The sequence below is a fragment of the Leclercia adecarboxylata genome, from assembly GCF_023639785.1.
In the GTDB taxonomy this organism is placed as follows: domain Bacteria; phylum Pseudomonadota; class Gammaproteobacteria; order Enterobacterales; family Enterobacteriaceae; genus Enterobacter; species Enterobacter adecarboxylatus_D.
The window spans coordinates 3,662,236-3,719,231 of record NZ_CP098325.1; the positions used below are offsets into that span (position 1 = coordinate 3,662,236).

Annotated in this window: 55 protein-coding genes and 5 tRNA genes (2 of these 60 only partly in view); 26 read left to right on the forward strand and 34 right to left on the reverse strand. The window is 56.7% G+C overall.

Annotated elements, in window-relative coordinates; all coding sequences use genetic code 11:
* The 3 genes from mprA to emrB form a co-directional block, all read left to right on the forward strand.
* A protein-coding gene (gene mprA / locus NB069_RS17265; protein WP_250585534.1) for a transcriptional repressor MprA crosses the window boundary here: on the forward strand, positions 1-89 show its end. Its footprint begins 442 nt before the window's first position; the window shows 89 of its 531 coding nt (coding positions 443-531); its start codon lies beyond the left edge, outside the window; its stop codon occupies positions 87-89.
* Between the two features lie 125 nt (positions 90-214).
* Positions 215-1,387: a multidrug efflux MFS transporter periplasmic adaptor subunit EmrA gene (gene emrA / locus NB069_RS17270; RefSeq protein ID WP_250585536.1), complete on the forward strand. Its 1,173-nt coding sequence runs from the start codon at positions 215-217 to the stop codon at positions 1,385-1,387.
* A 16-nt stretch (positions 1,388-1,403) separates the two neighbouring features.
* On the forward strand, positions 1,404-2,951 hold the full coding sequence (emrB, locus tag NB069_RS17275) for a multidrug efflux MFS transporter permease subunit EmrB (protein WP_250585538.1): 1,548 nt from the start codon (positions 1,404-1,406) through the stop codon (positions 2,949-2,951).
* A gap of 59 nt (positions 2,952-3,010) precedes the next feature.
* Here the strand turns inward: emrB and NB069_RS17280 are convergent, their stop codons facing one another.
* From NB069_RS17280 to mltB, 17 genes are all read right to left on the reverse strand, one after another.
* Entirely contained in the window at positions 3,011-5,809 is a 2,799-nt protein-coding gene (locus NB069_RS17280) for an FKBP-type peptidyl-prolyl cis-trans isomerase N-terminal domain-containing protein (protein ID WP_250585540.1), read from the reverse strand.
* Positions 5,810-6,510: 701 nt separating this feature from the next.
* Positions 6,511-6,894 carry a hypothetical protein gene (locus tag NB069_RS17285; protein WP_250585542.1) on the reverse strand — a complete coding sequence of 128 codons (384 nt, stop codon included), beginning with the start codon at positions 6,892-6,894 and terminating at the stop codon, positions 6,511-6,513.
* A 268-nt stretch (positions 6,895-7,162) separates the two neighbouring features.
* Complete coding sequence (luxS, locus tag NB069_RS17290; protein WP_250585544.1) at positions 7,163-7,678, reverse strand: S-ribosylhomocysteine lyase; 516 nt, start codon at positions 7,676-7,678, stop codon at positions 7,163-7,165.
* A 152-nt stretch (positions 7,679-7,830) separates the two neighbouring features.
* Positions 7,831-9,375 (reverse strand): glutamate--cysteine ligase, encoded by a 1,545-nt coding sequence (gene gshA / locus NB069_RS17295; RefSeq protein WP_250585546.1) that lies wholly within the window; start codon positions 9,373-9,375, stop codon positions 7,831-7,833.
* Between the two features lie 71 nt (positions 9,376-9,446).
* Positions 9,447-9,875, reverse strand: coding sequence for a YqaA family protein (locus NB069_RS17300; RefSeq protein WP_039029988.1), 429 nt, complete (start codon positions 9,873-9,875; stop codon positions 9,447-9,449).
* Positions 9,872-10,438, reverse strand: a complete 567-nt coding sequence (yqaB, locus tag NB069_RS17305) for a fructose-1-phosphate/6-phosphogluconate phosphatase (RefSeq protein WP_250585548.1) — start codon at positions 10,436-10,438, stop codon at positions 9,872-9,874. The genes NB069_RS17300 and yqaB overlap by 4 nt, the downstream gene beginning before the upstream one ends.
* Before the next feature lie 124 nt (positions 10,439-10,562).
* Positions 10,563-10,639: transfer RNA gene (locus tag NB069_RS17310), tRNA-Arg, on the reverse strand.
* A gap of 64 nt (positions 10,640-10,703) precedes the next feature.
* Positions 10,704-10,780: transfer RNA gene (locus NB069_RS17315), tRNA-Arg, on the reverse strand.
* Between the two features lie 196 nt (positions 10,781-10,976).
* A tRNA-Arg gene (locus NB069_RS17320) sits at positions 10,977-11,053 on the reverse strand.
* Positions 11,054-11,117: 64 nt separating this feature from the next.
* A tRNA-Arg gene (locus tag NB069_RS17325) sits at positions 11,118-11,194 on the reverse strand.
* Between the two features lie 4 nt (positions 11,195-11,198).
* Positions 11,199-11,291 (reverse strand) — tRNA-Ser (locus NB069_RS17330).
* A 342-nt stretch (positions 11,292-11,633) separates the two neighbouring features.
* Entirely contained in the window at positions 11,634-11,819 is a 186-nt protein-coding gene (gene csrA / locus NB069_RS17335; protein WP_000906486.1) for a carbon storage regulator CsrA, read from the reverse strand.
* Positions 11,820-12,060: 241 nt separating this feature from the next.
* Positions 12,061-14,688, reverse strand: coding sequence for an alanine--tRNA ligase (gene alaS / locus NB069_RS17340; RefSeq protein WP_250585550.1), 2,628 nt, complete (start codon positions 14,686-14,688; stop codon positions 12,061-12,063).
* Between the two features lie 131 nt (positions 14,689-14,819).
* The gene (gene recX, locus NB069_RS17345; protein ID WP_250585552.1) at positions 14,820-15,320 is read right to left on the reverse strand and encodes a recombination regulator RecX; all 501 of its coding nucleotides are present in this window, start codon (positions 15,318-15,320) and stop codon (positions 14,820-14,822) included.
* 67 nt (positions 15,321-15,387) lie between these two features.
* The gene (gene recA / locus NB069_RS17350) at positions 15,388-16,446 is read right to left on the reverse strand and encodes a recombinase RecA (protein WP_250585554.1); all 1,059 of its coding nucleotides are present in this window, start codon (positions 16,444-16,446) and stop codon (positions 15,388-15,390) included.
* Positions 16,447-16,533: 87 nt separating this feature from the next.
* Entirely contained in the window at positions 16,534-17,031 is a 498-nt protein-coding gene (gene pncC / locus NB069_RS17355; protein WP_250585556.1) for a nicotinamide-nucleotide amidase, read from the reverse strand.
* A gap of 160 nt (positions 17,032-17,191) precedes the next feature.
* A complete protein-coding gene (gene mltB / locus NB069_RS17360) occupies positions 17,192-18,283 on the reverse strand; it encodes a lytic murein transglycosylase B (RefSeq protein ID WP_250585558.1) in 1,092 nt (363 codons plus the stop codon).
* Between the two features lie 267 nt (positions 18,284-18,550).
* Here mltB and srlA point away from each other — a divergent pair, with 267 nt between their 5' ends.
* The 7 genes from srlA to gutQ all read left to right on the forward strand — a co-directional run bounded on the left by srlA (position 18,551) and on the right by gutQ (position 23,496).
* Positions 18,551-19,114 carry a PTS glucitol/sorbitol transporter subunit IIC gene (srlA, locus tag NB069_RS17365; RefSeq protein ID WP_250585560.1) on the forward strand — a complete coding sequence of 188 codons (564 nt, stop codon included), beginning with the start codon at positions 18,551-18,553 and terminating at the stop codon, positions 19,112-19,114.
* Positions 19,111-20,070 carry a PTS glucitol/sorbitol transporter subunit IIB gene (gene srlE / locus NB069_RS17370; RefSeq protein WP_250585562.1) on the forward strand — a complete coding sequence of 320 codons (960 nt, stop codon included), beginning with the start codon at positions 19,111-19,113 and terminating at the stop codon, positions 20,068-20,070. The genes srlA and srlE overlap by 4 nt, the downstream gene beginning before the upstream one ends.
* Positions 20,071-20,082: 12 nt before the next feature.
* On the forward strand, positions 20,083-20,445 hold the full coding sequence (gene srlB, locus NB069_RS17375) for a PTS glucitol/sorbitol transporter subunit IIA (protein ID WP_250585564.1): 363 nt from the start codon (positions 20,083-20,085) through the stop codon (positions 20,443-20,445).
* 14 nt (positions 20,446-20,459) lie between these two features.
* Positions 20,460-21,239: a sorbitol-6-phosphate dehydrogenase gene (gene srlD, locus NB069_RS17380; protein WP_250585565.1), complete on the forward strand. Its 780-nt coding sequence runs from the start codon at positions 20,460-20,462 to the stop codon at positions 21,237-21,239.
* 102 nt (positions 21,240-21,341) lie between these two features.
* Complete coding sequence (gene gutM / locus NB069_RS17385) at positions 21,342-21,701, forward strand: transcriptional regulator GutM (RefSeq protein ID WP_250585567.1); 360 nt, start codon at positions 21,342-21,344, stop codon at positions 21,699-21,701.
* A 63-nt stretch (positions 21,702-21,764) separates the two neighbouring features.
* On the forward strand, positions 21,765-22,538 hold the full coding sequence (gene srlR / locus NB069_RS17390) for a glucitol operon DNA-binding transcriptional repressor SrlR (RefSeq protein WP_250585569.1): 774 nt from the start codon (positions 21,765-21,767) through the stop codon (positions 22,536-22,538).
* Positions 22,531-23,496 carry an arabinose-5-phosphate isomerase GutQ gene (gutQ, locus tag NB069_RS17395; protein WP_250585571.1) on the forward strand — a complete coding sequence of 322 codons (966 nt, stop codon included), beginning with the start codon at positions 22,531-22,533 and terminating at the stop codon, positions 23,494-23,496. Before srlR ends, gutQ begins: the two co-directional genes overlap by 8 nt.
* On the opposite strand, the gene norR is transcribed toward gutQ, so the two are convergent.
* Positions 23,493-25,007, reverse strand: coding sequence for a nitric oxide reductase transcriptional regulator NorR (norR, locus tag NB069_RS17400; protein ID WP_250585573.1), 1,515 nt, complete (start codon positions 25,005-25,007; stop codon positions 23,493-23,495). The two genes, gutQ and norR, sit on opposite strands and share 4 nt — an antisense overlap.
* Positions 25,008-25,196: 189 nt before the next feature.
* Between norR and norV the strand changes: the two genes are divergently transcribed.
* The 5 genes from norV to NB069_RS17425 all read left to right on the forward strand — a co-directional run bounded on the left by norV (position 25,197) and on the right by NB069_RS17425 (position 31,627).
* Positions 25,197-26,639, forward strand: coding sequence for an anaerobic nitric oxide reductase flavorubredoxin (norV, locus tag NB069_RS17405; protein WP_250585575.1), 1,443 nt, complete (start codon positions 25,197-25,199; stop codon positions 26,637-26,639).
* Positions 26,636-27,769: an NADH:flavorubredoxin reductase NorW gene (norW, locus tag NB069_RS17410; protein WP_250585577.1), complete on the forward strand. Its 1,134-nt coding sequence runs from the start codon at positions 26,636-26,638 to the stop codon at positions 27,767-27,769. The genes norV and norW overlap by 4 nt, the downstream gene beginning before the upstream one ends.
* Positions 27,770-27,970: 201 nt before the next feature.
* Positions 27,971-28,129 (forward strand): hypothetical protein, encoded by a 159-nt coding sequence (locus NB069_RS17415; protein ID WP_250585579.1) that lies wholly within the window; start codon positions 27,971-27,973, stop codon positions 28,127-28,129.
* 210 nt (positions 28,130-28,339) lie between these two features.
* Positions 28,340-29,830, forward strand: coding sequence for an N-acetylglucosamine-specific PTS transporter subunit IIBC (nagE, locus tag NB069_RS17420; RefSeq protein WP_250585581.1), 1,491 nt, complete (start codon positions 28,340-28,342; stop codon positions 29,828-29,830).
* A gap of 147 nt (positions 29,831-29,977) precedes the next feature.
* Complete coding sequence (locus NB069_RS17425) at positions 29,978-31,627, forward strand: SgrR family transcriptional regulator (protein WP_250585582.1); 1,650 nt, start codon at positions 29,978-29,980, stop codon at positions 31,625-31,627.
* A 1-nt stretch (position 31,628) separates the two neighbouring features.
* Here NB069_RS17425 and NB069_RS17430 read toward each other — a convergent pair whose 3' ends face one another.
* Positions 31,629-32,642, reverse strand: coding sequence for a LacI family DNA-binding transcriptional regulator (locus NB069_RS17430; protein ID WP_250585584.1), 1,014 nt, complete (start codon positions 32,640-32,642; stop codon positions 31,629-31,631).
* Between the two features lie 244 nt (positions 32,643-32,886).
* Here NB069_RS17430 and ascF point away from each other — a divergent pair, with 244 nt between their 5' ends.
* From ascF to NB069_RS17460, 6 genes are all read left to right on the forward strand, one after another.
* Positions 32,887-34,338, forward strand: a complete 1,452-nt coding sequence (gene ascF / locus NB069_RS17435; RefSeq protein WP_250585586.1) for a PTS cellobiose/arbutin/salicin transporter subunit IIBC — start codon at positions 32,887-32,889, stop codon at positions 34,336-34,338.
* A gap of 18 nt (positions 34,339-34,356) precedes the next feature.
* A complete protein-coding gene (locus NB069_RS17440; protein WP_250585588.1) occupies positions 34,357-35,781 on the forward strand; it encodes a 6-phospho-beta-glucosidase in 1,425 nt (474 codons plus the stop codon).
* A 193-nt stretch (positions 35,782-35,974) separates the two neighbouring features.
* A complete protein-coding gene (locus tag NB069_RS17445; RefSeq protein ID WP_250585590.1) occupies positions 35,975-36,973 on the forward strand; it encodes an ABC transporter substrate-binding protein in 999 nt (332 codons plus the stop codon).
* Positions 36,973-38,010 carry a FecCD family ABC transporter permease gene (locus tag NB069_RS17450; protein WP_250585592.1) on the forward strand — a complete coding sequence of 346 codons (1,038 nt, stop codon included), beginning with the start codon at positions 36,973-36,975 and terminating at the stop codon, positions 38,008-38,010. The genes NB069_RS17445 and NB069_RS17450 overlap by 1 nt, the downstream gene beginning before the upstream one ends.
* A complete protein-coding gene (locus NB069_RS17455; RefSeq protein WP_250585593.1) occupies positions 38,010-38,771 on the forward strand; it encodes an ABC transporter ATP-binding protein in 762 nt (253 codons plus the stop codon). The genes NB069_RS17450 and NB069_RS17455 overlap by 1 nt, the downstream gene beginning before the upstream one ends.
* Before the next feature lie 13 nt (positions 38,772-38,784).
* Entirely contained in the window at positions 38,785-40,017 is a 1,233-nt protein-coding gene (locus NB069_RS17460) for an MFS transporter (protein ID WP_250585594.1), read from the forward strand.
* Positions 40,018-40,021: 4 nt separating this feature from the next.
* Here NB069_RS17460 and NB069_RS17465 read toward each other — a convergent pair whose 3' ends face one another.
* Positions 40,022-40,366: a nitrous oxide-stimulated promoter family protein gene (locus tag NB069_RS17465; protein WP_250585595.1), complete on the reverse strand. Its 345-nt coding sequence runs from the start codon at positions 40,364-40,366 to the stop codon at positions 40,022-40,024.
* A gap of 188 nt (positions 40,367-40,554) precedes the next feature.
* Here NB069_RS17465 and NB069_RS17470 point away from each other — a divergent pair, with 188 nt between their 5' ends.
* The 3 genes from NB069_RS17470 to NB069_RS17480 all read left to right on the forward strand — a co-directional run bounded on the left by NB069_RS17470 (position 40,555) and on the right by NB069_RS17480 (position 43,972).
* Positions 40,555-40,785 carry a SymE family type I addiction module toxin gene (locus NB069_RS17470; RefSeq protein ID WP_250585596.1) on the forward strand — a complete coding sequence of 77 codons (231 nt, stop codon included), beginning with the start codon at positions 40,555-40,557 and terminating at the stop codon, positions 40,783-40,785.
* A gap of 113 nt (positions 40,786-40,898) precedes the next feature.
* Positions 40,899-43,460 carry a DNA mismatch repair protein MutS gene (mutS, locus tag NB069_RS17475; RefSeq protein WP_250585597.1) on the forward strand — a complete coding sequence of 854 codons (2,562 nt, stop codon included), beginning with the start codon at positions 40,899-40,901 and terminating at the stop codon, positions 43,458-43,460.
* Positions 43,461-43,594: 134 nt separating this feature from the next.
* Complete coding sequence (locus tag NB069_RS17480) at positions 43,595-43,972, forward strand: DUF4440 domain-containing protein (protein ID WP_250585598.1); 378 nt, start codon at positions 43,595-43,597, stop codon at positions 43,970-43,972.
* Between the two features lie 52 nt (positions 43,973-44,024).
* On the opposite strand, the gene rpoS is transcribed toward NB069_RS17480, so the two are convergent.
* On the reverse strand, positions 44,025-45,017 hold the full coding sequence (rpoS, locus tag NB069_RS17485; RefSeq protein WP_039029959.1) for an RNA polymerase sigma factor RpoS: 993 nt from the start codon (positions 45,015-45,017) through the stop codon (positions 44,025-44,027).
* 60 nt (positions 45,018-45,077) lie between these two features.
* On the reverse strand, positions 45,078-46,139 hold the full coding sequence (gene nlpD / locus NB069_RS17490) for a murein hydrolase activator NlpD (RefSeq protein WP_350223421.1): 1,062 nt from the start codon (positions 46,137-46,139) through the stop codon (positions 45,078-45,080).
* Here nlpD and NB069_RS22560 point away from each other — a divergent pair.
* Positions 46,042-46,248: a hypothetical protein gene (locus tag NB069_RS22560; RefSeq protein ID WP_350223396.1), complete on the forward strand. Its 207-nt coding sequence runs from the start codon at positions 46,042-46,044 to the stop codon at positions 46,246-46,248. The genes nlpD and NB069_RS22560 overlap by 98 nt on opposite strands.
* A gap of 66 nt (positions 46,249-46,314) precedes the next feature.
* Here the strand turns inward: NB069_RS22560 and NB069_RS17495 are convergent, their stop codons facing one another.
* The 11 genes from NB069_RS17495 to cysG form a co-directional block, all read right to left on the reverse strand.
* Positions 46,315-46,941: a protein-L-isoaspartate(D-aspartate) O-methyltransferase gene (locus tag NB069_RS17495; protein WP_250585601.1), complete on the reverse strand. Its 627-nt coding sequence runs from the start codon at positions 46,939-46,941 to the stop codon at positions 46,315-46,317.
* Positions 46,935-47,696 carry a 5'/3'-nucleotidase SurE gene (gene surE, locus NB069_RS17500; protein WP_103180914.1) on the reverse strand — a complete coding sequence of 254 codons (762 nt, stop codon included), beginning with the start codon at positions 47,694-47,696 and terminating at the stop codon, positions 46,935-46,937. The genes NB069_RS17495 and surE overlap by 7 nt, the downstream gene beginning before the upstream one ends.
* Positions 47,677-48,726: a tRNA pseudouridine(13) synthase TruD gene (truD, locus tag NB069_RS17505; protein WP_250585603.1), complete on the reverse strand. Its 1,050-nt coding sequence runs from the start codon at positions 48,724-48,726 to the stop codon at positions 47,677-47,679. Before truD ends, surE begins: the two co-directional genes overlap by 20 nt.
* Positions 48,723-49,202, reverse strand: a complete 480-nt coding sequence (ispF, locus tag NB069_RS17510) for a 2-C-methyl-D-erythritol 2,4-cyclodiphosphate synthase (protein ID WP_040074259.1) — start codon at positions 49,200-49,202, stop codon at positions 48,723-48,725. The genes truD and ispF overlap by 4 nt, the downstream gene beginning before the upstream one ends.
* Positions 49,202-49,912 carry a 2-C-methyl-D-erythritol 4-phosphate cytidylyltransferase gene (gene ispD / locus NB069_RS17515; RefSeq protein ID WP_250585605.1) on the reverse strand — a complete coding sequence of 237 codons (711 nt, stop codon included), beginning with the start codon at positions 49,910-49,912 and terminating at the stop codon, positions 49,202-49,204. Before ispD ends, ispF begins: the two co-directional genes overlap by 1 nt.
* A gap of 19 nt (positions 49,913-49,931) precedes the next feature.
* Positions 49,932-50,243, reverse strand: a complete 312-nt coding sequence (gene ftsB / locus NB069_RS17520; protein ID WP_250585607.1) for a cell division protein FtsB — start codon at positions 50,241-50,243, stop codon at positions 49,932-49,934.
* Positions 50,244-50,410: 167 nt separating this feature from the next.
* Positions 50,411-50,734: a DUF3561 family protein gene (locus NB069_RS17525; RefSeq protein WP_250585609.1), complete on the reverse strand. Its 324-nt coding sequence runs from the start codon at positions 50,732-50,734 to the stop codon at positions 50,411-50,413.
* A 58-nt stretch (positions 50,735-50,792) separates the two neighbouring features.
* Complete coding sequence (cysC, locus tag NB069_RS17530) at positions 50,793-51,398, reverse strand: adenylyl-sulfate kinase (RefSeq protein WP_250585611.1); 606 nt, start codon at positions 51,396-51,398, stop codon at positions 50,793-50,795.
* Positions 51,398-52,825, reverse strand: coding sequence for a sulfate adenylyltransferase subunit CysN (cysN, locus tag NB069_RS17535; RefSeq protein WP_250585613.1), 1,428 nt, complete (start codon positions 52,823-52,825; stop codon positions 51,398-51,400). Before cysN ends, cysC begins: the two co-directional genes overlap by 1 nt.
* Positions 52,826-52,834: 9 nt before the next feature.
* Complete coding sequence (gene cysD, locus NB069_RS17540) at positions 52,835-53,743, reverse strand: sulfate adenylyltransferase subunit CysD (RefSeq protein ID WP_250585615.1); 909 nt, start codon at positions 53,741-53,743, stop codon at positions 52,835-52,837.
* A gap of 9 nt (positions 53,744-53,752) precedes the next feature.
* A complete protein-coding gene (gene cysG, locus NB069_RS17545) occupies positions 53,753-55,111 on the reverse strand; it encodes a siroheme synthase CysG (protein WP_250585617.1) in 1,359 nt (452 codons plus the stop codon).
* Between the two features lie 240 nt (positions 55,112-55,351).
* Between cysG and NB069_RS17550 the strand changes: the two genes are divergently transcribed.
* Complete coding sequence (locus NB069_RS17550) at positions 55,352-56,395, forward strand: aminopeptidase (protein ID WP_250585619.1); 1,044 nt, start codon at positions 55,352-55,354, stop codon at positions 56,393-56,395.
* An 89-nt stretch (positions 56,396-56,484) separates the two neighbouring features.
* On the opposite strand, the gene cysH is transcribed toward NB069_RS17550, so the two are convergent.
* On the reverse strand, positions 56,485-56,996 hold the 3' portion of the coding sequence (cysH, locus tag NB069_RS17555; protein WP_250585621.1) for a phosphoadenosine phosphosulfate reductase. It continues 223 nt past the right edge of the window; the window shows 512 of its 735 coding nt (coding positions 224-735); the start codon falls outside the window, past its right edge; its stop codon occupies positions 56,485-56,487.

Here is a 56,996-nt window from a genome sequence, read left to right on the forward strand (position 1 = left end):
AAGATCAGCTCGAGCATATCACCCGCAAGCTGCTCACCCGTCTGGATCAGATGGATGAAGATGGCGCTGTTCTTGAGGCGCTGCGCTAACGCGACGACACGCTCCAAAAATCCAGATTAATAAGAAAACCGTCAGGCCAGCACGTCATACTGCTGGCCTTTCTGATAACAGGTCGGCTCAGCCGATGTGAAATAATAAGATCGTGGAGAAAAACATGAGCGCAAATGCGGAGAACACAACCCCGCAGCAACCGGTCAACAAGAAAGGCAAGCGCAAGCGCGCCCTTATTCTGCTGACCTTGCTCTTTATTATCATTGCCGTGGCATATGGGATCTATTGGTTTTTAGTACTGCGTCATAGTGAAGAGACGGATGACGCGTACGTGGCAGGGAACCAGGTTCAGATTATGGCGCAGGTGTCGGGCAGCGTGACGAAAGTCTGGGCTGACAATACCGACTTTGTGAAAAAAGGCGACGTGCTGGTAACGCTGGATCCGACCGATGCCCAGCAGGCGTTTGAAAAAGCGCAGACTGAGCTGGCGTCAAGCGTGCGTCAGACCCGTCAGCTGATGATCAACAGCAAACAGCTGCAAGCCAGTATCGACGTGCAGAAAACCGCCCTGGCGCAGGCCCAGAGCGATCTTAACCGTCGCGTTCCACTGGGCAGTGCCAACCTGATTGGCCGTGAAGAGCTGCAACACGCCCGTGATGCCGTTGCCAGCGCGCAGGCCCAGCTGGATGTGGCCCTTCAGCAATACAACGCCAACCAGGCGATGGTGCTGAATACGACCCTCGATCAACAACCGGCGGTGAAACAGGCGGCGACGGAAGTGCGCAACGCCTGGCTGGCGCTGCAGCGAACCAAAATCGTCAGCCCGATGACCGGCTACGTTTCCCGTCGTGCCGTACAGCCTGGCGCCCAGATCACCTCCTCAACCCCGCTGATGGCGGTAGTGCCGGCCACCAATCTGTGGGTGGATGCTAACTTCAAAGAGACGCAGTTGGCGCATATGCGTATCGGCCAGACCGCAACGGTCGTCAGTGATATCTACGGCGACGACGTGAAGTACACAGGTAAAGTTGTTGGGCTGGATATGGGTACCGGCAGCGCCTTCTCCCTGCTGCCTGCGCAGAACGCCACCGGGAACTGGATCAAAGTGGTTCAGCGTCTGCCGGTCCGTATCGAGCTGGATGAGAAGCAGCTGGCGGATCATCCGCTGCGTATTGGTCTCTCCACGCTGGTCACAGTCGACACTGCCAACCGTGACGGCCAGATGCTGGCAAACCAGGCGCGTTCGAACCCGGCTTACGAAAGTAATGCCCGCGAGATCAGCCTTGAGCCGGTGAATAAGCTGATCGATGACATCGTGAAGGCGAACGCCGGTTAATCCGAAGGTGAGCGTTATGCAACAGCAAAAACCGCAAAAACCGTTGGAAGGGGCGCAACTGGTCATCATGACCATTGCGCTTTCGCTGGCGACATTCATGCAGGTGCTGGACTCCACCATCGCGAACGTGGCGATCCCGACTATCGCCGGGAACCTTGGCTCATCCCTGAGCCAGGGGACCTGGGTGATCACCTCGTTCGGGGTGGCGAACGCCATCTCCATTCCAATTACCGGCTGGCTGGCAAAGCGCGTCGGGGAAGTGAAGCTGTTCCTCTGGTCAACGATCGCCTTCGTGCTGGCCTCCTGGGCGTGTGGTGTTTCCAGTAGCCTCACCATGCTGATCTTCTTCCGCGTGATCCAGGGGATTGTCGCCGGGCCGCTTATCCCGCTGTCGCAAAGTCTGCTCCTCAACAACTATCCGCCAGCCAAGCGCTCTGTCGCGCTGGCGCTGTGGTCGATGACGGTGATTGTCGCGCCGATCTGCGGCCCGATTCTGGGCGGCTACATCAGCGATAACTATCACTGGGGCTGGATCTTCTTCATCAACGTGCCGATTGGCGCGGTGGTGGTGTTGCTGACCCTGCAGTCGCTGCGCGGCCGCGAAACCCGCACCGAACAACGGCGAATTGATGGCGTCGGCCTGGCGCTGCTGGTGCTGGGCATCGGCAGCCTGCAGATTATGCTCGACCGCGGGAAAGAGCTGGACTGGTTCGCCTCGCAGGAGATCATCGTTCTGACAGTCGTGGCGGTGGTGGCGCTCAGCTTCCTGATCGTCTGGGAGCTGACGGACGATAATCCGATAGTCGATTTATCGCTGTTTAAGTCGCGCAACTTCACCATAGGGTGTTTGTGTATTAGCCTTGCCTACATGCTCTACTTCGGCGCGATTGTTCTGCTGCCGCAGCTGTTGCAGGAGGTATATGGCTATACCGCCACCTGGGCGGGGCTGGCGTCTGCACCGGTCGGGGTGATCCCGGTCCTGCTCTCGCCAATTATCGGCCGCTTTGCCCATAAGCTCGATATGCGTCGGCTGGTGACCTTCAGCTTCATCATGTATGCGGTGTGCTTCTACTGGCGCGCCTATACCTTTGAGCCAGGCATGGACTTTGGTGCATCGGCGTGGCCGCAGTTCATTCAGGGCTTTGCGGTGGCCTGCTTCTTTATGCCACTCACCACCATTACCCTCTCCGGCCTGCCGCCGGAAAGGATGGCGGCGGCGTCCAGCCTGTCGAACTTTATGCGTACGCTGGCGGGCTCCATTGGCACCTCGATGACCACCACCATGTGGACCAACCGGGAGTCGCTGCACCATGCGCAGCTGACCGAGTCAGTGAACGTGTTCAATCCCCAGGCGCAGGAGGTTTACAGCCAGCTGCAGGGAATGGGCATGACCGAGCAGCAGGCATCCGGCTGGATAGCGCAGCAGATCACCGCGCAGGGGCTGATTATCTCCGCCAACGAGATTTTCTGGTTATCGGCCGGGGTATTCATTGTGCTGCTGGGGCTAATCTGGTTCGCCAAACCGCCGTTTGGGGCGGGGGGCGGAGGCGGCGGCGCGCACTAACACCTGAAAAGAAAAACGGATCTGCATGCAGATCCGTTTTTTTATGGTCGTGATATAGATTACTTGATACCGATAATTTTAATCGTAATGATCGAGACCGTACCTGGGGGCACAAAGCCTGGAACACCCGCTTCACCGTAAGCCTGCTTCGCCGGAATATGCATTTTGACCTCCCCTCCCAGCCCCAGCTTTTTCACTACCGTCTGGAACAGCGGCGGCAAATCTTTGACCCGGCTGGCGCGGACTTCTTTACTGGACATGACCTTACCGGTGCCGAGCACTTCATCAATCTCGGTGATAATTTCATTCTGACTGTTGATCAGCGGTGCCTCGCCTTGTTGCAGGATTCTGTAGACGGCACCGTCAGGCAGTCTTTTCGCGCCTTTCTCATTCGCCGCTTTAGCCATAATCGCTCTGCTCTTCTTTTCGTTTTCGCTTTGCAACGTGACAAACTGCTTTTTCTGTACCTGGTCCAGCCCGGCAAGCTCCTTCGAAAGCGCGGCTGGCGCCAGCTGGAGCTTATTGTTCACCTTATCGTTAAAGCCCTGCATAAAGGCATTAAGATCGAGCTTTTTATTCAGCTCCTCTAGCTTGCTCTTCTCACGCCCTGCCGCATCGCCATACCAGGTGCCAATGGCATAGCTGGTAAGGGTATCTTTTGCCGCAGCCTTATCGATCTTCATTTTCGGTGATTCAACAGCCGTTTTTGCAGATACAGCCTGACTCTCCTTCAGCTTCTGGTTTTCGGCCGTCAGTGTTGCCAGAGAGGCATTTTGCGTTTTCTGCTGCTCTTCAAGCGCGACTTTTTGCGTCTGAAGCAGGGTCAGCTGTTTCTTCAGCTCTTCAGCCTCTTTTCCGGCGGTTGCCAACTGGGTAGCCAACGCACCAATTTTGTCTTTTTCGCTACTCGCGTTATTTTTCTGAAGCGCCAGAAGAGATTCCTGGGAAGCCATGACTTTTTTGGCGTCTTCAAGCTGACTCTGGGCGATATCGATTTTCAACTTCTCGCTTTTAAGCAGCTTCTCCTGCTCGGCCATCCGTGTTTCCAGGGTGGCTTTTTGCACATTTAACGCCGCCAGCTGGGCTTTTAAGGCATCGACCTCTTTCACTGCGCCGGTGCTCTTGTCACTGCTGGTTTTGAGCGTGGCGAGCTGAGTATTCAGCGCTTCCTTCTGGGTTTGCAGATCGGCCAGTTCTTTGGTCAGTGCGGCGTTTTTCTGCTGAGTCTCTTTCAGCGCGGCCAGCTCTGTTTCCAGCGCTTTCTTCTGCATCTGCAGGTTAGTCAGCTCTTTGGCCTGCGCAGCACTCTTCTCATTGACCGCTTTCAGCGTAGCCAGCTGACTATCCAGGGCTTTTTTCTGCGTCTGCAAGTCGGTCAGCTCTTTGTCGAGCGTCGCGTTTTTTGCACTGGCGTCTTTCAGTGAGGCCAGTTGCGCATCCAGGGCTTTCTTCTGTGTCTGGAGATCGGTCAGCTCTTTAAGCAACTTCTCTTTTTCACTTCCGGCACTGCTCTTCTGCACGGTCAGCAGCGACGCCTGCGAGGAGATGACATTTTTGGCATCCTCAAGCTGATTAAGCGCAAGCTCAGACCGGGTCTTTTCGGTATTTAACTGTTTTTCCAGTTCGGCTAAGCGGGTTTCCGCCGTGACTTTTTGCAGATTCACCGTCGAAAGCTGTGATTTTAAGGCATCGAGCTCTTTCGCTGTACTGGTCGCCTGGGCACTGCTGTTTTTCAGGGCCGTCAGCTGATCTTCCAGGGCCTTCTTCTGCCCCTGCAGATCGGCAAGCTGCTTGCTCAGCGCATCGCTGCGGGCGGTGGCTTTGCTCAGCTGCCCGGCTATCTCTGCGCTTTTCTTCTTGTCGTCGCCGCTGCTGCTCATCAGGGTCGCCAGCTGCTGCTCCTGATCCTTTTTCTGCAATTTGAGTTCAGCAAGCTCCTTAAGCAGCGCCGCGCTTTGCTCGCTGGCCCTGTTCAGCTGCTCCGCCATCTGCGCGCTTTTTTGCTTGTCGCCGGTGCTGCTGTTTTTCAGGGCCGTCAGCTGCTCTTCCAGGGCCTTCTTCTGCCCCTGCAGATCGGCAAGCTGTTTGCTCAGTTCATCGCTGCGGGCGGTGGCTTTGCTCAGCTGCTCCGCCATCTGCGCGCTTTTTTGTTTGTCCCCGGCGCTGCTGTTTTTCAGGGCCGTCAGCTGTTCTTCCAGGGTCTTCTTCTGCCCCTGCAGATCGGCAAGCTGCTTGCTCAGCTCATCACTGCGGGCGGTGGCTTTGCTCAGCTGCTCCGCCATCTGCGCGCTTTTTTGTTTGTCCCCGGTGCTGCTGTTTTTCAGGGCCGTCAGCTGCTCTTCCAGGGTTTTCTTCTGCCCCTGTAGATCGGCAAGCTGTTTGCTCAGTTCATCGCTGCGGGCGGTGGCTTTGCTCAGCTGTCCGGCTATCTCTGCGCTTTTCTTCTTGTCGTCGCCGCTGCTGCTCATCAGGGTCGCCAGCTGCTGCTCCTGATCCTTTTTCTGCAGTTTGAGCTCGGCAAGCTCCTTAAGCAGCGCCGCACTTTCCTCGCTGGCCTTGTTCAGCTGCTCCGCCATCTGCGCGCTTTTTTGTTTGTCCCCGGTGCTGCTGTTTTTCAGGGCCGTCAGCTGCTCTTCCAGGGTCTTCTTCTGACCCTGCAGATCGGCAAGCTGCTTGCTCAGCTCGTCGCTGCGGGCGGTGGCTTTGCTCAGCTGTCCGGCTATCTCTGCGCTTTTCTTCTTGTCGTCGCCGCTGCTTGATTCCAGTGCGGCAAGCCGCTCTGCCAGCATTTTTTTCTGTGCCAGCGCGTCAACAAGCTGTTTGTCTAGCTCATTGCTCCGGGCTAGTGATTTATTCAATTGCCCGATCAGTTCGCTACTTTTTTGCTTGTCGCCCGTGCTGGAGGACGCCAGCACGTTAAGTTGAGCTTCAAGCTTTGTTTTCTGCGACTGAACCGCGGCAAGCTGTTTATTTAGCTCTTCGCTTCGGGCCGTTGAATGGTTTAGCTGCGCTAATAGTTCAGCATTTTTCTGTTTAAAATCGCTGTTAGATATTTTTAGCGTCGCCAAAAGGCTATCCAGCGCTATTTGTTGAGCGCTGGCAACTGGCATACTTTCATTGTTTACCAGCTTCTTTTCTTTAAGCGCAATATCGCTTTTTTCTACTACTGCCGCTCTTTCAAGTGCTGCTTTTTTATTTTGAACGTCAGCTAATTCCTGAGTAAGTTCAGTTATTTTATTGTTAGCATTTTGTAATTGATTACTCAGGAGAGTGAGTTTTTCCTGCGCCTTGCGCAGACGCTGGGTATCTTGTAAGACAGCCTTACTAGAGTGGGTCTCAGGGGCGCGCGCAGGCTTCGCTTTCTGCTGCACCGCGGTGGCCACTGATGAAGAGATTTTTGATTGGGAGGACGTTACTTCAGGAGCAATAAAAGGATTTACTGAATCGTTGCCGATGATTTTTTCTCTATTCAACTGATCCAGTAAATCGGTGCCTGCAGAATACGACTTCCCTGTCGACAATAATAATCCGCAGCATATTGCTGCACTAAAGTATTTTTTCATATTTTGTTCATTTCATTCGCACGTTGCATCATGTTGGTATATACAGAATTTTTAACACGTACACAGACTAAAGAAAGTTTTCGGTTTATTTCCGTCAACATGACTTCAGAGGCATTTGAATCGATCAAACTTTTATTTGCTTCATATACTTTGTAGTTTTTGTTAATATTATCGAATTGCTGACGAAAAGTTTCATAGGCTGCAGGATCCAGCTTCTGTAATGCTGTGAACTCCTGATAGCACTGGACTTCCTGCTTCTGCGCCTCAGGGGCTTGAGAAATAGGCTTCGCGACAGATTTGGTCGTTGATGATGTAGCGCTGCACCCGGCCAGTAAAAGAGCGGATAAAAAGATAGCAGTGCCAGTATAATTAAATTTCATATTTCCCTCTGAAAGATTCATTCTGATATAGCAGTATACTATTAACCCCCCTGCAACATGAGTAACAATCGGGAATTAAGCGCATACTTTCACGGAATGAATATATATCATCCACGGTTATGCCCCGCAAGCAATATAATCAGAAACGACTGAATTCACAACCGAGTACAAATTTTTAAGAAAATATAAAGGAATTATTAGATGAGAGTTGTTACATAAAAATGTAGACAATGTACCCTCTGCAGAGAGAGGGTACGGAGCTTAAGCGCTAGATGTGTAACTCTTGCAGCTTTTCTTTAGGCAGCGCCAGCGCTTCGTTGCTGTTGACGCGAACGTCACGCTCAAGAATATGACGGGCGATATCCTGGGCTTCTTCCAGAGAGTGCATCTGATACGTCCCGCACTGGTAAACGTTCAGCTCCGGGATCTGGTTCTGCTCTTTTACTTTCAGCACGTCAGCCATAGCCGCTTTCCAGGCATCGGCCACACGCGTCTCTTCAGGCACACCAATCAGGCTCATATAGAAACCGGTACGGCAGCCCATTGGAGAGATATCGATGATCTCAACGCCGTTCCCGTTCAGGTGATCGCGCATGAAGCCGGCGAACAGGTGCTCGAGGGTGTGAATGCCTTTCTCCGGCATCACTTCTTTATTTGGTACGCAGAAACGCAGGTCGAAAACGGTGATCGTGTCGCCGTGCGGGGTATGCATGGTCTTCGCAACGCGTACAGCAGGTGCTTCCATACGGGTATGGTCGACAGTAAAGCTATCTAATAACGGCATACGTCACCTCCGATAGTGATTATTTTTTAAAAATAATGAACTCTTCTGTTCAATGCGAGTCTGAGTATATGAAAGACGCGCATTTGTTATCATCATCCCTGTTCTTCAGAGATGTTATTTTGGCCACAGCGATGTGGCCTTTTTCTTTTCTGTCAGGCCTGTTTCGCCAGATACTCAGCAAACGACTCGGTATCCGCCGCCTCAATCTCACTCTGACGCACCAACGACGCCTCGCGTTCGGCAGCAAAATCTGCTTCGCTTAACACTTCCAGCGGCTCCTGACGCAGCATATCGCGATACTCCGCCGACAGCGCACGTCCGGTACCGCCGATGCCCTGATCAATCATAGAACGCAGAATGCGTGCCGAGAATGTCAGTTCAGGATTGTCGAAACTCTCCACCAGCCGATCGCACACTTGCTGATATTCATCACCACCGTAGACGCTATCGAGCGTGTGGGCGACACGTTTAAGATCGCGGAACAGATCTTTACCCACCTGCTGCAGCGGGAACTGTGCCGTCTGGCAACCCATGCCGAGCGTCAGGCCAGGCTTGCGCCCTTCGAGGATCACCCGGTTCCAGTTAGTGCGGGTGCAAAGCAGTTCGTCAGAACTCATTTCCGGCGCATCCGCCAGCACGCACCAGACCATAAACAGATCAAGGAAGCGTACCTGCTGCTCATCCACGCCAATCGGCGAGAACGGGTTGATATCCAAAGAGCGGACTTCGATGTACTCGATCCCGCCGCGCTTTAACGCATCCGACGGCGTTTCGCCGCTGCGCGTGACGCGTTTCGGACGGATAGGGGCGTACAGCTCGTTCTCAATCTGTAAAACGTTACTGTTGATTTGCAGGCGCTTACCGTCTTTTTCGAGACCGATCTCTTCGTAGGCTTCCGACGGCGTTTTGATCGCCCGCTTCAATCCTGCCACATACTCGTGCAGATCGTTAAACGTAATTCCGAGATTGCTTTGCGACTTATTGGTATAACCCAGGTCACTGAGGCGTAAGGAGGTGGCGTACGGCAGGTAATACATGCCGCATTCGGTCTTCTCAAACGGCAGCGTGGTCGGTTTGCCCTGCAGGAAAGAGGAGCAAATCGCCGGGGAAGCGCCAAACAGATACGGAATGACCCAGCCAAAGCGATAGTAGTTACGGATCAGACGGAAATAGCCTGCCGAGATCGCTTCTTTATCCGTTTCGCCGCATTTCGCCTGCCAGAATGCCATCGGCAGGGAGAAGTTATAGTGCACGCCAGAAATCGTCTGCATCAGCGCGCCATAGCGATTTTTTAACCCTTCGCGATAGAGCGTTTTCATACGGCCAATATTGGACGTGCCATACTGCGCCAGTTCAATCTCCTGTCCTTGCTCGATATAGCAAGGCATGCTCAGCGGCCACATCCGCTCATCACCCAGATTGCGGGCGCTGTAGCGGTGAATGTCACGCATGATTTTCAGCATGTGGTCAATTTCGCCGTCTACCGGCGTAATGAACTCAAGCAGCGCTTCGGCGAAATCAGTGGTGATCCATTTATGGGTCAGCGCCGAACCTAACGCCTGCGGATGACCCGTCGTTGCAAGACTGCCATCTGCGTTTACGCGCAGCGTTTCGCGCTCAAGACCGCGCTGAATACCCTTCAGAGCCTGAGGGTGGTTTTCCAGCCAGGCCAGTGCCTGTGATACGTCCGGGATCAATTCGACCTCCCGCCTGTCAAAATCATTTTATTTAGCATAATTGTAATGGTTTCTGGTCACAAACAGTCCAATTAGTGCCACCACGTCATACCCTGCAAAGTTGCAACGGCTACAAGAATGTAGCGCAACGCCTTGCCAAGGCATAAAAAAAAGAGCACGGGCCCCCAGGAGATGCGCATCCATCCCGCCAGCAGGCACAATAAATCACCGATTACCGGCATCCAGCTTAATAAAAGCGTGGCAGCGCCATAGCGTTTTAGCCAGCCGACTGCCTTTTCCTGCCAGCGCGACGTTTTGCGTAGCGGAAAGAATCGTCCAAGAATAACGTTAGTCAGGCCTCCAAGGCTATTACCCATTGTTGCTATTAACACGAGTAGCCAGGGCTGACTGACGCCGGACAAGAGCATCGCCACCAACACCACTTCCGAGTTTCCGGGCAGGATCGTGGCGCTTAAAAAACTGCTGGCGAATAATGAAGCAAGTGACAGCGCGTCACTCACAGTAAGCGAACATCCACCGCGGCCATACCGGCATCCCGTGCTGCCTGAATACCGAAATCGGCATCTTCAAACACGACGCACTTCGCAGGTGACACACCCATGCGCTCTGCGCAAAGCAGGAAGGTGTCTGGAGCAGGCTTATGGTTTTTAACATGATCGGCCGCGACCACGGCAGAAAAATAGTGGCGCAGCCCAAGATGATTGAGCAGAGCCTCGGCAATAGCGCTTTCACTGCCCGTGCCGACAGACATGGGACGACGCCCGTGCCACTCCTTTACTACTTCAATTAAAGGTAAAGGACGTACGGTGTCTAACAGCATGGCTTTAACCGCATCGGTTTTTTCACGCGCGAGCTGGTGGGGATCGAGATCGGCCTGATTCAGTTCAATCACGGCCTGAGCAATACGCCAGGTTGGAGATCCGTTGAGGGCAATCATCGCCTGCAAGTCAAAACGCATACCGTACCTGCCCAGAACGTCTGTCCAGGCTTTACGATGCGTTGGCTCGGTGTCCAGGATGGTGCCATCCATATCGAAAATCAAACCGTCATACTGTGCGTACATCGTGCTCTCGCGAAAGGATTACAAAGCGTTACTTTAACGTAAACAAGGCGTTTTGTCGCTGCTTAAGGCGGGCATTAGATTGGGAGTGCTGAAGAAATAAACTACAAAGGGGATATCGAAAGAATGGTGCATCCGGGAGGATTCGAACCTCCGACCGCTCGGTTCGTAGCCGAGTACTCTATCCAGCTGAGCTACGGATGCATCAGGATTTACTACTGTACTGCCTGGTATTCATATCACTTCTAAAGCAATATGAGGTAATAGATGGTGCATCCGGGAGGATTCGAACCTCCGACCGCTCGGTTCGTAGCCGAGTACTCTATCCAGCTGAGCTACGGATGCATCAGGATTTACTACTGTACTGCCTGGTATTCATATCACTTCTAAAGCAATATGAAGTAATAGATGGTGCATCCGGGAGGATTACTCGGCTGCGCCTCGCCCTTCGGGCCGCTGCTAAAGCAGCGTTATCCTCCCTGGTGCTTGCGATTAACTCGCAGACCTTGAAACAACAGCGTCGCTGTTATCTCGGAGAATATGGTGCATCCGGGAGGATTCGAACCTCCGACCGCTCGGTTCGTAGCCGAGTACTCTATCCAGCTGAGCTACGGATGCATCGGGATTTACTACTGTACTGCTCGATATTCATATCACTTCTAAAGCAATATGAAGTAATAGATGGTGCATCCGGGAGGATTCGAACCTCCGACCGCTCGGTTCGTAGCCGAGTACTCTATCCAGCTGAGCTACGGATGCAAAATGGCGGTGAGGCGGGGATTCGAACCCCGGATGCAGCTTTTGACCGCATACTCCCTTAGCAGGGGAGCGCCTTCAGCCTCTCGGCCACCTCACCACACAACGCCTCTTTCGAGTGCTTCGAGTAACTCGTTAAGAGCTTCTCGTCGCTGCGTGGCGCATATATTACTTTCTGGGACTTATAAGTCAAACAATTTTCCACAAGCTTTTATCGTTTGCACAAATCACAGGCAATTCGCATGTAAAACCCGCAAAGAGGGTGTTTTATAAACGGATTTTGCGCTCCTTTCCGCACTCTTCTACATCCAGAAAGATGGATTTTGCCCAGGTAAACGATATGAGAGTGGTCAAAAACAGAGCAATCGAAACAGAACGGTAACTTTAAGAGAGGAGAATGACAGGAGGGTTGCGTCTCGCCAGACAGCGAGACGCGATAATATCAGTAACTGGACTGCTGGGATTTTTCAGCCTGGATACGCTGGTAGATCTCTTCACGATGAACAGAGACTTCTTTAGGGGCGTTAACACCAATACGAACCTGGTTACCCTTTACCCCTAAAACTGTCACGGTGACCTCATCCCCAATCATGAGGGTCTCACCAACTCGACGAGTCAGAATCAGCATTCTTTGCTCCTTGAAAGATTAAAAGAGTCGGGTCTCTTGTATCCCGGCATTATCCATCATATAACGCCAAAAAGTAAGCGATGACAAACACGTAATGTGTAGGCAGTCACGGCATCACAATCTGTTAAACGTAAGTTTAGCCGATATACACAAACTCAACCTGACTTTATCATTATCGATAGCGTAGAGCGCAGTACGCCATAACGATGTCGTTATGGCGTCTGTGTACGCTTTGTAATTATTACAGTTTCGAATTTACCCAGCTTTCTACACTGGCCAGTGCTGCCGGGAGGGCTGCTGCGTCCGTACCACCGGCTTGCGCCATGTCTGGACGACCGCCACCTTTGCCGCCCACTTGCTGAGCGACCATACCAATCAGTTCCCCTGCTTTAACACGGTCGCTCACGTCCTTCGATACGCCCGCAATCAGAGAAACCTTACCTTCTGCTACCGTTGCCAGAACGATAACCGTTGAACCGAGCTGGTTCTTCAGATCGTCGACCATGGTACGAAGCATTTTTGGCTCAACGCCTGCCAGTTCGCTGACCAGCAGCTTAACGCCTTTAATTTCAACCGCTTTGCTGGAGAGGTTTGCGCTCTCAGCAACCGCAGCCTGTTCTTTCAGCTGCTGCAGCTCTTTTTCCAGCAGACGGGTGCGTTCCATCACGCTGCGCACTTTCTCGCCCAGGTTCTGGCTGTCGCCTTTCAGCAGCTGTGCGATATCGTGCAGCTGATCGCTCTCAGCATGCAGGCTGGCAATTGCGCCTTCACCGGTAACCGCTTCGATACGGCGAACGCCTGCCGCGGTTCCGGATTCGGACAGGATGCGGAACAGACCGATGTCGCCCGTACGGCTGGCGTGCGTACCGCCACACAGTTCGGTGGAGAAATCACCCATGCTGAGCACGCGTACACGTTCGTCATACTTCTCGCCGAACAGAGCCATCGCGCCTTTATCTTTTGCCGCTTCGAGATCCATGATGTTGGTTTCGACAGGCAGGTTACGGCGGATCTGAGCGTTGACCAGATCTTCCACCGCACGGATTTCAGACGGTTTCATCGCTTCAAAATGCGAGAAGTCGAAACGCAGCACTTTGTCATTCACCAGCGAGCCTTTCTGCGCAACGTGCGTGCCCAGAATCTGGCGCAACGCGGCGTGCATCAGGTGCGTCGCGGAGTGGTTCAGACGAATACGTTCGCGGCGCGCTTCGTCAACGACAGCCTGTACGCCCTCGCCCACTTTCAGTTCGCCGGATGCCAGCGTGCCCTGGTGACCAATTGCCTGACCGTATTTCTGCGTGTCGCTGACCGCAAAGCTGAAGCCATTGCCTTTCAGCTCGCCTTTATCGCCAACCTGACCGCCCGATTCTGCGTAGAACGGTGTCTTATCCAGAACCACAACAGCAGTCTGGCCCGCGCTGATGCTGTCCACGGCTTTGCCGTCAACAAACAGGGCAGTCACTGTACCGTTGGTTTCCAGGTGCTCATAACCTTCGAACTCGCTGCTGCCATCAACGCGGATCATTGCGTTGTAATCGGCACCAAAGCCGCTGGACTCACGCGCGCGACGGCGCTGCTCTTCCATTGCTGCTTCAAAGCCTGCTTCGTCAACTTTGATGTTGCGCTCACGGCAAACGTCCGCCGTCAGGTCAACCGGGAAGCCATAGGTGTCATACAGACGGAAAGCCGTTTCGCCATCCAGCGTGTCGCCTTTCAGCTTCGACAGCTCGTCGTCCAGCAGAGCCAGACCACGCTCCAGCGTACGGGCAAACTGCTCTTCTTCGGTTTTCAGAACCTGCTCAACCTGCGCCTGCTGGCGTTTAAGCTCTTCACCCGCTGCGCCCATGACGCTAACCAGTGGACCCACCAGCTTATAGAAGAAGGTGTCTTTCGCGCCCAGCATGTTGCCGTGACGAATGGCGCGACGAATGATACGGCGCAGCACGTAACCACGGTTTTCATTCGATGGGATCACGCCATCAGCAATCAGGAAGGCACAGGAACGGATATGGTCGGCAATAACGCGCAGGGATTTGTTGCTCAGTTCGGCCGCGCCAGTCACTTCGGCAACGGATTTAATCAGGTTGCTGAACAGATCGATGTCGTAGTTGGAGTTAACGTGTTGCAGTACCGCAGCAATACGCTCCAGACCCATACCGGTATCGACGGATGGCTTCGGCAGCGGCTCCATGGTGCCGTCAGCCTGACGGTTGAACTGCATGAAGACGATGTTCCAGATCTCGATATAACGGTCGCCGTCTTCCTCAGCGCTACCCGGAGGGCCGCCCCAGATGTGATCGCCATGATCGTAGAAGATTTCGGTGCACGGGCCGCATGGACCGGTGTCACCCATCTGCCAGAAGTTGTCAGAGGCATAAGGTGCGCCTTTATTATCGCCGATGCGAATAATACGTTCGCGCGGAATACCGACTTCTTTTTCCCAGATTTCATAGGCTTCATCGTCGGTTTCGTAGACGGTAACCCACAGACGCTCTTTCGGCAGGTTGAACCAGTTTTCACCGGTCAGCAGTTCCCATGCGTACTGGATTGCGTCATTTTTGAAATAGTCGCCGAAGCTGAAGTTACCCAGCATCTCGAAGAAAGTGTGGTGACGCGCGGTATAACCGACGTTTTCCAGATCGTTGTGTTTACCACCCGCACGTACGCAACGCTGCGAGGTGGTTGCGCGGGAATAATTACGCTTGTCGAGACCAAGGAAAACATCCTTGAACTGGTTCATCCCGGCGTTGGTAAACAGTAAAGTTGGATCGTTGTTCGGTACCAGGGAGCTGCTGGCAACAACCTGATGTCCCTTACTATGGAAAAAATCGAGAAACGCCTGTCGGATCTCAGCGGTGCTCTTGCTCATAATTATCCTGAAATCAAGCTAACGAAATGTCACAGCAGGCCACTACACAACCTTTGTTGGACTGACCAGCTACTGGAAAAAGTGGGAATAAGATAAGTTTTCTTTAGTGGGAAGTAAAATCCCGCATGCGTTCAATCAGTAAAATTACGCCAGATCTCCTGAATATCTTCCATCAGATACCCGCGGTAGAGCAAAAAGCGCTGGATTTTGACTTTTTCTGAAAACTCACGCGGCAGCGGTTCACCGTACTTCCGCACCGCCTGTTCCCGCGCCAGTTCACACCAGTCAATTTCGCATTCGCGCATCGCCCTTTCGCTGGTTTCGCGCGCGATACCTTTCTGATTAAGCTCCTGGCGAATACGCGCCGGGCCATAGCCTTTACGGCTGCGGCTGGCAATAAAGCGTGAGACGAAGCGGGTATCGTCCAGATAGCCGTGCTCATAGCACCAGGCGATCACTTTATCGTAATCTTCTTGCGTGGCATCGATGGCTTCAGGTCCGTTTTTACTCATAACGGGCGCTGAGAGTTTGCGGCGCAGCTCCTGTTCGCTGTGGTCACGCACGGCAAGAATGCGTACCGCGCGATCCAGCAGACGGTTCCAGGCGGGGCGTCGGGGGGATGATTCATTCATAAAGCACCTGCTGAAAAACAAATGCAAAAAAGGGCCGCAATCGCAGCCCTTTTATTACATCAAGTGATTAGAAGTCTTCGTTGGTTTCTTCTACGTCTGCGTCATCCGCAGTGAAGTCCGGCTTGGTATCCTGATTGTTGAGAAGCAGATCGCGTACCTTTTTCTCAATCTCTTTCGCCGCTGCCGGGTTCTCTTTCAGCCAGGAGATAGCATTCGCTTTACCCTGACCAATCTTGTCGCCGTTGTAGCTGTACCAGGCGCCCGCTTTCTCAATCAGCTTCTCTTTCACGCCGAGGTCAACCAGCTCACCGTAGAAGTTAATACCTTCACCGTAGAGGATCTGGAATTCAGCCTGTTTAAACGGTGCAGCGATTTTGTTCTTCACCACTTTCACGCGGGTTTCGCTACCCACCACGTTCTCACCGTCTTTGACAGCACCGATACGGCGGATGTCCAGACGCACAGAGGCGTAGAATTTCAGCGCGTTACCACCGGTGGTGGTTTCTGGGTTACCGAACATCACACCAATCTTCATACGGATCTGGTTGATGAAGATCAGCAGCGTGTTGGACTGCTTCAGGTTACCGGCCAGCTTACGCATCGCCTGGCTCATCATACGTGCCGCGAGGCCCATGTGAGAGTCACCGATTTCGCCTTCGATCTCTGCTTTCGGGGTCAGCGCTGCAACGGAGTCGACGATGATGACGTCAACTGCGCCAGAGCGTGCCAGTGCGTCACAGATTTCCAGCGCCTGCTCACCCGTATCCGGCTGGGAACACAGCAGGTTATCGATATCCACGCCCAGCTTACGTGCGTAGACCGGGTCCAGCGCGTGCTCGGCATCGATAAAGGCACAGGTTTTACCTTCGCGCTGTGCAGCAGCCACAACCTGTAACGTCAGGGTGGTTTTACCGGAAGATTCTGGCCCATAGATCTCTACGATACGACCCATAGGCAGGCCGCCAGCACCCAGTGCAATATCCAGAGAAAGCGAACCGGTGGAGATAGTTTCTACATCCATGGAACGATCTTCACCCAGGCGCATGATGGAACCTTTACCGAATTGCTTTTCGATCTGGCCCAGTGCTGCCGCCAACGCTTTCTGTTTGTTTTCGTCGATAGCCATTTTTTCCTCTCATGCCGGGTGAAACAACTGCGCTTCACCGTGGATTTCTGTTCTGTTGGGGCAATTATACTGTATGCTCATACAGTATCAAGTGTTTTGTAGAAATTGTTGCCAGAGCGTTTTTAACGCATATTCGGTGGCCTGACGGCGCACGCTTTCACGGTCACCGCTGAAGCACTCCCGACGGGTAATTCCCTCGCCCTGGGCGGTCGCAAAGCCAAACCAGACCGTGCCGACAGGCTTTTCCGCGCTGCCGCCGTCTGGCCCGGCGATACCGCTTACAGAGATAGCGTAATCCGCACGGGCGGCACGCAACGCGCCAATCGCCATCTCGATGACCACCGGTTCACTGACCGCGCCATGCTCAATAAGCGTGGGCTCCCGCACCCCAATCATCTGCGCTTTCGCTTCATTACTGTAGGTGACAAAACCGCGTTCAAACCAGGCGGAACTGCCTGCGATATCGGTGATGACTTTCGCCACCCAGCCGCCGGTACAGGACTCAGCGGTAGTGACAGTCGCCCCGCGCTGTTTCAGCGCCTGCCCTACTTTCTCACTAAGCTGCATCAATTCATGGTCAGTCATATCGTTTAGGCTCCTGAAAAACATGCAGCACAAGATAGCACTTTAGTCTGTAGATATGAGGATGAGGTGGACGTTTTACGAGGGGGCTTCAGAAAAAATAACCTGCCCGTTCTGCTGAGGTTTACAGGTGAGCGGCATTCGCCACTCACCTTTTCATCGGTTAACTGAACGGAGATGACGCCCGCGCCTGTGATACCGCGAGCCCCAGCTGCCAGACCGCCATCGCATAGTGCGTGCTGTGGTTGTAGCGGGTGATGGTGTAGAAGTTTGGCAGACCGTACCAGTACTGATAGCCGGTGCCAATATCCAGACGCAGCAGGCTCACCTGCTGATTCCCCTTCAGCGGCTGCTGCGGCGTAAGGCCGGCCGAGGTCAGCTGCGCTGCGCTATAGCGGGTTTTAAAGCCGTTCTCCAGTCCAGGTGCCTGGCCGTTAGCGAGAATGGCCACCGGTTCGCCGGGTTGCCAGTCATGTCCTTTGAAGTAGTTGGCGACGCTGCCAATGGCATCTTCCGGGTCCCACAGGTTGATGTGCCCGTCCCCGTTGAAATCCACCGCGTACTGCTTATAGGAGGACGGCATAAACTGGCCGTAGCCCATCGCACCGGCAAAGGAGCCTTTCAGATCCAGCGGGTCATCCTGCTCGTCGCGCGCCATCAGCAGGAAGGTCTCCAGCTCGGAGGAGAAGTATTCCGCGCGACGCGGATAGTTAAAGGAGAGCGTCGCCAGCGCATCGAGAATGCGGGTTTTGCCCATCACGCGTCCCCAGCGGGTCTCCACGCCGATAATCCCGACGATAATCTCCGGCGGCACGCCGTAAACCTGTTGGGCGCGGGTCAGCGCATCCTGATACTGGTTCCAGAACGCCACGCCGTTTTGCACGTTGTCCGGGGTAATAAACTGTTTGCGATAGCGCAGCCATGCGCCGTTTGGCCCGGCTGGCGGCTGGGTAGTCGGTGCCTGGCGGTCCATCAGCCGCAAAACATAATCCAGACGTTTTGCCTGGGAGAGGATCTCCTGCAGCTGGGCTTTATTAAAGCCGTGCTTGCTCACCATTTTGTCGATGAACTGCTCCGCCGCAGGGTTGTTGGCAAAGTCGCCCCCCATTTGCATCACGTTATGCTGGGGCTCCAGCAGAAAGCCGCCGGAAGGGGCACCTGCCGTTTGCTGGACCTCTTCGGACTTCGGTTTACTGCTGCAGGCAGAGAGCAGGATAAGCGCAGGGAGTAGCGCTGCGTAACGACGCTTAAACATGACACATCCATTCAACGAATTCGATAAGTGGCAAGTATGGTAAAGCATCCGGGATGCCTCAAGGAAGGGGCGCACGCGTACCCGGCAAAATCTTTACGCGCCTGAAAGCAAATTCGTTCTCATCTGAACGCCATCCCCCACGCTTCGCGCATTATCTTTCAAAATAATCCATTTTTCTTTCATTGTGAGATCTAATTAACACTTTAAAACCTTTCAAAGTGATTATTATTACCCCGCCAGAGAGAATTCACCCTACAGGAGAAAACAATGATAGAAACCATCACCCATGGCGCCGAGTGGTTTATCGGGCTGTTTCAGAAAGGTGGCGAGGTCTTTACCGGCATGGTCACCGGCATTCTGCCGCTGCTGATCAGCCTGCTGGTGATCATGAATGCGCTGATCAACTTTATCGGCCAGCACCGGATAGAAAAGCTGGCCCAGCGTTGCGCCGGTAACCCCGTTTCCCGCTACCTGCTGCTGCCCTGCATCGGTACCTTCGTGTTCTGCAACCCCATGACCCTGAGCCTCGGACGCTTTATGCCCGAGCGCTACAAACCGAGCTACTACGCGGCGGCATCCTACAGCTGCCACTCGATGAACGGCCTGTTTCCGCACATCAACCCCGGCGAGCTGTTTGTCTATCTGGGGATCGCCAGCGGCCTGACCACCCTCGGCCTGCCGCTTGGTCCGCTGGCGGTGAGTTACCTGCTGGTCGGCCTGGTGACCAACTTCTTCCGCGGCTGGGTGACCGATCTCACCACCGCCATTTTCGAAAAGAAAATGGGTATTCAGCTTGAACAGAACGTCCAGCTTAAGGGAGCCACAGCATGACCCGTATCCGGATTGAAAAAGGCGTGGGTGGCTGGGGCGGCCCGCTGGAACTCGACGCCACCGGCGAGAAAAAGATCGTCTATATCACCGCGGGTACCCGCCCGGCCATTGTCGATAAGCTGCGCGAACTCACCGGCTGGGAAGCGGTGGACGGCTTTAAAGAAGGCGAGCCGCCAGAAGCGGAAATTGGCGTGGCGGTGATCGACTGCGGCGGCACCCTGCGCTGCGGCATCTACCCGAAACGGCGCATTCCTACCGTCAATATTCATTCGACGGGGAAATCCGGCCCGCTGGCGCAGCATATCCTGGAAGACATTTACGTCTCTGGCGTAAAGGAAGAGAACATCACGCGGGTAAACGGTTCCGCACCGGTGAAAACGAGCGCACCGCGCGAATATGACACCAGCAAGAAGATCACCGAGCAGAGCGACGGCCTGCTGGCAAAAGTAGGGATGGGGATGGGCTCCGCGGTAGCCGTGTTGTTCCAGTCCGGGCGCGACACCATCGATACGGTGCTGAAAACCATCCTGCCGTTCATGGCCTTCGTCTCGGCGCTGATCGGCATCATCATGGCGTCCGGCCTGGGCGACTGGATCGCCCACGGCCTGGCCCCGCTGGCCAGCCATCCTCTCGGGCTGGTGACGCTGGCGCTGATCTGCTCCTTCCCGCTGCTGTCGCCGTTCCTCGGCCCCGGTGCGGTCATTGCTCAGGTGATTGGCGTGCTGATTGGCGTGCAGATTGGGCTTGGCAATATCCCCCCGCATCTCGCCCTGCCCGCGCTGTTCGCCATTAATGCCCAGGCCGCCTGCGATTTTATCCCGGTGGGGCTGTCGCTGGCTGAAGCGCGCCAGGACACCGTGCGCGTCGGCGTGCCTTCCGTGTTGGTGAGCCGCTTCCTGACAGGTGCGCCAACGGTGCTGATTGCCTGGTTCGTCTCCGGCTTTATTTATCAATAAGAGGTTTATGTGATGAGCGTGATTTACCAGACCACCATTACCCGTATCGGCCAGAGCGCCCCGGATGCCCTGAGCGACCAGATGTTGATTACCTTTCGTGAAGGGGCGCCGGCGGATATCGAAGAGTTTTGCTTTATCCATTGTCACGGCGAAATGAACGGCGAGCTGAGAGCCGGAAGTCATCTGGAGCTGGGTGAAACGCGTTATGCCGTGACCGCCGTCGGCGACGTGGCCGAACAGAACCTGCGCGAGTTGGGCCACATCACCCTGCGTTTTGATGGCCAGCCGCAGGCGGAATATCCCGGCACGGTTCACGTGGATGGCCCGGTTCCGCAGGCTGTTACCCCAGGCTGCACATTAAAGTTTGTTGCGTAATTAAGGAGAGAAATATGAGTCAGGTTGCCGTTGTCATTGGTGGAGGACAAACCTTAGGCGAGTTCCTTTGCCGTGGGCTTGCAGCAGAAGGTTACCGCGTGGCGGTTGTCGATATTCAGAGTGAAAAAGCCGCCCGCGTGGCGGATACCATCAACACCGAGTATGGCGAAGGGACGGCCTGGGGCTTTGGCGCCGACGCCACCAGCGAGCAGAGCGTGCTGGCCCTCGCCCGCGGCGTGGACGAAATTTTTGGTCGCACCGACCTGCTGGTCTACAGCGCCGGGATCGCCAAAGCGGCCTTTATTAGCGATGTAGCGCTGGGGGATTTCGACCGCTCGTTGCAGGTCAATCTGGTGGGCTATTTCCTCTGCGCCAGGGAGTTTTCGCGTCTGATGATCCGCGACGGCATTGCCGGGCGCATCATTCAGATCAACTCCAAATCCGGCAAAGTGGGCAGCAAGCACAACTCCGGCTACAGCGCGGCCAAGTTCGGCGGCGTGGGGCTGACGCAGTCCCTGGCGCTGGATCTGGCGGAGTATGGCATCACCGTCCATTCGCTGATGCTCGGCAACCTGCTGAAATCCCCCATGTTCCAGTCCCTGCTGCCGCAGTACGCGACCAAGCTGGGCATTAACGAAGATCAGGTGGAGCAGTACTACATCGATAAAGTGCCGCTGAAGCGCGGGTGCGACTACCAGGACGTGCTGAATATGCTGCTGTTTTACGCCAGCCCGAAAGCGTCTTATTGCACCGGGCAGTCGATCAATGTCACCGGCGGGCAGGTGATGTTCTGATTGAGCATAAACGCCCGGTGGCGCTTCGCTTACCGGGCCTACAACACCTCGACCCGTAGGCCGGGTAAGGCGCAGCCGCCACCCGGCAATTAAGGAGCTGATATGGTTACTGCATTCATCACCGTCGCCGTTATGGCCTGGATCGGCCAACTGGCGCTCGGCGGCTGGCAAATCCACCGCTTTAACCGCGCGTTTGACGCGCTTTGCCAGCGCGGCCGCGTGGGCGTCGGGCGTTCCGGGGGGCGTTTTAAACCCCGGGTGATCGTCGCCATTGCGCTGGACGAACACAACAACGTCTGCGACTCCCTGATCATGCGCGGGATGACGGTCTTTGCCCGTCCGGCGAAAATCCAGGCAATCAACGGTCTGCCGTGGCAGGAATTAGAGCCCGGTGTGATCTTTCCCAATGATTCACTCTGCCAGGATGCACTATCATTAGCGCTTAAAATGAAACATGGATAATTTCGTTGTGAACGTTATAAGCTTGCGAAATTATCATTTCGCAACCTGAGGAATTCAACGCCTATGAAACCCCGCCAGCGGCAGGCGGCCATACTCGACCATCTGCAAAAACAGGGAAAGTGCTCGGTTGAGGATCTGGCCCACTACTTTGACACCACCGGCACCACGATCCGCAAGGACCTGGTGATTCTGGAAAATTCCGGGGCGGTGATCCGCACCTATGGCGGCGTGGTGCTGAATAAAGACGAGGCCGATCCCCCTATCGATCACAAGACGCTGATCAACACCCATCAGAAAGCGCTGATCGCCGACGCCGCGATAAAATTCATCCATGATGGCGACTCGATTATCCTCGACGCAGGCAGTACGGTCCTGCAGATGGTGCCGATGCTGAGCCGCTTTAATAACATCACGGTGATGACCAACAGCCTGCATATCGTTAACGCCCTGTCCGAATTTGACAACGAACAGACCATCCTGATGCCCGGCGGCACGTTCCGTAAAAAATCAGCCTCGTTTCACGGCCAGCTGGCAGAAAACGCCTTTGACCATTTCAGCTTCGACCGGCTGTTTATGGGCACCGACGGCATCGATCTTAACGCTGGCGTCACCACCTTTAACGAAGTGTTCAGCGTCAGTAAAGCGATGTGCAACGCCGCCCGGGAGGTGATCCTGATGGCGGACTCATCAAAGTTTGGCCGCAAAAGCCCGAATGTGGTCTGCAGCCTGGAAAGCGTCGATAAGCTGATCACCGACGCGGGTATCGATCCGGCGTTCAAAAAAGCGCTGGAAGAGAAAGGAATCGAAGTGATTGTAACCGGAGAGAGAGATGAGTGATTTTCTGTTAAACGCGGGGCGTCAGACCCTGCTGCTGGAACTGCAGGAAGCCAGCCGCCTGCCGGACCGTCTGGGTGAGGAGTTCGTCCGCGCGGCTAACACCATTATTCAGTGCGAAGGAAAAGTGATTGTCTCGGGCATCGGTAAATCCGGGCATATCGGCAAGAAGATTGCCGCCACCCTGGCGAGCACCGGCACCCCGTCCTTTTTTGTCCATCCCGCTGAAGCGCTGCACGGCGATCTGGGGATGATCGAAAGCCGCGACGTGCTGCTGTTTATCTCTTACTCCGGTTCGGCAAAAGAGCTGGATCTGATCCTGCCCCGTCTGCAGGAGAAATCGGTGGCGCTGCTGGCGATGACCGGCAAGGCCCGCTCGCCGCTGGCGCTGGCCGCCAAAGCCACGCTGGATATTTCGGTAGAGCGCGAAGCCTGCCCGATGCACCTGGCCCCGACCTCGAGCACCGTCAACACCCTGATGATGGGCGATGCGCTGGCGATGGCGGTCATGCAGGCGCGCGGCTTCAATGAAGAAGATTTTGCCCGCTCCCATCCTGCCGGCGCTTTGGGGGCGCGTCTGCTGAATAAGGTGCATCACCTGATGCGCACCGACGAGGCCATCCCGCAGGTAAAACTGAACACCAGCGTAATGGATGCCATGCTGGAGCTGAGCCGTACCGGCCTGGGGCTGGTGGCGGTCTGCGATGACGATCGGCAGGTCAAAGGGGTCTTTACCGACGGCGACCTGCGTCGCTGGCTGGTGGGCGGCGGCAAGCTGGAAATCGCCGTCAGCAGCGCCATGACCACCGGCGGCCTGACGCTGAATGCCGAAAGCCGCGCCATTGAAGCCAAAGAGCAGCTGATGAAGCGCAAGATCACCGCGGCGCCGGTGGTGGACTGCAATGGCCGCCTGTGCGGCGCCATCAACCTGCAGGATTTCTACCAGGCAGGTATTCTCTAGCCCTTCAGCCCCAGACGTTTCGCCAGCCGGTGCAGGTTGGCGACGTCTGTCTCCAGCGCCCGCGCGCTTGCCGCCCAGCTGCGGCTGTTCTGCTCCAGCGCCCGGGAGATCATCTGACGCTGAAACGCCTCCGTTGCCTCGCGCAGGTTCTGGTTCACTATTGGCGGGGTCTCCGGCATCGTCGCGGGGACGCTCTCATCATGCAGGGCAAAATGCCGGGCGTGGATCACCACTTCATCCCCTGCCCGCGCCGCCCGGGCCAGCACTACCGCGCGGTGGATGGCATGTTCCAGCTCACGCACGTTGCCCGGCCAGCCGTAGCCCAGCAGATGCGCGCGGGCACCAGAACTTAATACCACCCGGGATAGCCCCATCCGCAGCCGGCACTGCTCGCAGAAATAGCCCGCCAGCAGGACCACATCGTCGCCCCGCTCGCGCAGCGGCGGCACCGACAGCGGAAACACGCTCAGGCGGTGGTACAGGTCGGCACGGAAATTACCGGCCAGCACCTCTTCACGCAGATCGCGGTTAGTGGCTGCCAGCACCCGCACGTCAACCCGCAGGCTGCGGTCATCGCCCACGCGCTGGATATCGCCATACTGCAATACCCGCAGCAGCTTAGCCTGCAGCGCCAGGGAGAGTTCGCCAATCTCATCCAGGAAAAGCGTACCGTTATCGGCCATCTCAAACTTGCCGCTGCGGTTGCTGATGGCGCCGGTAAAGGCTCCTTTAACGTGACCGAACAGCTCGCTCTCCGCCACGCTCTCCGGCAGCGCGGCGCAGTTAAGGTAGACCAGCGGATTCACTCCCCGGGGAGAGGCTTCGTGGATGGCTTTCGCCACCAGCTCTTTTCCGGTGCCGGTTTCCCCCGCGATCAGCACGTTGAGATCAGAGGCGGCGACAATCTCGATCTCTTTTTTCAGGCTCATCATGCCCGGCGAAAGACCGATCATCTCGCTGCTTTTCACCGGTTCAAACCCCGCAGGGCGGGTGGAGAGGCTGTTCTGGCTCTCGAGCTGCTCAATCAGCAGGGCATTGTTCAGCGCCCCGGCGGCCAGGGCAGCAATCAGCCTGAGCTCTTCATCGCTGAAGGTATCGAACTGGTCCGGGGACATGCCGTCGAGGGTCAGGGCGCCGATCAGGTTCTGCCCGGCGAACAGCGGCAGGCCAATACAGGCGTGCACTTTCAGGCTCTCCTGGCCGGGGATCAAACCGTCGTAAGGATCGGGCAGGTCGCTGTCGGCCGGGAAGCGCACCACGTCCCCTGCACGGGCGATGGTCTCCAGCCGCGGATGGCCTTCGAGGGTGAAGCGTCGCCCCAGCACGTCCTGCGCCAGGCCGTCGATAGCCAGCGGGATAAACTGCCGTCCTTCATAGCGCAGCAGCGCCGAGGCATCGCAATCCAGCACATGGCGCAGGGTGGAGATCAGCCGCTGAAAGCGATCCTGATGTCCTATCCCGCTCTGTAATTCAATGGCGATTTTTGCCAGTACCTCTACAGAAAAACTCATTTTCGCCTCACTGTCATTTTGACAATGCATCTTGTCATATTGACTATATCAATGACAGTCAATTTGACTACCCATGAGGGATTATTATTTCAAAACTCTATAAAAATCAGCGCCTTAAAAAACTGGCACGCAACCTGCAATTAGCATGACATCTTTCTTTTAATTACGCTGTATTACGTTGAGGTTGCTATGTCTATTCTGGTTAAAAATAACATTCATTGGGTTGGTCAGCGTGACTGGGAAGTCCGGGATTTTCACGGGACGGAATATAAAACGCTGCGCGGCAGCAGCTACAACAGCTATCTCATCCGGGAAGAAAAAAATGTCCTGATCGATACCGTCGATCATAAATTCAGCCGCGAGTTCGTGCAGAACCTGCGCAGCGAAATCGACCTGGCCGATATCGACTACATCATCATTAACCACGCCGAAGAAGATCACGCCGGGGCGCTGACCGAACTGATGTCTTGCATCCCGGATACGCCGATCTACTGTACCAATAACGCTATCGACTCCATTACCGGTCATCATCATCACCCGGAGTGGAATTTCAACGTGGTGAAAACCGGCGATTCACTGGATATCGGCAACGGCAAACAGCTGATCTTCGTTGAAACCCCGATGCTTCACTGGCCGGACAGCATGATGACCTACATGACCGGCGACGCCGTGCTGTTCAGTAACGACGCTTTCGGCCAGCATTACTGCGATGAACGTCTGTTCAATGACGAAGTGGATCAGGCCGAACTGTTTGAGCAGTGCCAGCGCTACTACGCCAACATCCTGACGCCGTTCAGCCGTCTGGTGACGCCAAAAATTACCGAAATTCTCGGCTTCAACCTGCCGGTGGATATGATTGCCACCTCCCACGGTGTGGTGTGGCGCGATAACCCAACCCAGATCGTCGAGCAGTACCTGAAATGGGCGGCGGACTATCAGGAAGATCGCATCACTATCTTCTACGACACCATGTCCAATAACACCCGCATGATGGCCGACGCCATTGCCCAGGGCATTAACGAAGTTGACCCCAACGTGGCGGTGAAGATCTTTAACGTGGCGCGCAGCGACAAGAACGACATTCTGACCAACGTCTTCCGCTCAAAAGGCGTGCTGGTGGGTACCTCCACCATGAACAACGTGATGATGCCGAAAATTGCCGGCCTGGTGGAAGAGATGACCGGCCTGCGCTTTCGTAACAAACGTGCCAGCGCGTTCGGCTCCCACGGCTGGAGCGGCGGCGCGGTAGACCGACTCTCCACCCGTCTGCAGGATGCCGGTTTTGAAATGTCGATGAGCCTGAAGGCGAAATGGCGACCGGATCTGGATGCGCTGGAAATCTGCCGTCAGCATGGCCGGGACATTGCACGTCAGTGGGCGCTCGCTCCGCTGCCAGAACCGACTTCCAAATCCTCACCCGCTCAGAGCGCCTGTGCGGCAGCGGCCACGGCGGACCTTGGGCCACGCATGCAGTGCAGCGTCTGCCAGTGGATCTACGATCCGGCCACCGGCGAGCCAATGCAGGATGTCCAGCCGGGCACGCCCTGGAGCGAAGTACCGGATAACTTCCTGTGTCCGGAATGTTCCCTTGGCAAAGACGTCTTCGATGAACTGGCGACGGAGGCAAAATGAATAACGGTATCGTCATCATTGGCTCGGGCTTTGCCGCCCGCCAGCTGGTGAAAAATATTCGTAAACAGGATGCAAACGTCCCGCTGACGCTGATCGCGGCGGACAGCATGGACGAGTACAACAAGCCCGACTTAAGCCACGTTATCAGCCAGAGCCAGCATGCCGACGATCTCACCCGCCAGACGGCGGGGGAGTTTGCCGAGCAGTTTAATCTGCGCCTGTTCCCGTACACCTGGGTTACCGATATCGATGCCGCCGCGCACGTGGTGAAAGGCAAAGATAACCAGTGGTCGTATGACAAACTGGTGCTGGCGACCGGGGCTTCGGCCTTTGTGCCCCCCGTGGCAGGGCGCGAGCTCATGCTGACCCTGAACAGCCAGATGGAGTACCGGGCCTGCGAAACCACCCTGCGCGATGCCAGACGGGTGATGATTGTTGGCGCGGGGCTTATCGGCAGCGAACTGGCGATGGATTTTTGCCGGGCCGGGAAAGCGGTCACCCTGGTTGACCATTCCGCCAGCATTCTGTCGGCGCTGATGCCAGCCGAAGTAAGCAGTCGCTTACAACATCGGCTGACCGATATGGGTGTGCATCTGCAATTAAAATCGCAGCTGGAAAGCCTGACCCAAACCGATAACGGGATCTGCGCCCTGCTGGACAGAGACCGCTGTATCGAGGTGGATGTGGTGATTGCCGCCACTGGCCTGCGTCCGGAAACGGCGCTGGCTCAGCGTGCGGGGGCAGAAACAAACCGCGGCGTGAAGGTCGACAGTTATCTGCAAACCACCCAGCCGGATATCTACGCCCTGGGCGACTGTGCCGAAATTAACGGTCAGGTGCTGCCATTCCTGCAACCCATACAGTTAAGCGCTATGTATCTGGCGAAGAATCTGCTCGGGGGCAACACGCCGTTGAAACTGCCCGCCATGCTGGTGAAGGTCAAAACCCCGGCGCTGCCGCTGCACCTGGCAGGCGAAACCCAGCGTCAGGATTTGACCTGGCAGATCGCCATCGAAATGCAGGGCATGGTGGCAAAAGGGGCCGACAGCGAGGGCAATTTACGCGCCTTCGTGGTCAGTGAAGATCGTATGAAGGAGGTCTTCGCCCTGCTGAAAGCGTTACCCGTTTAACCCTCAGACGCTTGCTCTTTCTCGTTGTATGCTTGTCAGACTTTGCATTTTGCCGCCCCGGTGCCCGGGGCTTTTTTGTTTTTTAAATTAATCAAGAAAAGTATTGGATAATAAAATACGGAACAGCCTGAAAACAGCACCCTGTTTTATTCCGCGATTTTTCTCCAGACTAAAAGCCTGTTCATTAGCCGGAGAGAAAAAATGGCGAACTTCAGGAAAGAGATTAACGACCTTGCTGACTACTTTAAAAAAGTACAACATGTCGAACGCATATTATTCCGCTGGCTTTACCTTACTCCGGAAGCCCGCACGCAGCGCCTGCAGGAGCTGATGATGCCCACCAGCAACAAAAAGCAGTAATAAGAAAACGGCATCCCTGCCGTTTTTTTGTGCCGAAAAAGCGGAAATATTTACCAAATGCATCATTGTTTATTTAAATATAAATAAGCCAAAGGATTCATAAAAATATTACTTCAGGCCTCATCACATTTTTACTTTCCGCCATTTTAACCACGCAGAAAAAATGTTATTTTTCGTCGTGAATTAAGCCTTTTTTTGGAAACAGACACTATGAACGTATTTAGCTATTTGCAACGTTTAGGCAAAGCATTGATGCTGCCTATTGCCACTTTACCGGTGGCAGCAATTTTATTACGTCTGGGCCAACCCGACGTGTTTAATATTCCCTTTATCGCCAGTGCTGGCGGCGGCATTTTTGACAGCCTGCCCCTGCTCTTTGCGCTGGGTATCGCTATCGGTCTGGCGAAAGATAACGCCGGTGCCGCTGCGCTCGCTGGCGCTGTCGGGTTCCTGGTATTGACCAAAGCCACCGCGGTTATCAACTCGTCGATTAACATGTCGTTCTTCGCCGGGATCATCGCGGGGATCGTGGCAGGCCACTGTTACAACCGTTTCTCTGATACAAAACTGCCTGATTTCCTGGCGTTCTTTGCCGGTAAACGGTTAGTACCCATCATGACCGGGCTTATCTGCCTGCTGCTGGCGTGGATTTGTGGCTATGTCTGGCCATCCGTTCAGCACGGTATCGATACGTTCAGCCTGATGGTTTCGCGCAGCGGCGAGCCGGGCTGGTTTATCTACGGTGTGCTTAACCGCGCATTGATCCCCTTCGGCCTGCACTACATTCTGCATTCAGTATTCTGGTTCAGCCTCGGCGACTGCCTGAAAGTGACCTACGATGCGGCCAGCAGCCTGCACAATATCTGCCTTGCGCCGGACGTGGTGAAAGGGTTAGTGGTAGGTGGGGCCGTACCGGGTATTGATGGTTCCAGTATCACCCAGATCGCCACCGACCTGACCCGCGGCGATCTCAACCGCTTCTTCGCTGGCGACCCGCATGCAGGTGTCTACATGGCGTGGGCGTACCCAATCTTCATGGGCGGCCTGCCTGGCGCAGCGCTAGCCATGTACTTTGCGGCCCCGAAAGCGCGTCGTTCCGTGGTTGGCGGGATGCTGCTTTCCGTGGCGCTGACCGCGTTCCTTACCGGTATCACCGAACCGATTGAGTTTTCCTTCCTGTTCCTTGCTCCTGCTCTGTATGCCCTGCATGCCGTGCTGGCCGGGATCAGCATGGTGATCGTCAACAGCCTCGGCGTGTTGCACGGCTTTGGTTTCTCGGCGGGCCTGATCGATTTCGTGCTGAACTGGGGATTAGCGACTAAACCCTGGATCCTGATCCCCCTGATTGCCCTGTTTTTTGCGATTTACTTCGTGGTCTTCAGCCTGGCGATCCGCTTCTTCAAGCTGAAAACCCCTGGCCGGGAAGAGGACGAAAGCTTAGCGGGCGAATCGGACGACCAGAGCGAAGCCATCACGCAATACATTGCTGCCCTGGGCGGCAAAGAGAACCTGAAGCTGGTGGATGCCTGTATCACCCGCCTGCGTTTAACGCTGGCTGACAACAGCGTCCTCGACGAACCGGCGCTTAAGGCCCTTGGTGCTAAAGGTATTCTGAAGATGGGCACGCAGAACGCGCAGGTGATCCTTGGACCGCAGGCGGAAAGCATCGCGCTGAAAATCAGGGCGCAGCTCAACGCTTAATTAACGCAAAAATCCTCTCCCTCTTTCCCGCGCCGGGAAAGAGGGAGATATCGCCCGGCAAAAAGCGGAACAGTTGCTACATCTCTCCCTTATTTCTTCCGTAAAACCCCCTACACTCTGACCATTGCCTCTTTCCCGGTAACGCTCATGCGTCAGCTACAGAAAATCCGCCAGTATCAACGACTCTCTGTGCATTACGGCTTTACGCCAAAACAGACCACCATTGCCGAAGTCGCCGAGGTGGCGCTGTGCAGCGAACGCCATGCGCGTACGCTGTTACGCCAGCTTAGCGAAAGCGGCTGGTTAAGCTGGCACGCCCAGCCGGGGCGCGGACATCGCGCCACCCTGCACTGCCTGGTCACCACCAGCGAACTCAGCGCCCCGCTCATGCATGCCTGCCTGGAGAAAGGAGATTATCAAAGCGCGTTACAGCTGGCGGACGGCGACCCGGCCAGCCTGCACCACATCATCACCCCGTTTCTTGGCGGCAAATGGCTCAAGCACCAGCCGACGCTGCGCATTCCCTGGTATCGCCCGCTCACCTCGCTGCATCCGGCCCTTCACCGACGGCGCGCCGAGCAACATATCATCTGCGCAGTCCACGCCGGCTTAACCCGCTGTGAACCGGGCCAGGCGCAGCCGGTAGCCGACCTGGCGCACCACTGGGCCTGCTCTGACGACGGCCTGCGCTGGCACTTTTATCTGCGCAGCGGCGCGCACTGGCATAACGGCCAGCCGATCGGCGATGACGACATCCTGGGTGCCTTCCAGCAGCTTTTGGCCGATCCGGCCCGCAACAGCGGGTTGTTGCATATTGACGCGGTCACCCTCGCCGCCCCCGGGTGTCTGGCAGTTTACCTGCATGCGCCGGATGCCCTGCTGGCCCATCGCCTGGCGCACCCTGTCTGCCGCCTGCCGCATCCCCGGCAGCCTGAGGTGGGCGCCGGGCCGTTCGCCATTGCCCGCCACCACTCGCATTTTTTGCGCCTTGAGCGCCAGCCCTGGTACTTTGCCGGCCACCCGCTGCTGCACGCCATTGAGTTCTGGCGTACCGGTATGGCGACCGATAAACCGGCATGGATAACGGTAGGCAAAGGCAACGCCCCGCAGGAGGCGGTCACCTCTACCAGCGGCGGATTCGCGTGGCTGATGGTGAATGCGAAGCTGCCCGTAGCGCTTGCCACCTGGCTGCGCCAGAGCCTGCTGACCCTCAACCAGCAGTGCTTCGACTGGCGTGAAGATCTCCAGACGCGGACAGAAATTCTTCCTGGCCTGCAGGTTCCGCACCTGCCCGCCCAGCCCGCTATCGCGCTGCCCGCCCACCTGACGCTGGTGTGCTACAACACGCCGGAACTGCGTGAACTGGCAGAGAAGTGGCGGGTTCAGTTACATCAGCATGGCTGCGAGCTGCACACCGACTGGAAAGATCGCGACGGCTGGTATGCCCCCGATACGCTGGCGGATGCCGATGTGCTGCTGGGGGATCATCTGGCGACCGGCATGGCCGGATTTGCGCTGGCGGAGTGGTTTATCTATGAGCCAGCCTGGGCTACGGCGCTGGGCGAGGCTGGCTGGGAGGCCGGGAAACAGCAGCTGATGCAAAACAGCAGCAGCGAAGCGCAGTTTGACGCCAGCCTGACGTCCTTTTTTCAACGCCTGCTGGCGGAAGGCCGCTGCACGCCGCTGTTCCACTATCGCTACCGGATCAACGCCCTGGAAAACGTGCAGGATATGGTGCTGACCGCGGGCGGCTGGCTGGACTTTACCCGTGCCTGGCTACCCCCGGCCGCGCTGTAGATCAGCGGTGCGGGCCGGGGATCGCTGAATCACGCAGGATGAGCTCTCCGGCGAAGGTCTGGCGGAAGGTGAAGTCCCCGCCGTCGAGCATAAAGATCAGACGGCTGATGGTCTCTTTCACCATCTCGGTCACCGGCACGCGCACGCTGGAGAGCGAAGGCACGATGTACGGCGCCATTGCAATGTCATCGAAACCCACCACCGACACCGCTTCCGGCACGGCGACCCCGCTGTCGTGAAGCTGCTTGATGGCGCCAATCGCCATATCGTCGTTACTCGCCACCAGCGCGGTAAAGCTTTCGCCGCGCGCAAGCAGCGTAGCCACGCCCGCCGCGCCGCTGGCCGGGTTCCATTTGCCTTCAACAATCAGCGATTCGCGCAGGGGAATGCGGTGCGCAGCAAGGGCGTCTTTGTAGCCGGAAAGACGTTCAATCCCGGTAGGGGAATCCAGCGATCCGGTAATAAACGCAATATCGCGATGGCCCTGTTCGATAAGGGTTGATACCGCCGCCTGGCTGGAGGCTTTATGATCTGACCAGACGCAGTGGCTGCTGTTTTTGCGCAGACGACGGTTGAGCACGATCACCGGCTGCTCGTGCTTCTGGATAATCTCGTCCATCTCATCGACGCTGAGAAAACGCGGATAGATGATGATCGCATCGCAGCGCATATCCAGCAGATACTGAATCGCGGCACGCTCTTCATCGGCGCTGTGCTTACCGTCGGCGAGGATCAGCTGACGCCCTTTTTCCTCGGTCATTCGCGCCGCATGGAAAAGCAGCTCGCTGAAATAGACCCCGTGGTAGAGGGTGTTCGTCACCACCAGCCCGAGGGTCTGCGTGCTTTTGGTCGCCAGGTTCCGCGCCAGTAAATTGGGCCGGTAGCCGCTCTCTGCAATCGCCTGAAAAACCCTGTCTTTTGTCTCCTGGCTCACGTAGCCATTGCCCGAAAGCACCCGGGAAACCGTCGCCTTCGAAACCCCTGCCCGCTTCGCCACTTCCAGCATCGTGGTCATGCATCTGTTCCGTCTTAATCCAGTGAGCGGCAGTGTACTGCACCGCGCGAAAATTGTCGCAGCGTGGATCGCACGCTTTTTAATGCGACAGGTGATCGCCATCACGAATCTAAAAAATGGCTAAAACGTGATCTTGTTTGATCGGATGAAACTCTTCATGATTTTGTGGAACCGGTTTCCTATATAAGTTTCATCGCTCACCCCGATGAAAACGTACCTTACTGATAAAACAGGATACAACCCGATGGCCAAAAATTATGCTGCGCTGGCTAATGCCGTTGTCAGCGCGCTCGGCGGCAAAGAGAACATCGTCGCCGTCACCCACTGCATGACCCGGCTGCGCTTCGTGGCGAAAGATGAGAGCCTGATCGACAGCGCCGCGCTTAAGCGCATCAGCGGCGTGCTGGGGGTTGTGCGCAACGACAACCAGTGCCAGGTGATCATCGGCAATACCGTTTCTCAGGCGTACCGCGAGGTGGTGAGCCTGCTGCCCGCCGACCTGCAGCCTGCCGCGCCGCAGGGGCCGCAAAAACTGACCTTCAGGCGCGTTGGCGCGGGCATTCTTGATGCGCTGATCGGCACGATGTCTCCGCTGATCCCGGCGATCATCGGTGGGTCGATGGTCAAACTGCTGGCGATGATCCTGGAGATGACCGGCGCGTTGACCAAAGGCGATCCGACGCTGACGATCCTTACCGTTATCGGCGACGGCGCGTTCTTCTTCCTGCCGCTGATGGTGGCCGCCTCTGCTGCCGTGAAATTCAAAACCAACATGTCGCTGGCCATCGCCATTGCGGGCGTGCTGGTTCACCCGAGCTTTATCGAGCTGATGGCTAAAGCGGCACAGGGCGAGCACGTTGAGTTCGCGTTTGTGCCGGTCACGGCGGTGAAATATACCTACACGGTGATCCCGGCGCTGGTCATGACCTGGTGCCTGTCCTATATCGAGCGCTGGGTGGACAGAATTACCCCGGCGGTGACCAAAAACTTCCTGAAACCAATGCTGATCGTGCTGATTGCCGCCCCGCTCGCCATCGTCCTGATTGGGCCCCTGGGGATCTGGATCGGTAGCGCCATCTCCGCCCTGGTGTACACCATTCACGGCTATCTGGGCTGGCTCTCTGTCGCCATCATGGGCGCCCTGTGGCCGCTGCTGGTGATGACCGGGATGCATCGCGTCTTTACCCCAACCATCATTCAGACCATTGCCGAAACCGGCAAGGAAGGGATGGTGATGCCGTCTGAAATCGGCGCCAACCTGTCGCTCGGCGGTTCATCGCTGGCGGTAGCATGGAAAACGAAAAACCCGGAACTGCGCCAGACGGCGCTGGCGGCAGCCGCTTCCGCCATTATGGCGGGGATCTCTGAACCGGCGCTGTACGGCGTGGCGGTTCGCCTGAAACGTCCGCTGATTGCGAGCCTGATCAGCGGCTTTATCTGCGGAGCCGTCGCCGGGATCGCCGGGCTGGCCAGCCACTCGATGGCGGCACCGGGCCTGTTTACCAGCGTCCAGTTCTTCGACCCGGCCAACCCGATGTCCATCGTCTGGGTATTCGGGGTGATGGCCCTGGCCGTGGTGCTCTCTTTTGTGCTGACCCTGATTCTGGGCTTCGAAGATATCCCGGTTGAAGACGAAGCAGAAAAAGCGCGTGCGCTGCAATCTGCGCCGGTTCAGGCCAAAGCCGCACAAGCATAAATTTATAGCGAGGTAAGAATGTCAGTTTTTCCACAAGGATTTTTATGGGGCGGCGCACTGGCCGCTAACCAGAGCGAAGGCGCATACCGCGAAGGCGGCAAGGGCCTGACCACCGTCGACATGATCCCTCACGGCGCCAACCGTCTGGCGGTCAAGATCGGCAAGGAAAAACGCTTTTCGCTGCGTGACGACGAGTTCTATCCCAGCCACGACGCGATCGATTTTTACCATCGCTATAAGGAAGACATCGCCTTAATGGCCGAGATGGGCTTCACGGTTTTCCGCACCTCCATTGCCTGGAGCCGTCTCTATCCCAACGGCGACGAACCGCTGCCTAATAAAGAAGGCATTGCCTTTTACCGGGCGGTGTTTGAAGAGTGCAAAAAGTACAACATCGAGCCGCTGGTGACGCTCTGCCACTTCGACGTGCCGATGCACCTGGTAACGGAGTACGGCTCGTGGCGCAACCGCAAGATGGTCGACTTCTTTGCCCGCTACGCCCGCACCTGCTTTGAGGAATTTAACGGGCTGGTGAAATACTGGCTCACCTTCAACGAGATCAACATTATGCTTCACAGCCCGTTCTCCGGCGCCGGGCTGGTGTTTGAGGAAGGTGAAAACGAAGATCAGGTGAAGTATCAGGCGGCGCACCACGAGCTGGTCGCCAGCGCGCTGGCAACCAAAATCGCCCACGAGGTCAACCCGCAAAACCAGGTCGGCTGCATGCTGGCGGGCGGCAACTTCTACCCTTACTCCTGCAAACCAGAAGACGTGTGGATGGCGCTGGAGAAAGACCGGGAGAACCTGTTCTTTATCGATGTCCAGGCCCGCGGCAGCTACCCAGCTTACTCTGCCCGCGTGTTCCGCGAAAAGGGCGTGGTGATTGTGAAGGATCCGGGCGATGACGCGCTGCTGAAAAACACCGTCGATTTTGTCTCGTTCAGCTATTACGCCTCCCGCTGCGCCTCGGCCGACATGAATGCCAACAACACCAGCGCGGCCAACATCGTTAAATCCCTGCGTAACCCGCACATTGAGGTGAGCGAGTGGGGCTGGGGCATCGACCCGCTGGGCCTGCGTATCACCATGAACATGATGTACGACCGCTACCAGAAGCCGCTGTTCCTGGTGGAGAACGGCCTGGGGGCAAAGGATGAGATTGACGCCAACGGCGAGATCAACGACGACTACCGCATCAGCTACCTGCGGGAGCATATCCGCGCGATGGGCGATGCGATAGAAGATGGCATTCCGCTGATCGGCTACACCAGCTGGGGCTGTATCGATCTGGTGGCCGCGTCAACGGGGGAGATGAGCAAACGCTACGGCTTTATCTATGTCGATCGCGATGATGCCGGCAAAGGTACGCTCGATCGCAAACGCAAAAAATCCTTCTGGTGGTATAAGAAAGTGATCGCCAGCAACGGTGCCGATCTGGATTAACCTGCCTTTTTGCCGGGCGGCGCGCTGCTTGCCCGGCCTGCAAAACCTATCCAATTCTTATAATTTCAATAAGTTATTATCATTCATTGACACTATGAATATATCATTGTATAAAACTCCGCCGTAATAAATGATATTCATTCTCAGCCAGGCTTCCGGCTGTCATAAATAAATTAATGAAGGATAGCGTTTCATGAAAAAGGTCATCAGCGCATTAGGATTGCTGATCGCGACAGCCGGTTCTGCCTTTGCGACCACATACCCTCTGACGATTGAGAACTGCGGGTATAAAGAAACCTTCACCAAAGCACCGGAACGCGTGGTCGCGCTGGGCCAGAACACGGTCGAAATTCTGCTGCTGCTGGGCCTGGAGGATAAGGTGACCGCCAGCGCTTTCTGGCCGACCAAAGTGCTGCCTGAACTTGCTGAAAAGAACAAAAAAGTCAAAACGCTGACCGTCGAGATCCCGACGCTGGAATCTATCCTGGCGCAAAACCCGGACTTCGTTCCGGCCCAGTTGCCGCTGCTGCTGGGGCCAGAGAGTAAAGTCGCCAAACGCGAAGATCTCGCCACCGTAGGCGTGAACAGCTATATGTCACCGGGCATGTGCGCCACCAAAAAAGACATTGGCGATATGTACGGCAGCCGCCAGAAGCTGTGGGACATGAGCTTCCTGTATAAAGAGATCGAAGATTTCGCCACAATCTTCAACGTCGAAGATCGCGGTCAGGCCCTGATTGCCGATTTTAAAAAGCGCGAAGCCGACCTGCGCGCTGAATTCAGCAAAAACAAAAAAGATCTGTCGTTCGTCTTCTGGTTCTCCAGCTCCTCCCCCTCCTCTGACGCCTACGTCGGCGGTAAAAACAGCGCCTCCGGGTTTATCGCCAACGTGCTGGGCGGCCATAACGCCATCACCTCCGAGACCGAATGGCCGACCGTGGGCTGGGAGAGCATTATCGCCGCCAACCCGGACGTGATCGTGGTCTCCAGCCTCGACCGCAACCGCTGGGCGCTGGATAACGCCGAGGAAAAAATTAAATTCCTGAAGAGCGATCCGGCCGTCAGCCAGCTGGATGCGGTGAAAAAAGGCCACATCGTGGTGATGGACGGCCAGGCCATGAACCCGACCATCCGCACAATTTACGGCGCGGAGCAGATTGCTGACCAGCTCAGAAAGATGGGACTGAATTAATGACCGCAGTGGTTCAACAGACCCGACAAAGCTGGCTGCTGCCGGCGTCGGGTTTCCTGGCGGTGGTGGCGTTACTGCTGGTTATCGCCTTTGGCGTCAGCGTGGGGGAGTTATCGATCCCCCTGCAGAGCGTGGTTTACGCCATTACCAATAAAATGGGCTTAACCGCAGAGCCGCTCAATCGCATTTACGAGAGCGTGATCTGGGACTTTCGCCTGAGCCGGGCGCTGGTGGCGGCCTGCTGCGGCGCCGGTCTGGCTATCTGCGGCGCGGTGCTGCAAAGCCTGCTGAAGAACGCCCTCGCGGAGCCTTACGTGCTGGGCGTGTCAGCCGGGGCGTCAACCGGTGCGGTCTCCGTCGTAGTGCTGGGCATTGGCAGCGGCGCCGTGACCCTTTCCGCAGGTGCCTTTGCCGGGGCGTTTACCGCCTTCGCGTTTGTGGCTCTGCTCACCAACGGTGCCCGCGGTGGCAGCGAGCGCACGATTCTTGCCGGGGTCGCGGCTTCGCAGCTGTTTAACGCCATTACCGCCTGGACCGTCAGCACCTCGGCCAGCGCGCAGCAGGCGCGTGACGTGATGTTCTGGCTGTTGGGCAGTTTTAGCGGCGTGAGATGGCCGGAATTCCAGCTGGCGCTGGTTGCGGTGCTGGTGGGTCTGGCGATCTGTCTTTATTACGCCCGGGCGCTGGACGCCTTCACCTTTGGCGACGATGCCGCCGCCTCGCTGGGGATCGCCGTGCCCTGGGTACGCCTGATCCTGTTCATCGTCACCGCGTTAATGACGGCAACCATCGTCAGCATGGCAGGCTCCATTGGCTTTGTCGGCCTGGTAGTACCCCATATGATGCGCTTCTTCTTTGGTCCGTTACACCGCACGCTGCTTATCGCCAGCGCGCTGGCGGGCGCCATTCTGATGGTGCTGGCGGATATCGCCTCCCGCCTGCTGATCGCCCCGCAAAGCCTGCCGGTCGGCGTCGTTACCGCGCTGGTGGGGGTGCCATTCTTTGCCGTGATTATCTATCGTTCAAGGAATAAGTGATGAGCATCACTGCTGAAAATATCACCTGGAAGGTGGGTAAAAAGGTCATCGTTGATAATGTCTCGCTGGCCGTATCCCAGGGGCAGACCGTCGGCCTGCTGGGGCCAAACGGCTCCGGCAAATCGTCGCTGCTGCGGATCCTGGCCGGCTTGCGCCGCCCCCATAGCGGCACCGTCGCGGTGGACGGCAAAAGCATCACCGGCATCCCTAAAAAGCAGCTCGCCCGTCGGATCGCTTTTGTGGAACAGCACGGCATGACCGATGCCAACATGCGCGTGCGTGACGTGGTAAAACTGGGGCGTATTCCTCACCACTCCCCTTTCTCCGGCTGGACGGCGCAGGATGACGAAACGGTTACCCAGGCGCTGAAAACCGTGGATATGCTGCATCACAGCGAGCAGGGCTGGCTGAGTCTCTCGGGCGGTGAGCGTCAGCGGGTGCACATCGCCCGGGCGCTGGCGCAGATGCCGACCGAAATCCTGCTGGATGAACCCACCAACCACCTCGACATTCATCATCAGATGCAGCTGATGCAGTTGATCAGCCAGTTGCCGGTCACCAGCATCGTCGCCATTCACGATCTTAATCACGCCTCCATGTTCTGCGATGCGCTTATTGTCATGCAGAAGGGACGCGTGGTCGCCAGCGGCACGCCGCAGGCGATCCTTACCGAAGAGCTGCTGTGGGAGATTTTCCGGGTGAAAACCCGTATTGAGCTCTCCCCCGACCATGGCAAAAAACACATTCACTTCCTCGTCTGAGGCGAGGTAACAGGTGACATTAATTCGTCCCGCCACGCAACTCTGGCCGCCCGTTCTGCTGGGCAGCCAGTTTGTTTTCAACATCGGTTTTTATGCCGTCGTCCCCTTCCTGGCGATCTTTTTACGTGACGATATGCTGCTTTCGGGCGGGCTTATCGGCCTGGTGCTCGGACTGCGCACCTTCTCGCAGCAGGGGATGTTTATCGTCGGCGGCGCCCTCTCCGACCGCTACGGTGCGCGCATCATTATTCTTTGCGGCTGTGTCGTGCGGGTGGTGGGCTATCTGCTGCTGGCCTTTGGTTATAGCCTGCCCGTCATTATCGCCGGGGCGTGCCTTACCGGAATTGGCGGCGCGCTGTTCTCCCCCTCCATCGAAGCGTTACTGGCAAAAGCCGGAACCCGCAGCGAGGCACAGGGCAAACGCAGCCGCGCCGAGTGGTTTGCCCTTTTTGCGGTGTGCGGCGAGCTGGGGGCGGTGCTTGGCCCGGTCGCGGGCGCCCTGCTCACGGGCCTGGGATTTCGCCAGGTGGCGCTGGCGGGTGCCGCGGTCTTTGTCGTGGCGCTGATTGTGCTGTTCTTCTGTCTGCCTGCAGGGACACATAAAAACCAGCCGCTGCACATCACGCCGTGGTGGACCACCTTTCGCCAGCCGCGGTTCGTGGCTTTTATCATCGCCTGGAGCAGCTGGTTGTTAAGCTATAACCAGCTCTATCTGGCGCTGCCGGTGGAGATCCAGCGCGCGGGCGGAAGCGAGAAAGATCTCGGCCCGCTGTTTATGCTGGCCTCCGGGCTGGTGATCCTCTTTCAGCTGCCGCTGGCGCGTTTTGCCCGGCGGGTGGGCGCGGTGCGGATCCTGCCTGTCGGATTTTTGCTTATCGCCGCCGCCTTTGTCAGCGTCGCGCTGTTTGCTGCCTCAGAGCCTGCGGCCGGGTTGTGGCGCCTGCTGCCTGCGGCCTGTTTCGTCACGCTGCTGACCACCGGTCAGATGCTGCTGGTCCCTGCGGGGAAAGATGTGGTGCCATGGTTTGCCAGCGAATTGACCCTGGGCGCGCACTATGGCGCGCTGGCCACCGCTGGCGGCTGTGCGGTACTGGCGGGAAATTTACTGCTTGGCGATCTGCTCGACCAGGCGCTGATCCCGTCCGTCGGGGCGATGTATCCGTGGCTGGTGCTGGCGGTGTTCCCGCTGTGCAGCGCCATCGCCATGGTGGTGATTTGCCGCCCGATGCACAGGCCACAAGCCTGAGGAGTTACTTTTTCGGGCGGTACTTTTCCGGTAGCTCAGGTACCGGGCGGCGGTCGTCGATCAGATGGCGCACGGTTAAAATCGGGTGACGCCACAGCATGCGCGGCCCCGCCCAGCGCATCACCTGTTTCATCTCTTCACGTTTAGCTGGCTGATAGCAGTGAACCGGACACTGCTTGCAGGCCGGTTTCTCTTCGCCAAAGACGCACTTATCCAGCCGCTTGTCGGCGTACGCGTTCAGCGCCGCGTAGTGCCCCGTTTCTTTCGACGCCTGCGGACACTGCTTTTCATACAGCGCGATCATCTTACGGATGGTCTCTTTCTCGCGTGCGATGCGTTTTCCTGACATAGCCTGATACCTGTGTAGAAGTTGCATGAATAATACGCCTTTCAAATCCGATCTTCAGCCCGATTTCATTTTTACATTCTATTTCCTGAAGACGCCTCGCAGTTATGCATTTGTCGCCAGCGCATTTTACTGGCATTTTATACAGGTGTTTGTATCACCGGATCCTTGCCTGAGAAAAAGGAGTTTCTATGTCAGATATCTGTATTTCCCGATCCAGCCGTCAGCTCACCGTGGGCTATTTCAGAAAACGTCACGAAGATCGCAAAACCAAGATCCCGACGCGCTACAGCGTACACGCCGCGCTGAGCTTAAAGGGCGCCTGGCTCGAGGAAGCCGGTTTTACAACCCACTCCCGGGTACGGGTGCAGGTTGAACAGGGGAAATTAGTGATTGAACTGGTTACGGAAGAGGGCTCGTAAAGTCACGACATTTTGCTGCGCCGGGTCTTTTTTTCATGCGACAATAGCGCCATTACACGACCCTGACGTCGCCTGAAACGCACTATTTTCAAAGAAATGGACATCATCATTCCATGACCACAACTGATAATTTTGACGCCCATACCCCGATGATGCAGCAGTACCTGAAGCTGAAAGCTCAGCATCCGGAGATCCTGCTCTTTTACCGGATGGGCGACTTTTACGAGCTGTTTTATGACGATGCGAAACGCGCCTCGCAGCTGCTCGACATCTCCCTGACCAAACGCGGGGCGTCGGCAGGTGAACCTATCCCGATGGCCGGTATTCCGCACCATGCGGTAGAGAACTACCTGGCGAAGCTGGTCAATCAGGGGGAATCGGTCGCCATCTGCGAACAGATTGGCGATCCGGCCACCTCAAAAGGCCCGGTCGAGCGCAAGGTGGTGCGCATCGTCACCCCTGGTACCATCAGCGATGAAGCGCTGTTGCAGGAGCGCCAGGATAACCTACTCGCCGCCATCTGGCAGGACAGCAAAGGCTTCGGGTACGCCACGCTGGATATCAGCTCCGGCCGTTTTCGCCTGAGCGAACCGGCCGACCGTGAAACCATGGCCGCCGAACTGCAGCGCACCAACCCTGCGGAACTGCTGTATGCCGAAGATTTTGCCGGGATGGGTCTGCTTGAAGGCCGTCGCGGCCTGCGTCGGCGTCCGCTGTGGGAGTTCGAAATCGACACCGCGCGCCAGCAGCTCAACCTGCAGTTTGGCACCCGCGACCTGACCGGCTTTGGCGTTGAGAATGCGCCGCGCGGCCTTTGCGCTGCGGGCTGTTTGCTGCAGTACGTAAAAGATACCCAGCGCACCGCCCTGCCGCATATCCGCTCCATTACCATTGAGCGCCAGCAGGACAGCATCATTATGGATGCCGCCACCCGCCGCAATCTGGAGATCACCCAGAACCTGTCCGGCGGCGTGGAAAACACGCTGGCCTCGGTGCTCGACAGTACCGTCACCCCCATGGGCAGCCGCATGCTCAAACGCTGGCTGCACATGCCGGTGCGTGATACCGCCACGCTCACCGGGCGCCAGCAGACCATTGGCGCTCTGCAGGACAGGTACACCGAGCTGCAGCCGGTATTGCGCCAGGTGGGCGATCTTGAACGTATTCTGGCGCGGCTGGCGCTGCGCACCGCACGCCCGCGCGATTTAGCCCGCATGCGCCACGCCTTCCAGCAGCTGCCTGAACTGCGCGGCCAGCTGGCGGAGATCGACTGCGCTCCGGTGCAGAAACTGCGCGAGGCGATGGGTGAATTTAGCGAGCTTCGCGAGCTGCTGGAAAAGGCCATCATTGATGCCCCACCGGTCCTGGTTCGAGATGGTGGCGTTATCGCCCCAGGCTATAACGAAGAGCTGGACGAGTGGCGCGCGCTGGCCGACGGCGCGACGGATTATCTGGATAAACTGGAGATCCGCGAGCGTGAACGGCTCGGGCTGGATACGCTGAAAGTGGGCTATAACGCGGTACATGGCTACTTCATTCAGATCAGCCGCGGCCAGAGCCACCTGGCGCCTATTCACTATGTGCGCCGCCAGACGCTGAAAAATGCCGAGCGTTACATTATTCCTGAGCTGAAAGAGTACGAAGACAAGGTGCTTACCTCTAAGGGTAAAGCCCTGGCGCTGGAAAAACAGCTGTATGACGCCCTGTTCGATATACTGATGCCGCACCTCGCGGATCTACAACAGAGCGCCGCTGCGCTGGCTGAACTGGACGTGCTGGTTAACCTTGCGGAACGTGCTGAGACGTTGAACTACTGCTGCCCGACCTTTACCGATAAGCCTGGCGTACGTATTACCGAGGGGCGTCATCCGGTGGTCGAGCAGGTGCTGAACGAACCCTTCATCGCCAACCCGCTAAACCTGTCCCCGCAGCGCCGGATGCTGATCATTACCGGGCCGAACATGGGCGGTAAAAGTACCTATATGCGCCAGACGGCGCTGATTGCGCTGCTGGCTTACATCGGCAGCTACGTTCCGGCGCAAAAGGTGGAGATCGGCCCTGTCGATCGCATCTTCACCCGCGTTGGCGCGGCGGACGATCTGGCGAGCGGGCGTTCCACCTTCATGGTAGAGATGACCGAAACCGCCAATATTCTGCACAACGCCACGGAATACAGCCTGGTGCTGATGGATGAGATTGGCCGTGGGACGTCCACCTATGACGGCCTCTCGCTGGCGTGGGCCTGTGCCGAAAGCCTGGCCAATAAGATTAAGGCGCTGACCCTGTTTGCCACCCACTACTTCGAGCTGACGCAGCTGCCTGAGAAAATGGAGGGGGTGGCGAACGTTCATCTGGATGCGCTGGAGCATGGCGATACCATCGCCTTTATGCACACCGTGCAGGATGGCGCGGCGAGCAAAAGTTACGGCCTGGCCGTGGCAGCGCTGGCGGGAGTGCCGAAAGAGGTGATCAAGCGTGCGCGCCAGAAGCTGCGCGAGCTGGAAAGCCTAGCGCCAAACGCGGCGGCCACCCAGGTGGACGGCACGCAGATGTCGCTGCTGGTGCCTGCAGAAGAGACCTCCCCGGCACTTGAAGCGCTGGAAAACCTCGATCCGGATTCTCTCACGCCGCGCCAGGCGCTGGAGTGGATCTATCGGTTAAAGAATCTGGTGTAGTTCTCGCCCGGTGGCGCTGCGCTTACCGGGCCTACGGATCCGCCGACATCACACTTGCAGGCCGGGTAAGGCGTAGCCGCCACCCGGCTTTTTATCAGGTAGAGCGTCCACAGAATGAGATTAAAGGAGAAAAAATGACCTGCTACGAAAATGAAATTATCGATGCCCACATCGCATTAGAAAACTGGTTAGGTCAGGGAGAAGGCGATCTTGCCGCCCTGCTCGCCCGTTTTCGTCAGGACTTCCTGATGATCGCTCCCAGCGGCGCGCACCTGGATTACCCCGCACTCGCGCGTTTCCTTGAAGAACAACGCGGCAGCCGTCCGGGTCTGAAAATTGTGATTGATGAATTAACGACATTACAGACCTGGGACAACGGCGCGGTGCTTCACTACCGTGAAACGCAGACCCGCCCGGATCAGCCGGTAAACGTGCGCTGGTCCAGTGCCGTTCTGCATCAGGAAAGTAACACCCTCACCTGGCGACTGCTACACGAAACCGCACAGCCCTGAAACAAAAGAAAAAGGCCAGTCTCTCGACTGGCCTTTTTTGACGAAAAGGTGCTTACTCGCGGAACAGCGCTTCGATATTCAGACCTTGTCCCTGCAGGATTTCACGCAGGCGACGCAGACCTTCTACCTGAATCTGACGAACACGTTCACGGGTCAGGCCGATTTCACGACCGACATCTTCCAGTGTTGCAGCTTCATACCCCAGCAGACCGAAACGACGTGCCAGCACTTCACGCTGTTTGGCGTTCAGTTCGAACAGCCATTTGACGATGCTCTGTTTCATATCATCGTCCTGCGTGGTGTCTTCCGGGCCGTTGTCTTTTTCATCGGCCAGGATGTCCAGCAGCGCTTTCTCGGAATCGCCACCCAGCGGGGTGTCGACAGAGGTAATACGCTCATTGAGACGCAGCATACGGCTGACATCATCAACAGGTTTATCAAGCTGTTCGGCAATCTCTTCCGCGCTTGGCTCGTGGTCCAGCTTATGGGACAACTCGCGTGCGGTACGCAGATAAACGTTCAACTCTTTCACAATGTGAATAGGCAGTCGAATCGTACGGGTCTGGTTCATGATTGCCCGTTCGATGGTCTGTCGGATCCACCAGGTCGCATAAGTTGAGAAACGGAACCCACGTTCTGGGTCAAATTTCTCTACTGCGCGGATCAGCCCCAGGTTGCCCTCTTCAATCAGATCCAGCAGAGCCAGACCACGATTGCTGTAACGACGGGCAATCTTAACCACCAGACGCAGGTTACTTTCGATCATGCGACGACGTGAAGCCACATCACCACGTAATGCCCGGCGCGCGAAGTAAACTTCCTCTTCGGCTGTTAACAGTGGAGAGTATCCAATCTCCCCAAGGTAAAGCTGAGTCGCGTCCAGCACACGTTGAGTGGCCCCCTGCGATAACAGCTCTTCTTCAGCTAAATCGTTATCACTGGGTTCCTCTTCTACTAAGGCTTTTTCGTCAAAAGCCTCTGCTCCGTTCTCATCAAACTCCGCGTCTTCATTTAAATCATGAACTTTCAGCGTATTCTGACTCATAAAGGTGGCTCCTACCCGTGATCCCTGAGCGAGACAACCAAAGTGGTTTATCCCGCCAAATTATCGCTGCGGCAAATACTGCAGCGGGTTTACGGATTTCCCCTTGTAACGAATTTCAAAATGCAAGCGTGTAGAACTGGTTCCGGTGCTACCCATGGTAGCTATTTTTTGCCCCGCCTTAACTTCTTGTTGTTCCCGGACCAGCATCGTATCGTTATGGGCGTAGGCACTCAGGTAATCATCGTTGTGTTTGATGATAATAAGATTACCGTAACCGCGCAGAGCGTTACCGGCGTATACAACACGACCATCTGCGGTCGCGATAATAGCCTGTCCCTTACTCCCTGCGATATCGACCCCTTTATTTCCCCCCTCGGAGGAAGAAAAGTTCTCGATAACCTTGCCTTCAGTCGGCCAGCGCCACGAAGAGATCGTTGAGCTGGACGTCACACTGCTGGCAACGGGTGCGGTAGAGCTAACCACAGGTGCCGTAACGGGCGCCGTGACAACGGTCGTAGTCCCCTTATTATTCGGCAACATCTTGTTAGCACTCTGTTCACCTGAATCCTCAGAATACGTAATTGTCGGTTGCGACGCAACCACCGTGCTTGATTTTTGCACAGGCGTCACACTGTTATTTTGCGCCGTCACATCAGCCGCAGAAACGGTGTTGCCAGGCGTTAGCGGTTTACCCGTTGCGTTACCAACCTGCAGCGTCTGGCCGACTTCCAGACCATACGGGGCCTGGACGTTATTTCGCTGCGCAAGATCACGGAAATCGTTCCCGGTAATCCAGGCAATATAGAAGAGCGTATCGCCGCGTTTAACGGTATAGGTGCTGCCGCCGGTATAGCTTCCTTTCGGAATGTTCCCATACTTACGGTTATACACAATGCGGCCATTTTCGGTCTGAACAGGCTGATCCACTGGCTGAATCTGAGTTGGCTGGGTAACCGGTGGCTGTACAGGCTGAATTTGCGGAGTTTGCTGTGCCGCCGGAGTACTCATTTGAGGGGTGATCAGCATGCCGCCGGATGGATTACCAGAACTGGTACCGTTGCTGCCGCCAACCGAACTCACAGGCGCAGGGGCATTATTCGAAGTACAACCCGCCAGCCAGATTGAAACCAGTGACAATGCCGCAACACGGCTGATGGTGAATTTTGGGCTTCCCGCGCTCATTTATCCCCCAGGATTATTTTTAATTACCAGTGACTTAAAATTACCGTAGTGTCACAACGTTTTGCGCCACACCATACGCTGAATTTGCCCGAAAAACCCTGGAATAATCCGAGTCTCAGGCCAGCTCTCCTTTCACCAGGGGCACGAAACGTACGGCTTCTACGGTATCGATGATGAACTCGTTGCCCCGTCGACAAACACGCTTCAACAGCTGATGTTCATCGCCCACCGGTAAAACGAGGATCCCGCCGTCATCCAGCTGCGCCATCAGCGCATCCGGGATCTCAGGCGGTGCAGCCGTCACGATAATGGCATCAAACGGGCCGCGTGCCTTCCAGCCCTGCCAGCCATCCCCGTGACGGGTAGAAATATTGTGTAAATCGAGCTGCTTGAGGCGACGGCGCGCGTGCCACTGAAGCCCTTTAATGCGTTCAACCGAGCAGACATGATGCACCAGGTGCGCCAGAATAGCGGTCTGATATCCCGAACCGGTGCCAATCTCCAGCACCCGCGAGTCCGGGGTCAGCTCCAGCAGCTCGGTCATGCGCGCCACCATATAGGGCTGGGAGATGGTTTGCCCCTGCCCTATCGGCAACGCGACGTTTTCCCAGGCTTTGTGCTCAAACGCCTCATCCACGAATTTTTCCCGCGGCACCCGCGAGATGGCGTCCAGCACCCGCTCGTCAGCAATACCCTGACTGCGTAATTGATTCAGAAGAGTTTGTACACGATTGCTTACCATTGCGAGCTCACCCCGGCACGATCCAGCCAGCCTGATACCACATCCTGCGCGTTGTGCGCGGTCAAATCTACATGTAGTGGGGTAACGGAAACGTAGCCTTCATCCACGGCGGCAAAATCGGTATCCGGCCCGGCATCGTGCTTTTCGCCCGGCGGGCCAATCCAGTACAGCGTGTTACCGCGTGGATCTTCCTGCGGGATCACTTTATCCGCCGGATGACGGCTACCGCAGCGCGTCACGCGGATACCTTTGATCTGATCCAGCGGCAGGTCCGGCACGTTGATGTTAAGGATGCGTCCGGTACGCAGCGGCTCGCGGCTCAGCGCACGCAGAATGGCGCAGGTGACCGCCGCGGCGGTGTCATAATGCTGATGGCCGTTGAGCGAAACCGCCAGAGCAGGAAAGCCGAGGTGGCGGCCTTCCATTGCGGCGGCTACCGTTCCGGAGTAGATCACGTCATCGCCCAGGTTGGGTCCGGCATTGATGCCGGAAACCACCACATCCGGGCGGGGACGCATCAGCGCATTGACGCCCAGAAAGACACAGTCGGTGGGAGTGCCCATCTGAACGGCGATATCGCCGTTGTCGAAGGTAAAGGTGCGAAGAGACGACTCGAGGGTTAACGAGTTAGAGGCACCGCTGCGGTTACGATCGGGAGCCACCACCTGCACCTCGGCGAACTCACGTAGCGCTTTAGCCAGGGTCTGAATGCCTGGCGCATGGATCCCGTCATCGTTACTCAGCAATATTCGCATAGTCACCCGAAGTGTTGATAAGTTCCCTGACAACACTGGTGGCAAAGCTGCCAGCCGGCAGCCAGAAACGTAGCTCGACGGTTACGTCATCCCACCAGTTCCAGCTCAGCTGCTGCGGATAGAGCAGCATCGCCCGGCGTGCCGCTTCGACTTTTTCCCGCACCAGCAGTGAGCATAACTCTGTTTCATCGGCGATGGCATCCTGCTCAAAGCGCAGCGCATCACCCTGCGGACCCCAGTCGCCGGTACCCGGCAGGGCCGCAGTGATCAGCAGGGTTTTCGCATTGACGCGCGCCTGCACATCGCTCATTTCTTCATCAGTGGCGACAAACCAGCTGCCGCGTCCCGCTAATTGTAGCGCATCGCCGACAACAACTTGATTCGCGTCTGTTTTTTTCAGTCGCTCGCTGACGATTTGATTAAACAACGCGCTGCGGGCTGCCGACAACCAAAAACTGCGTTTATTGCGATCCCGCACCGGTGCATTGCTTTGCGCCCAGCGCAGTGCGCCCTGCAGGTTACTGCCGCCAATGCCAAAACGCTGCGCGCCGAAGTAGTTCGGCACGCCCTGCTCGTTGATGGCGTTAAGACGCTGTTCGACCTCATCGCGGTTGCTCACCTCGCGCAGCACCAGGGTAAAGGCGTTGCCCTTGAGCGCCCCGAGGCGCAATTTGCGCTTGTGGCGGGCATATTCCAGAACCTGACAGCCTTCAAGCTGGAACTGGCTTAAATCGGGCATTCCATTACCCGGCACCCGCGCGCAGAGCCACTGTTCCGTTACGGCGTGTTTGTCTTTCTGGCCCGCAAAGCTCACTTCACGAGGGTGAATTTTCAGGAACTTCGCCAGCGCCTCGGCGACAAAACGGGTGTTGCAGCCGTTTTTCAGGATCCGCACCAGAATGTGCTCGCCCTCACCGTCCGGCTCAAAGCCCAGATCTTCGACCACCACGAAATCTTCCGGATTGGCTTTCAGCAGGCCCGTGCCCTGCGGTTTACCGTGCAGGTACGTCAGGTTGTCGAAGTCCGTCATTTGGCCGCCTTCACCAGCAGAGCCACGGCTTCGCAGGCAATGCCTTCACCCCGGCCGGTAAAGCCGAGCTTCTCGGTGGTGGTCGCTTTGACGTTAACATCATCCATATGGCAGCCGAGATCTTCAGCAATAAAAACGCGCATCTGAGGGATGTGCGGCAGCATTTTCGGCGCCTGGGCAATAATGGTCACATCCACGTTACCGAGGGTAAAGCCTTTGGCCTGGATACGGCGCCAGGCTTCGCGCAGCAGCTCACGGCTGTCGGCGCCTTTAAAGGCCGGATCGGTGTCCGGGAACAGCTTGCCGATATCGCCCAGCGCCGCCGCACCCAGCAGCGCGTCGGTTAACGCGTGCAGGGCAACATCGCCATCAGAATGCGCCAGCAGTCCTTTTTCATAAGGGATGCGTACGCCGCCAATGATAATTGGGCCCTCGCCGCCAAAGGCGTGTACGTCAAAACCATGTCCAATTCGCATTATGCCTTCTCCTGATGGGTCGAACGGGTAAGATAAAATTCTGCCAGCTGTAAATCTTCGGGACGCGTCACTTTTATATTATCTGCGCGCCCTTCAATCAGTTCCGGGTGAAAACCGCAGTACTCCAGCGCCGAGGCTTCGTCGGTGATGGTTGCCCCTTCGTTCAACGCACGGGTTAAACAGGCGTGCAGCAGCTCGCGGGGGAAAAACTGCGGCGTGAGCGCATGCCAGAGATCGACGCGCTCCACGGTATGCGCGATGGCCGGAAGCCCTGGCTCGCCGCGTTTCATGGTATCGCGAACCGGCGTCGCCAGAATGCCGCCAACGCGGCTGGTTTCGCTGATGGCCAGCAGCCGCGCCAGATCGTCCTGATGCAGGCACGGACGCGCCGCATCATGCACCAGCACCCACTGTGCGTCTCCGGCGGCCTGCAATCCCGCCAGCACCGAATCGGCACGCTCTGCGCCGCCGTCAACCATGGTCACCTGCGGGTGGCTGGCAAGCGGCAGCGCGGCAAAGCGGGCATCCCCCGGACTGATAGCGATAATGACCCGCGTCACGCGTGGGTTCGCCAGCAGCGCCGCCACGGTGTGCTCGAGGATCGTTTTATCACCAATTGAAAGGTATTGTTTAGGACATTCAGTCTGCATGCGCCGGCCAAACCCGGCGGCTGGCACAACGGCGCATACGTTCGAAAAAGTTACTGCCATGGCGTAATCCTGGGCCTGATTATCGAGTGTTTTGTATTGAGCCCTGGTTGCGTTTAGACGCATCCGGCACCAGACGATAGAAGGTTTCGCCCGGTTTAGTCATGCTGAGTTCGTTGCGCGCGCGCTCTTCAATGGCTTCCTGGCCGCCATTGAGATCGTCAATTTCCGCAAACAGCTGATCGTTTCGCGCTTTAAGTTTGCTGTTTGTAGCCTGCTGCGCCGTCACATCGTCGCTGACGCGACTGTAATCGTGAAGGCCGTTCTTACCGAACCACAGCGAATACTGAAGCCAGACCAGCAGAGCCAGCAACAGCAGCGTAAGTTTACCCATCCTGCCCCCTGAAAAACGGCATCATCATCCCATAACTCTCCCCACGACTCTACATCGGGGCTACAGAGATGCCGCAACATTGCGGGCAAATGTACCACATTTTTTTTGCATATTCGCGCAAGCCAACAATGTCACATAGTTGGTTACGGTTTGCATTATGGATGAACTTATCCCATGAGCCACAAAAATAACAGTCCGACCATTGCCACCACCGTCATCACGGTGAAAAACGAACTGTAGAGCAGCTTGCCGTTAAGCAGAGAGTGCAGCGCGATCCCCACCACAACGGCGACGGGCATCAGTGCCAGGAAGAAGGGCCAGGTATAGAGGAAGAAGAAGAGCGTGTTGCTGCCATAAAACAGGAAAGGGATCCCCAGTGCCATCAGCCATGACGCAAAGCCGACAATCGCCCCAGGAAAAGACCAGGTCGTCTCGTCGTTTGCCGATACTGTGTCCGACCCGGTGATAATGTAGTTTTCACTGTTCCGCATAGCTGATCCTGTGACCGTGACATATTGATGGAGATTAAGCATCCCCATCAATACCATCTCAGGATCTGATAATATCGCCCTGCCGGAGCAGGTCTAATAATTGGCTTACTAAATTTGTTACCAATTGTTGACCTTCAAGGTGAATATCCGGGGTTTCCGGCGCTTCGTAGACCGCATCAATGCCGGTGAAATTCTTCAGCTCGCCGGCGCGGGCCTTTTTGTACAGCCCCTTCGGATCGCGCTGTTCGCAAATGTCCAGCGGGGTATCGACAAAGACCTCAATGAAGCGGCTGTTGCCCACCCGCTCACGCACCATCTGCCGCTCGGCGCGGTGCGGTGAGATAAAGGCCGTTAACACCACCAGCCCGGCATCGGCCATCAGGCTGGCGACTTCGCCCACCCGACGGATGTTCTCTTTACGATCTTCATCGCTAAAACCGAGATCGCTACACAGGCCGTGGCGCACGTTGTCGCCATCCAGCAGATAGGTGCTGACGCCAACGTTGTGCAGCGCCTCTTCAAGCGCGCCCGCGACGGTAGACTTACCGGACCCGGAGAGCCCGGTAAACCACAGCACAACCCCACGGTGACCGTGGAGTTGTTCGCGATCGTCCACCGTGACCGGATGAGGATGCCAGACGACGTTCTCATCATGCTGCGCCATTACTTGCCTCCCAGCAGATCGCGCGCGCCCCAGTGCGGGAAGTGTTTGCGCACCAGCGCGTTCAGCTCCAGCTCAAAGGCGCTGAATTCAGACGGCACCGCGCTTGCCTGTTCGTGCGGCTCACGCACCATCCCTGCGCCAACGGTGACGTTGGTCAGACGGTCGATAATGATTAAGCCCCCGGTCACCGGGTTCTGCTGATACCGATCCAGCATCAGCGGTTCGTCGAAGGTGAAATCCACCAGACCAATGCCGTTCAGCGGCAGCTCAGTCACGCTGTGCTGCGCCAGGTTGTTGATGTCGACCTGGTACTGCACGCCATCCACCCGGGCACGGGTTTTCTTTCCGGCAATTTTGATGTCGTAGCTCTGGCCCGGGCTCAGGGGCTGCTCGGCCATCCACACCACATCAATGGAAGCACTCTGCACCGCAGGCAGCGTCTCTTGTGCATCCACCAGCAGGTCGCCGCGGCTGATATCAATTTCGTCTTTCAGCACCAGCGTGACCGCCTCTCCTGCTCCGGCTTCCTGCAGATCGCCATCAAAGGTGACGATGCGGGTGATCGCGGATTCCACGCCGGACGGCAGGACCTTCACGCGCTGGCCTACCTGCACGCTGCCGGAGGCAAGGGTGCCGGAGAAGCCGCGGAAATCGAGATTCGGACGGTTCACGTATTGCACCGGGAAACGCATCGGCTGCGTTTCAACGCTGCGCTGGATCTCAACGGTCTCCAGCACTTCCAGCAGCGTCGGGCCGCTGTACCACGGCATGCTCACACTCTGGGACGCCACGTTATCCCCTTCCAGCGCCGACAGCGGCACAAAGCGGATGTCGAGGTTGCCCGGCAGCTGCCCGGCAAAGGTCAGGTAACTTTCACGGATCTCGTTAAACTTCTCTTCGCTGAAGTTGACCAGGTCCATTTTGTTGACCGCCACCACCAGGTGTTTGATCCCAAGCAAAGTGGAGATAAAGCTGTGGCGACGGGTCTGATCCAGCACCCCTTTACGGGCGTCGATCAGCAGGATCGCCAGGTCGCAGGTGGATGCGCCGGTCGCCATATTACGGGTGTACTGCTCATGCCCCGGGGTGTCGGCGATAATAAATTTGCGCTTTTCGGTAGAGAAGTAGCGATAGGCCACGTCGATGGTGATGCCCTGCTCGCGCTCCGCCTGCAGGCCATCCACCAGCAGGGCCAGATCGAGTTTCTCGCCCTGGGTGCCGTGGCGCTTGCTGTCGTTGTGCAGCGAAGAGAGCTGATCTTCATAGATCTGACGGGTATCGTGCAGCAGACGGCCAATCAGGGTGCTTTTCCCGTCGTCCACGCTGCCGCAGGTCAGAAAACGCAGCAAACTTTTGTGCTGCTGGGCGTGCAGGTAGGCTTCGACGCCGCCTTCATTGGCGATCTGTTGAGCAATAGTGGTATTCATGGCGGCTCCTTAGAAATAACCCTGACGTTTCTTCAGCTCCATCGAGCCTGCCTGGTCGCGGTCAATCACGCGCCCCTGTCGCTCGCTGGTGGTTGAGACCAGCATCTCTTCAATGATCTCCGGCAGCGTCTGCGCGTCAGATTCCACCGCGCCGGTCAGCGGCCAGCAGCCGAGGGTACGGAAACGCACCATCCGCTTTTTGATCACTTCCCCAGGCTGCAGATCGATGCGATCGTCGTCCACCATCATCAGCATGCCGTCGCGCTCCAGCACCGGGCGTTCAGCCGCCAGATACAGTGGAACGATCTCGATATTTTCCAGATAGATGTACTGCCAGATATCCAGTTCAGTCCAGTTGGAGAGCGGGAAGACGCGAATGCTTTCGCCTTTGTTAATCTGGCCGTTGTAGTTGTGCCACAGCTCAGGGCGCTGGTTTTTTGGGTCCCAGCGATGGAAGCGATCGCGGAAGGAGTAGATGCGCTCCTTGGCACGGGATTTCTCTTCGTCGCGGCGGGCGCCGCCGAAGGCGGCATCAAAGTCGTATTTGTTCAGCGCCTGCTTCAGCCCTTCGGTTTTCATGATATCGGTATGTTTACCGCTGCCGTGCACGAACGGGTTAATGCCCATTGCCACCCCTTCCGGGTTTTTATGCACCAGCAGTTCGCAGCCGTACGCTTTGGCGGTACGGTCACGGAACTCATACATTTCGCGGAATTTCCAGCCGGTATCCACATGCAGCAGCGGGAACGGCAGCGTGCCAGGGTAAAACGCTTTACGCGCCAGGTGCAGCATTACGCTGGAGTCTTTCCCGATGGAGTACATCATTACCGGATTAGCAAACTCAGCGGCCACTTCGCGGATAATATGAATACTTTCCGCTTCCAGTTGCCGCAGGTGCGTCAGTCGTTTTTGATCCATAACCGTTCCTTAAGCCAGAGTCACCACAGAAGAGCCAAACCCTTCTGTGTCTGTTGTGTTTTGAAACCAGGCGAGCGTGCTGTGCAGCTGCACCACTTCACCCACCACAATCAGGGCGGGCATCGGGGCGTCTTTCGCGAGGGTTGCAAGGTGTTGTAGTGTTCCGGTGGTCACGCGCTGATCGACGCGCGTGCCGCGGGATATCACCGCCACAGGCGTATTCGCATCGCGCCCGTGGCGAATCAGTTGTTCGCTAATTTCCGCCGCTTTCATGGTGCCCATGTAGATGGCGAGCGTCTGTCGGCTTTGCGCCAGATGCGTCCAGTCAAACGGGGTGCTGTCGGCCTTGTAGTGGCCGGTGACAAAGGTGACGCTCTGGGCGTAATCACGGTGCGTCAGCGGAATACCGGCATAGGCGGTAACCGCCGAGGCCGCGGTGATCCCCGGCACCACCTGGAAAGGCACACCCGCTTCGGCTGCCGCCTGTAGCTCTTCGCCGCCGCGACCGAAGATAAAGGGATCGCCCCCTTTCAGGCGCACCACGGTTTTGCCCTCTCTGGCCGCCGCAATCAGCATCTGGTTGGTGTCGTGCTGGGGAACGGCGTGTCCACCCGCGCGTTTACCCACGCAGATTTGCTCAGCGTCGCGACGAATCAGCTCGCGCACGCCGTCGCTCACCAGGTGGTCATAGAAGACGACGTCGGCATCCTGCAGCACCTGCAAACCGCGCAGGGTCAGCAGGCCGGCATCACCGGGCCCTGCCCCCACCAGAATGATCTCTCCGCCACTGCTGCCGGGATTATCCAGTTCGTCTTCGAGAAGCTGCTGGGCTGCCGTCTCATTGCCAGCCTGCATCAGGCTGGCAAAGCGCCCTCTGAACACGCGCTCCCAGAAGCGGCGGCGCTCCGCCACGCTGGTCAGGCGGGTTTTCAGGTGGTTACGCCAGAAGCTGGCCTTCTCGGCCATCCGGCCAAGGCTTGTCGGCAGCAGCGCTTCGATTTTTTCCCGCAATACACGGGCCAGCACCGGGGCGGTACCGCCGGAGGAGATCGCCACCAGCAGCGGGGAGCGGTCAACAATGGACGGAAAGATAAACGAGCATAAAGGCTGGTCGTCCACCACGTTCACCAGACGGTGACGGGCATGGGCAGCATCCGAGACGCGCTGGTTGAGCGCCGGGTTATCGGTGGCGGCAATGACCAGCACCACATTGTCGATTTGCGATTCAGCAAAGTCCGCTTCGGCAACAACCTGCACGCGAGCGCCCGCCCGGTGTAAAAAGGCAATTTTGCGCTCAGCGATTTCGCCGCTGCCGACAACCAGTACCGGGCGGTCTTTTACGGCAGCGAATAAAGGAAGGTAATCCACAATGCTACAACTCGCTAACAATCAGGAATAGTGGGACTATAGGGGGCGGCTACGAGCGAATGAAATTACGAATTGGAATGAGTAGTTACTCAATGGAATAACGCTCTGAAAAAGCTCATATCAAAAAGTGCTTAACGCGCGTAATTCCGGGCATTTAAGAACAAATCAAATTGTGTAAGCGCAGTCACAGTTTCATACTAAGCGCGTTAAAATTTTGCGTTATTTTTTTAAGGACTCACTATGTTTTCCGCAATGCGCCACCAGTACGTTGCTTTGGCGCTCGGCGTTTGCTTGTTCGGAACGGCTCAGGCTAAGACTCCGCCGCTGGGTGAGGTTGCCGCGACGCAGGCGCGTCACATTGCCACCTTTTTCCCGGGCAGGATGACCGGCACCCCCGCTGAAATGCTCTCCGCTGACTATGTGCGCCAGCAGTTCGCAGGTATGGGTTACCAGAGCGATATCCGCACCTTTCAAAGCCGCTATATCTATACCTCCCGTAATCTGAGTAAGAACTGGCACAACGTGACCGGCAGCACCGTGATTGCTGCCCACGAGGGTAAAGCCGCCCAGCAGATTATTATTCTGGCGCATCTCGATACCTACGCCCCGATGAGCGACAGCGATGCCGACAACAACCTTGGCGGCCTCACCTTACAGGGTATCGATGACAACGCCGCCGGTGTCGGGGTGATGCTGGAACTGGCCGACCAGCTAAAAGATATTCCTACCCAGTACAGCATCCGCTTTATCGCCACCAGCGGCGAAGAGGAGGGACGCCTGGGTGCCGAAAATGTTCTCAAACGCATGAGCGCGGCAGAGAAGAAAAACACCCTGCTGGTGATCAACCTCGATAACTTAATCGTGGGGGATAAGCTCTATTTCAACAGCGGCAAAACCACGCCCGGGCCGGTGCGTAAGTTAACCCGCGACCGCGCGCTGGCCATTGCCCGCGCCCACGGCATCTATGCTGCCACCAACCCCGGCGGCAACAGCGCGTATCCGAAAGGAACCGGATGCTGCAACGATGGCGAGGTGTTCGATAAAGCCGGGATCCCGGTGCTGTATGTCGAAGCGACCAACTGGTCTCTGGGCAAAAAGGATGGGTATCAGCAGCGGGCGAAATCGAAGGCGTTTCCGGCGGGTACGAGCTGGCATGACGTCAGGCTGGATAATCTGCAATACATTGACCAGGCACTGCCGCAGCGGATTGAACACCGCAGCCGGGATGTAGTGCGGGTGATGCTGCCGCTGGTGAAGGAGCTGGCGAAGGCAGGGAAGACCTGAGGTCATGCCCGGTGGCGGCTACGCCTTACCGGGCCTACAAACGGCCCGAACCCCTGGCCCGGTAAGCGCAGCGCCACCGGGCACAACAATCATCCTTCGTGCAAGCCGCACTCGCGCTTGAGGCCAAAGAATCGGGTCTCTTCTTCCGCCATACCCGGCTCCCATTTACGGGTGGTGTGGGTATCGCCCACCGACAGATAACCCTGATCCCACAGCGGGTGATACTTCAGGCCGTGCTGCTGTAGGTACTGGTAAACGGTACGGTTATCCCAGTCGATAATCGGCAGCACTTTGAACACGCCACGCTGAATGGCCAGCACCGGCAATGACGCCCGGCTACCGGACTGATCCCGGCGCAAACCGGCAAACCAGGTTTTGGCGTTGAGTTCAGCCAGCGCCCGGTTCATCGGCTCGACTTTGTTGATGGCGTTGTATTTCTCAATGCCCTCAACGCCCTGCTCCCACAGCTTGCCGTAGCGCGCCTCCTGCCAGGCCGCGCTCTGCTCCGCGCGATAGACCTTCAGGTTCAGCCTGAGCTTGTCCGTCAGCTCATCAATAAACTGGTACGTTTCCGGGAACAGGTAGCCGGTATCGGTGAGGA

Coding starts and splice junctions, on each gene's coding strand:
- ispD (WP_250585605.1), bottom strand. CDS start 49,912: ATGGCAGTAACTTTTTCGAACGTATGCGCCGTTGTGCCAGCCGCCGGG.
- norR (WP_250585573.1), bottom strand. CDS start 25,007: ATGAGTTTTTCTGTAGAGGTACTGGCAAAAATCGCCATTGAATTACAG.
- rpoS (WP_039029959.1), bottom strand. CDS start 45,017: ATGAGTCAGAATACGCTGAAAGTTCATGATTTAAATGAAGACGCGGAG.
- nagE (WP_250585581.1), top strand. CDS start 28,340: ATGAACGTATTTAGCTATTTGCAACGTTTAGGCAAAGCATTGATGCTG.
- gutM (WP_250585567.1), top strand. CDS start 21,342: ATGGTTACTGCATTCATCACCGTCGCCGTTATGGCCTGGATCGGCCAA.
- recA (WP_250585554.1), bottom strand. CDS start 16,446: ATGGCTATCGACGAAAACAAACAGAAAGCGTTGGCGGCAGCACTGGGC.
- NB069_RS17440 (WP_250585588.1), top strand. CDS start 34,357: ATGTCAGTTTTTCCACAAGGATTTTTATGGGGCGGCGCACTGGCCGCT.
- srlB (WP_250585564.1), top strand. CDS start 20,083: ATGAGCGTGATTTACCAGACCACCATTACCCGTATCGGCCAGAGCGCC.
- NB069_RS17525 (WP_250585609.1), bottom strand. CDS start 50,734: ATGCGGAACAGTGAAAACTACATTATCACCGGGTCGGACACAGTATCG.
- emrB (WP_250585538.1), top strand. CDS start 1,404: ATGCAACAGCAAAAACCGCAAAAACCGTTGGAAGGGGCGCAACTGGTC.
- NB069_RS17430 (WP_250585584.1), bottom strand. CDS start 32,642: ATGACCACGATGCTGGAAGTGGCGAAGCGGGCAGGGGTTTCGAAGGCG.
- NB069_RS22560 (WP_350223396.1), top strand. CDS start 46,042: ATGCCGCCGGATGGATTACCAGAACTGGTACCGTTGCTGCCGCCAACC.
- NB069_RS17445 (WP_250585590.1), top strand. CDS start 35,975: ATGAAAAAGGTCATCAGCGCATTAGGATTGCTGATCGCGACAGCCGGT.
- emrA (WP_250585536.1), top strand. CDS start 215: ATGAGCGCAAATGCGGAGAACACAACCCCGCAGCAACCGGTCAACAAG.
- NB069_RS17480 (WP_250585598.1), top strand. CDS start 43,595: ATGACCTGCTACGAAAATGAAATTATCGATGCCCACATCGCATTAGAA.
- ascF (WP_250585586.1), top strand. CDS start 32,887: ATGGCCAAAAATTATGCTGCGCTGGCTAATGCCGTTGTCAGCGCGCTC.
- csrA (WP_000906486.1), bottom strand. CDS start 11,819: ATGCTGATTCTGACTCGTCGAGTTGGTGAGACCCTCATGATTGGGGAT.
- NB069_RS17465 (WP_250585595.1), bottom strand. CDS start 40,366: ATGTCAGGAAAACGCATCGCACGCGAGAAAGAGACCATCCGTAAGATG.
- pncC (WP_250585556.1), bottom strand. CDS start 17,031: ATGACTGACCATGAATTGATGCAGCTTAGTGAGAAAGTAGGGCAGGCG.
- surE (WP_103180914.1), bottom strand. CDS start 47,696: ATGCGAATATTGCTGAGTAACGATGACGGGATCCATGCGCCAGGCATT.
- yqaB (WP_250585548.1), bottom strand. CDS start 10,438: ATGTACGCACAGTATGACGGTTTGATTTTCGATATGGATGGCACCATC.
- truD (WP_250585603.1), bottom strand. CDS start 48,726: ATGACGGACTTCGACAACCTGACGTACCTGCACGGTAAACCGCAGGGC.
- gutQ (WP_250585571.1), top strand. CDS start 22,531: ATGAGTGATTTTCTGTTAAACGCGGGGCGTCAGACCCTGCTGCTGGAA.
- mutS (WP_250585597.1), top strand. CDS start 40,899: ATGACCACAACTGATAATTTTGACGCCCATACCCCGATGATGCAGCAG.
- NB069_RS17450 (WP_250585592.1), top strand. CDS start 36,973: ATGACCGCAGTGGTTCAACAGACCCGACAAAGCTGGCTGCTGCCGGCG.
- NB069_RS17470 (WP_250585596.1), top strand. CDS start 40,555: ATGTCAGATATCTGTATTTCCCGATCCAGCCGTCAGCTCACCGTGGGC.
- norW (WP_250585577.1), top strand. CDS start 26,636: ATGAATAACGGTATCGTCATCATTGGCTCGGGCTTTGCCGCCCGCCAG.
- srlE (WP_250585562.1), top strand. CDS start 19,111: ATGACCCGTATCCGGATTGAAAAAGGCGTGGGTGGCTGGGGCGGCCCG.
- cysD (WP_250585615.1), bottom strand. CDS start 53,743: ATGGATCAAAAACGACTGACGCACCTGCGGCAACTGGAAGCGGAAAGT.
- cysN (WP_250585613.1), bottom strand. CDS start 52,825: ATGAATACCACTATTGCTCAACAGATCGCCAATGAAGGCGGCGTCGAA.
- cysC (WP_250585611.1), bottom strand. CDS start 51,398: ATGGCGCAGCATGATGAGAACGTCGTCTGGCATCCTCATCCGGTCACG.
- srlR (WP_250585569.1), top strand. CDS start 21,765: ATGAAACCCCGCCAGCGGCAGGCGGCCATACTCGACCATCTGCAAAAA.
- norV (WP_250585575.1), top strand. CDS start 25,197: ATGTCTATTCTGGTTAAAAATAACATTCATTGGGTTGGTCAGCGTGAC.
- srlD (WP_250585565.1), top strand. CDS start 20,460: ATGAGTCAGGTTGCCGTTGTCATTGGTGGAGGACAAACCTTAGGCGAG.
- luxS (WP_250585544.1), bottom strand. CDS start 7,678: ATGCCGTTATTAGATAGCTTTACTGTCGACCATACCCGTATGGAAGCA.
- NB069_RS17285 (WP_250585542.1), bottom strand. CDS start 6,894: ATGAAATTTAATTATACTGGCACTGCTATCTTTTTATCCGCTCTTTTA.
- NB069_RS17455 (WP_250585593.1), top strand. CDS start 38,010: ATGAGCATCACTGCTGAAAATATCACCTGGAAGGTGGGTAAAAAGGTC.
- mltB (WP_250585558.1), bottom strand. CDS start 18,283: ATGTTTAAGCGTCGTTACGCAGCGCTACTCCCTGCGCTTATCCTGCTC.
- NB069_RS17415 (WP_250585579.1), top strand. CDS start 27,971: ATGGCGAACTTCAGGAAAGAGATTAACGACCTTGCTGACTACTTTAAA.
- recX (WP_250585552.1), bottom strand. CDS start 15,320: ATGAATGAATCATCCCCCCGACGCCCCGCCTGGAACCGTCTGCTGGAT.
- alaS (WP_250585550.1), bottom strand. CDS start 14,688: ATGAGCAAGAGCACCGCTGAGATCCGACAGGCGTTTCTCGATTTTTTC.
- ftsB (WP_250585607.1), bottom strand. CDS start 50,243: ATGGGTAAACTTACGCTGCTGTTGCTGGCTCTGCTGGTCTGGCTTCAG.
- NB069_RS17495 (WP_250585601.1), bottom strand. CDS start 46,941: ATGGTAAGCAATCGTGTACAAACTCTTCTGAATCAATTACGCAGTCAG.
- ispF (WP_040074259.1), bottom strand. CDS start 49,202: ATGCGAATTGGACATGGTTTTGACGTACACGCCTTTGGCGGCGAGGGC.
- srlA (WP_250585560.1), top strand. CDS start 18,551: ATGATAGAAACCATCACCCATGGCGCCGAGTGGTTTATCGGGCTGTTT.
- NB069_RS17550 (WP_250585619.1), top strand. CDS start 55,352: ATGTTTTCCGCAATGCGCCACCAGTACGTTGCTTTGGCGCTCGGCGTT.
- NB069_RS17425 (WP_250585582.1), top strand. CDS start 29,978: ATGCGTCAGCTACAGAAAATCCGCCAGTATCAACGACTCTCTGTGCAT.